At 62.0% G+C, this 43,545-nt stretch carries 40 protein-coding genes, 2 tRNA genes and 1 pseudogene; 25 read left to right on the forward strand and 18 right to left on the reverse strand.

Translation table 11 applies throughout. The annotated features are described in order from the left end of the window. Window positions 1-127: 127 nt before the first annotated feature. From NMG46_RS27905 to NMG46_RS27920, 4 genes are all read right to left on the reverse strand, one after another. Entirely contained in the window at window positions 128-1,795 is a 1,668-nt protein-coding gene (locus NMG46_RS27905; protein ID WP_254820540.1) for a VWA domain-containing protein, read from the reverse strand. A 110-nt stretch (window positions 1,796-1,905) separates the two neighbouring features. Further along, window positions 1,906-2,904 carry a GlxA family transcriptional regulator gene (locus NMG46_RS27910; protein WP_254820541.1) on the reverse strand — a complete coding sequence of 333 codons (999 nt, stop codon included), beginning with the start codon at window positions 2,902-2,904 and terminating at the stop codon, window positions 1,906-1,908. Between the two features lie 16 nt (window positions 2,905-2,920). Further along, entirely contained in the window at window positions 2,921-3,820 is a 900-nt protein-coding gene (gene folD, locus NMG46_RS27915; RefSeq protein ID WP_254820542.1) for a bifunctional methylenetetrahydrofolate dehydrogenase/methenyltetrahydrofolate cyclohydrolase FolD, read from the reverse strand. Window positions 3,821-4,021: 201 nt separating this feature from the next. Next, window positions 4,022-4,804 carry a hypothetical protein gene (locus NMG46_RS27920; protein ID WP_254820543.1) on the reverse strand — a complete coding sequence of 261 codons (783 nt, stop codon included), beginning with the start codon at window positions 4,802-4,804 and terminating at the stop codon, window positions 4,022-4,024. Between the two features lie 179 nt (window positions 4,805-4,983). Here NMG46_RS27920 and proC point away from each other — a divergent pair, with 179 nt between their 5' ends. After that, the gene (gene proC / locus NMG46_RS27925) at window positions 4,984-5,799 is read left to right on the forward strand and encodes a pyrroline-5-carboxylate reductase (RefSeq protein ID WP_254820544.1); all 816 of its coding nucleotides are present in this window, start codon (window positions 4,984-4,986) and stop codon (window positions 5,797-5,799) included. Window positions 5,800-5,813: 14 nt separating this feature from the next. On the opposite strand, the gene NMG46_RS27930 is transcribed toward proC, so the two are convergent. The 3 genes from NMG46_RS27930 to NMG46_RS27940 all read right to left on the reverse strand — a co-directional run bounded on the left by NMG46_RS27930 (window position 5,814) and on the right by NMG46_RS27940 (window position 7,864). Next, window positions 5,814-6,206 (reverse strand): type II toxin-antitoxin system VapC family toxin, encoded by a 393-nt coding sequence (locus NMG46_RS27930; protein ID WP_254820545.1) that lies wholly within the window; start codon window positions 6,204-6,206, stop codon window positions 5,814-5,816. Then, window positions 6,206-6,448 (reverse strand): type II toxin-antitoxin system VapB family antitoxin, encoded by a 243-nt coding sequence (locus NMG46_RS27935; protein WP_254820546.1) that lies wholly within the window; start codon window positions 6,446-6,448, stop codon window positions 6,206-6,208. The genes NMG46_RS27930 and NMG46_RS27935 overlap by 1 nt, the downstream gene beginning before the upstream one ends. A 102-nt stretch (window positions 6,449-6,550) precedes the next feature. Further along, entirely contained in the window at window positions 6,551-7,864 is a 1,314-nt protein-coding gene (locus NMG46_RS27940; RefSeq protein WP_254820547.1) for an NAD(P)H-dependent oxidoreductase, read from the reverse strand. A gap of 381 nt (window positions 7,865-8,245) precedes the next feature. On the opposite strand from NMG46_RS27940, the gene NMG46_RS27945 reads away from it, so the two are divergent. The 4 genes from NMG46_RS27945 to NMG46_RS27960 all read left to right on the forward strand — a co-directional run bounded on the left by NMG46_RS27945 (window position 8,246) and on the right by NMG46_RS27960 (window position 11,401). Continuing rightward, the gene (locus tag NMG46_RS27945; protein ID WP_254820548.1) at window positions 8,246-9,478 is read left to right on the forward strand and encodes a pilus assembly protein TadG-related protein; all 1,233 of its coding nucleotides are present in this window, start codon (window positions 8,246-8,248) and stop codon (window positions 9,476-9,478) included. A gap of 26 nt (window positions 9,479-9,504) precedes the next feature. Further along, complete coding sequence (locus tag NMG46_RS27950; protein WP_254820549.1) at window positions 9,505-9,924, forward strand: TadE/TadG family type IV pilus assembly protein; 420 nt, start codon at window positions 9,505-9,507, stop codon at window positions 9,922-9,924. 40 nt (window positions 9,925-9,964) lie between these two features. Further along, window positions 9,965-10,318 (forward strand): TadE/TadG family type IV pilus assembly protein, encoded by a 354-nt coding sequence (locus NMG46_RS27955; protein WP_254820550.1) that lies wholly within the window; start codon window positions 9,965-9,967, stop codon window positions 10,316-10,318. Between the two features lie 228 nt (window positions 10,319-10,546). Next, entirely contained in the window at window positions 10,547-11,401 is an 855-nt protein-coding gene (locus tag NMG46_RS27960; protein WP_368389327.1) for a YihY/virulence factor BrkB family protein, read from the forward strand. Window positions 11,402-11,514: 113 nt separating this feature from the next. Here NMG46_RS27960 and NMG46_RS27965 read toward each other — a convergent pair whose 3' ends face one another. From NMG46_RS27965 to NMG46_RS27980, 4 genes are all read right to left on the reverse strand, one after another. Then, window positions 11,515-12,276, reverse strand: coding sequence for a glutamine amidotransferase (locus NMG46_RS27965; RefSeq protein ID WP_254820552.1), 762 nt, complete (start codon window positions 12,274-12,276; stop codon window positions 11,515-11,517). A gap of 87 nt (window positions 12,277-12,363) precedes the next feature. Next, window positions 12,364-13,365, reverse strand: a complete 1,002-nt coding sequence (locus tag NMG46_RS27970) for a rhamnose ABC transporter substrate-binding protein (RefSeq protein ID WP_254820553.1) — start codon at window positions 13,363-13,365, stop codon at window positions 12,364-12,366. A gap of 46 nt (window positions 13,366-13,411) precedes the next feature. Next, on the reverse strand, window positions 13,412-14,401 hold the full coding sequence (locus NMG46_RS27975; protein WP_254820554.1) for an ABC transporter permease: 990 nt from the start codon (window positions 14,399-14,401) through the stop codon (window positions 13,412-13,414). Next, entirely contained in the window at window positions 14,398-16,956 is a 2,559-nt protein-coding gene (locus tag NMG46_RS27980) for an ATP-binding cassette domain-containing protein (RefSeq protein ID WP_254820555.1), read from the reverse strand. The genes NMG46_RS27975 and NMG46_RS27980 overlap by 4 nt, the downstream gene beginning before the upstream one ends. Before the next feature lie 74 nt (window positions 16,957-17,030). On the opposite strand from NMG46_RS27980, the gene NMG46_RS27985 reads away from it, so the two are divergent. The 3 genes from NMG46_RS27985 to NMG46_RS27995 all read left to right on the forward strand — a co-directional run bounded on the left by NMG46_RS27985 (window position 17,031) and on the right by NMG46_RS27995 (window position 19,859). Beyond that, on the forward strand, window positions 17,031-18,434 hold the full coding sequence (locus tag NMG46_RS27985) for an ROK family transcriptional regulator (protein ID WP_254820556.1): 1,404 nt from the start codon (window positions 17,031-17,033) through the stop codon (window positions 18,432-18,434). Window positions 18,435-18,625: 191 nt separating this feature from the next. Next, window positions 18,626-18,826, forward strand: coding sequence for a CsbD family protein (locus NMG46_RS27990; RefSeq protein ID WP_023677416.1), 201 nt, complete (start codon window positions 18,626-18,628; stop codon window positions 18,824-18,826). Window positions 18,827-19,331: 505 nt separating this feature from the next. Continuing rightward, window positions 19,332-19,859 (forward strand): hypothetical protein, encoded by a 528-nt coding sequence (locus NMG46_RS27995; RefSeq protein WP_254820557.1) that lies wholly within the window; start codon window positions 19,332-19,334, stop codon window positions 19,857-19,859. 80 nt (window positions 19,860-19,939) lie between these two features. Here NMG46_RS27995 and NMG46_RS28000 read toward each other — a convergent pair whose 3' ends face one another. Continuing rightward, window positions 19,940-20,419: a hypothetical protein gene (locus tag NMG46_RS28000; protein WP_254820558.1), complete on the reverse strand. Its 480-nt coding sequence runs from the start codon at window positions 20,417-20,419 to the stop codon at window positions 19,940-19,942. 43 nt (window positions 20,420-20,462) lie between these two features. On the opposite strand from NMG46_RS28000, the gene NMG46_RS28005 reads away from it, so the two are divergent. Continuing rightward, window positions 20,463-21,056 (forward strand): SOS response-associated peptidase, encoded by a 594-nt coding sequence (locus tag NMG46_RS28005; protein ID WP_254820559.1) that lies wholly within the window; start codon window positions 20,463-20,465, stop codon window positions 21,054-21,056. Window positions 21,057-21,148: 92 nt separating this feature from the next. Here the strand turns inward: NMG46_RS28005 and NMG46_RS28010 are convergent, their stop codons facing one another. The 4 genes from NMG46_RS28010 to NMG46_RS28025 form a co-directional block, all read right to left on the reverse strand. Beyond that, window positions 21,149-21,694 (reverse strand): group 1 truncated hemoglobin, encoded by a 546-nt coding sequence (locus NMG46_RS28010; RefSeq protein ID WP_254820560.1) that lies wholly within the window; start codon window positions 21,692-21,694, stop codon window positions 21,149-21,151. A 188-nt stretch (window positions 21,695-21,882) separates the two neighbouring features. After that, window positions 21,883-22,191 (reverse strand): hypothetical protein, encoded by a 309-nt coding sequence (locus tag NMG46_RS28015; RefSeq protein WP_254820561.1) that lies wholly within the window; start codon window positions 22,189-22,191, stop codon window positions 21,883-21,885. 117 nt (window positions 22,192-22,308) lie between these two features. After that, window positions 22,309-22,542, reverse strand: coding sequence for a hypothetical protein (locus NMG46_RS28020; protein WP_254820562.1), 234 nt, complete (start codon window positions 22,540-22,542; stop codon window positions 22,309-22,311). Between the two features lie 150 nt (window positions 22,543-22,692). Continuing rightward, window positions 22,693-22,767: transfer RNA gene (locus tag NMG46_RS28025), tRNA-Thr, on the reverse strand. A gap of 174 nt (window positions 22,768-22,941) precedes the next feature. Here NMG46_RS28025 and NMG46_RS28030 point away from each other — a divergent pair. The 13 genes from NMG46_RS28030 (at window position 22,942) to NMG46_RS28090 (ending at window position 31,843) form a co-directional block, all read left to right on the forward strand. Further along, window positions 22,942-23,142: a hypothetical protein gene (locus NMG46_RS28030; protein WP_254820563.1), complete on the forward strand. Its 201-nt coding sequence runs from the start codon at window positions 22,942-22,944 to the stop codon at window positions 23,140-23,142. 157 nt (window positions 23,143-23,299) lie between these two features. Continuing rightward, window positions 23,300-24,592, forward strand: coding sequence for a UDP-N-acetylglucosamine 1-carboxyvinyltransferase (gene murA / locus NMG46_RS28035; protein ID WP_254820564.1), 1,293 nt, complete (start codon window positions 23,300-23,302; stop codon window positions 24,590-24,592). Between the two features lie 93 nt (window positions 24,593-24,685). Then, window positions 24,686-25,117, forward strand: a complete 432-nt coding sequence (locus NMG46_RS28040; RefSeq protein WP_254820565.1) for a DUF2948 family protein — start codon at window positions 24,686-24,688, stop codon at window positions 25,115-25,117. Between the two features lie 4 nt (window positions 25,118-25,121). After that, window positions 25,122-26,414 carry a histidinol dehydrogenase gene (hisD, locus tag NMG46_RS28045; protein WP_254820566.1) on the forward strand — a complete coding sequence of 431 codons (1,293 nt, stop codon included), beginning with the start codon at window positions 25,122-25,124 and terminating at the stop codon, window positions 26,412-26,414. Window positions 26,415-26,416: 2 nt separating this feature from the next. Then, complete coding sequence (locus tag NMG46_RS28050; RefSeq protein ID WP_254820567.1) at window positions 26,417-26,902, forward strand: UPF0262 family protein; 486 nt, start codon at window positions 26,417-26,419, stop codon at window positions 26,900-26,902. Between the two features lies 1 nt (window position 26,903). Then, window positions 26,904-27,371: a low molecular weight phosphatase family protein gene (locus tag NMG46_RS28055; RefSeq protein WP_302897276.1), complete on the forward strand. Its 468-nt coding sequence runs from the start codon at window positions 26,904-26,906 to the stop codon at window positions 27,369-27,371. A gap of 89 nt (window positions 27,372-27,460) precedes the next feature. Then, complete coding sequence (infA, locus tag NMG46_RS28060) at window positions 27,461-27,679, forward strand: translation initiation factor IF-1 (protein WP_006200926.1); 219 nt, start codon at window positions 27,461-27,463, stop codon at window positions 27,677-27,679. 25 nt (window positions 27,680-27,704) lie between these two features. Next, window positions 27,705-28,334, forward strand: coding sequence for a Maf-like protein (locus NMG46_RS28065; protein WP_254820569.1), 630 nt, complete (start codon window positions 27,705-27,707; stop codon window positions 28,332-28,334). After that, window positions 28,331-28,522 (forward strand): DNA gyrase inhibitor YacG, encoded by a 192-nt coding sequence (yacG, locus tag NMG46_RS28070; protein ID WP_254820570.1) that lies wholly within the window; start codon window positions 28,331-28,333, stop codon window positions 28,520-28,522. The genes NMG46_RS28065 and yacG overlap by 4 nt, the downstream gene beginning before the upstream one ends. A 376-nt stretch (window positions 28,523-28,898) precedes the next feature. Then, window positions 28,899-28,974: transfer RNA gene (locus NMG46_RS28075), tRNA-Phe, on the forward strand. Window positions 28,975-29,188: 214 nt separating this feature from the next. Continuing rightward, on the forward strand, window positions 29,189-30,379 hold the full coding sequence (locus NMG46_RS28080; protein ID WP_091595317.1) for an integrase arm-type DNA-binding domain-containing protein: 1,191 nt from the start codon (window positions 29,189-29,191) through the stop codon (window positions 30,377-30,379). A gap of 280 nt (window positions 30,380-30,659) precedes the next feature. Beyond that, window positions 30,660-31,292, forward strand: coding sequence for a hypothetical protein (locus NMG46_RS28085; RefSeq protein WP_091595110.1), 633 nt, complete (start codon window positions 30,660-30,662; stop codon window positions 31,290-31,292). A gap of 335 nt (window positions 31,293-31,627) precedes the next feature. Next, the gene (locus NMG46_RS28090; RefSeq protein WP_091595108.1) at window positions 31,628-31,843 is read left to right on the forward strand and encodes a hypothetical protein; all 216 of its coding nucleotides are present in this window, start codon (window positions 31,628-31,630) and stop codon (window positions 31,841-31,843) included. Between the two features lie 10 nt (window positions 31,844-31,853). Here the strand turns inward: NMG46_RS28090 and NMG46_RS28095 are convergent. Further along, window positions 31,854-32,411 (reverse strand): annotated as a pseudogene (locus NMG46_RS28095) (aminopeptidase); the annotation flags it as partial. A 556-nt stretch (window positions 32,412-32,967) separates the two neighbouring features. Here NMG46_RS28095 and NMG46_RS28100 point away from each other — a divergent pair. The 3 genes from NMG46_RS28100 (at window position 32,968) to NMG46_RS28110 (ending at window position 42,966) form a co-directional block, all read left to right on the forward strand. Then, the gene (locus NMG46_RS28100; protein ID WP_254820571.1) at window positions 32,968-36,231 is read left to right on the forward strand and encodes an STY4851/ECs_5259 family protein; all 3,264 of its coding nucleotides are present in this window, start codon (window positions 32,968-32,970) and stop codon (window positions 36,229-36,231) included. Then, window positions 36,231-42,296 carry a DEAD/DEAH box helicase gene (locus NMG46_RS28105; protein WP_254820572.1) on the forward strand — a complete coding sequence of 2,022 codons (6,066 nt, stop codon included), beginning with the start codon at window positions 36,231-36,233 and terminating at the stop codon, window positions 42,294-42,296. Before NMG46_RS28100 ends, NMG46_RS28105 begins: the two co-directional genes overlap by 1 nt. Before the next feature lie 136 nt (window positions 42,297-42,432). Next, entirely contained in the window at window positions 42,433-42,966 is a 534-nt protein-coding gene (locus NMG46_RS28110; RefSeq protein WP_091595102.1) for a very short patch repair endonuclease, read from the forward strand. On the opposite strand, the gene NMG46_RS28115 is transcribed toward NMG46_RS28110, so the two are convergent. Then, entirely contained in the window at window positions 42,917-43,411 is a 495-nt protein-coding gene (locus NMG46_RS28115) for an HNH endonuclease signature motif containing protein (protein ID WP_091595100.1), read from the reverse strand. The genes NMG46_RS28110 and NMG46_RS28115 overlap by 50 nt on opposite strands. Window positions 43,412-43,545: the final 134 nt, after the last annotated feature.

A 43,545-nucleotide genomic window follows, 5' to 3' on the forward strand; every position in this document is an offset into this window, starting at 1 on the left:
ACATAACTGAACAGTTCGCCAGACCGTTCGTCTCCGCCGCGCATGCCTCGCTCTCCGAATCTCTCCGAAGACACTGAATCACGCTCACAGCCTCGCTGCGAGCCACTTTTTCAACAGCCTGCTAGATCTATTGAACCGTGAGTTCGGCTCGCGCGCCGGCCCTGACCGTGACTGTGCCTTCCTTCGAGCTGTTGTCCGATTTCTCCGAAACCACCGCGTAGTCGCCGGCCGACAGGGTGGCTTCATATTTCTGGTCATAGGCGTAGCCGACCGACTTGCGGGTTCCGTCGATGTTCTTCCTGGCCTCGAATATCTCGATCTTCGAGGCCCCTGGCGCGGTTATCGTCAGCATGCCGGCGTTCATCGCGATCTTCAGATCCTGATGGTCGCCAACCTTGACGCTGAACGGCTGCTCGGCAACCGCAAGGTCGACCGTCGCGACCAGCACATAATCGTCGGGCGCCAGATCGAACTTGCTGTCCGGACCGTAGGCATAAGTCACCTCCCGCCTGGTTCCGTCGACGCTCTTTTTCGCCTGGAGCACCTTGAAGCCGACGCCCGAACCCTCGGCCTTGTCGCCGCCGGCAGCATAATAGGCGTTGGCGACGATACGCCCGACGCCGACGATGACGTCCTTGTCGATGACCCTGCCGGCGGCAAGCGGGATCGTCTCGGTAACCATGCCCTGGCCGATCGTGACGGTCACCTTCTGGTCGCCGGCCGGCAGCACGACTTTCGTGTCGCCGTAATAGGTCGGCGGGGTGTCGACGCCGGGATAGCCGACTACGACAGCCGCGCCGCCGTCAACGTCCGCTCCTTCGCTTGGCCGCGGGTGGATGACCAGCGTGCCGGCATTCAGATTGAAGTGCGGCTTGGCGGCCTGGCCAGGCTCTATCTTGATCTTCTGTTCGGCCCTGGCCTCGCCGGCGCGTGCGACGACGATATAGTCGCCCGGCTCAAGATTGCCCTTGTAGGCGCCATATTCAGTGGTGACGGGATCGCCGCGCGTGCCGTCGGAATTTGCCTTGTAGATCTCCCAGGCATTGCCGTCGGTGACGGGATCGCCACCCTCGGCAAGCACGACGGTGGGCACGAAATTGGACTCCGCCGGCTGCGCGGGCGCCGGCTGGGGAGCAGGCTGCGGGGCGGGAGCCGGTTCAGGGGCGGGTGGCGGAGGCGCGACGGTCTCGACGAGAGCGTCCTGCAATGCGTTTTCATCCGACGCTTCGATATATTTGCCGCCGGTGTTTTCGGCGAGGCAAGCGACCTGCTTGCCCTCGGCCGCCGTCAGGCCGAAGCCGACGACATTGACGGTGAAGTCGACGCCGGCAGCCTCCAGTTCCTTGCCGAGCGCACAGGGGTCGCCGTTGCATGTCTCGATGCCATCGGTGATGAGAACGACCGTCGCCTTGCCCTCGGTGTATTTCAACGCCTCCGCCGCTTGTTTGACGGCGGCGGTCAGCGGCGTCCTGCCCTGAAATTTCAGGCTGTCGGCCGCGGCTGAGATCGCACTGGCCGAGCCGGCCTGCGGTGGCACGATGAGTTCGATGTCGTCACAACTGGCCTTCTCGCGATGGCCATAGGCCATGAGGCCGATTTCCTCGTCGTCCGGGACCGATTGCAGTACGTTCCGCAGCGACTGACGGGCGATTTCGAGCTTGGGCTTGCCGTCGATCTGCGCCCACATCGAGCCGGAGGCATCGAGAACGATAATGACGCGATCGGCGGCGAAGCCGAACCCCGTCATCCACAGCAGCAGGGTCGCCGCCGCGGCGCTCCGCACAAATCCCACCATCGAATATTCCCCATCAGTCGCCGCCGCTCGGCGCCGGAAAGCTATTTGACGCCGCGTCGCGACACAAGCCCGGCTGGAGCACGAAGCTGCGCCGCCGCTGTACAAAACCCTCAATAGGTCGTGCGCCGTTCCTCGGAAGGCGGCCGGCCGAATTGCAGCCGATAGCTCTGGGCAAAATAGGAATGCGAGGTGAAGCCGGTGGCGATCGCCACGTCGAGGATCGGCATGTTGGTCTGGCGCAGCAGTTCGCGCGCCCGCTCGAGCCTAAGCCGCATATAGTAGCGCCCGGGCGTCACGCTGAGATGACGCAGGAACAGGCGCTCGACCTGGCGCACCGACAGGCCCGCCGACTTGGCAAGCTGCACCGCCGACAGCGGCTCGTCGAGATGGTCGGCCATCAGCTCGACGATGCGGCGGAGCTTCTCCGACTTGCCGGTCAGGTCGCGCTCCGGGCCGACGCGCTGGCGGTCACCGGCCGAGCGGATGCGCTCATGCTGGAACTGGTTGGCGACGCCATTGGCGAGGCTCGAGCCGAAATCACCGCGCACGATCTCCAGCATCAGGTCGATCGAGGTGGTGCCGCCGGCGCAAGTGTAGCGCTTGCGGTCGATCTCGAAGACGTTGCCGGTGCAGTTGATATCCGGGAAACGCTCGAGGAAACCGGCGCGGTTTTCCCAATGGATGGTGCAGCGATAGCCATCGAGCTGGCCTGCCTCGGCAAGCAGATAGGAGCCGACCGAAAGCGCGCCGAGCGCATTACCGCGCCGGCCCCAGCTGCGCAGCGCCGCCAGCACCTTGCTCTTGCCGGGAAATTCCGTCGTCAGCCCGACCGAGACGAACAGGATATCGACCGGCGGCAGATCGGCGACGGCGTAGTCGATCTTGAGCGGCAGGCCGTTGGACGCCATGACGGCATCGCCGTCGGCCGACACCGTCGTCCAGCCATAGAAATCGCGGCCGAGCAGCCGGTTCGCCGACCGGAACGTGTCGATTGCCGCGGCCAGCGAGAACATGGAGAACTTGTCGACCAGCAGAAACCCGAACTGCCGGCCGCCCTGAACGGGATCATTGGTGACCGGCCGTTCTAAGGGAACAGTGAGGTTCGGCAAGGACGCTGCTTTCTGGTCAGAAGGAAGGCCGTTTCAACCCGGCCGCGAGATAGGCGGAAGCTAGCGTGTTGGCCATCAGCATGGCAATGGTCATCGGTCCGACGCCGCCAGGCACCGGCGTGATGGCGCCGGCCGCCGTCGCTGCTTCGGCAAAGGCGACATCGCCGACGAGGCGGGTCTTGCCTTCACCCTTCTCAGGTGCGGCGATGCGGTTGATGCCGACGTCGATGACGGTTGCGCCAGGCTTGACCCAGTCGCCGCGGACCATTTCGGGCCGGCCGACGGCTGCAACCAGAATATCGGCGGTGCGGGCAAGCGCCGGCAGGTCCCTGGTGCGGCTGTGTGCGATGGTGACGGTGCAGTTGGCGGCAAGCAGAAGATTGGCCATCGGTTTGCCGACGATGTTCGAACGCCCGACGACGACCGCATTGAGGCCGGACAGGTCCTTGCCGCGCACCCGTTCGATCAGCAGCATCGAGCCGGCCGGCGTGCAAGGCACGAAGGCGGTCTCGAGCTCGCCGGTGCCGAGCTTGCCGACATTGATGAAGTGGAAGCCGTCGACATCCTTCTCCGGCGCTATGGTCTGGATGATCTTGCCGGCGTCGATATGGCCGGGAAGCGGAAGCTGCACAAGGATGCCGTTGATGGCCGGATCGGCATTGAGCTGGCCGATGATCTTCAAAAGGTCCGGCTCGGAGGTTTCGGCCGGCAGCGTGTGCTGAACCGAATGGAAGCCGCATTCCTTGGCGGTACGGGATTTGGAGGCGACATAGACCTGGCTCGCCGGATCCTCGCCGACGATGACCACCGCGAGACCGGGCTGCTGCCCACGTTTTTCCGCTAGTTCGGCGGTCAGTGTCTTGACCCGCCGCACCACGTCTTCGGCGACGCGTTTTCCTTCAATCAACTCAGCCATGAACCACCCTCGACGCCTATTGCTAAGCCTGCCGCATCCATGCGGCGTGCTCCAGATATGTCTTTATGCAGGTCGTTGCCCAGAACCATGCGCGGGCGGGCGGACATGCAGCGCGGCATTTTCACGAAAATCGAGCCGGGCAATCCCGTCAATGCGCCGTCCCATGCCGTTAACTCGAAACCGGCATGTTTTATTCGACGCTCAGAAATAGCGGCGATGCGTGCGGTTTTCGGTGAGCTCGCGAACCGCCTCGCGGAATTCGCGCAGGCTGGCGCGGATTTCCTCGATCTGGCTTTGCTGATCGGCGGCTTCCGGGGCCTGAATTGCGTCCCTCGACCAGGCCTGAGTATGGGCCGAATGCGGCGGCGTGGGTTGCTGCGGATACGATGCCCGACCGGCATAGAGCGGCTGCGGGTAGAAGGCAGGCGACATGGCTGCGCTTGAGTTTGTCGCGGTGGAAGTTTCACCGGATACCCTCTCCGCCGGCGCTCTGCCGGGCATGAGCCGGCCCAGCGCGGACAACACGGCACCGATCGGACCAGGACGTTTGGTGCGCGCGACCTCGACCGGCAGAGCGGGAGGCGGCGCTGCCGGGTATGCGGCGCGATCGGCGGAGCCGGCATCGGAGCCGCCAAGGGAGCCAGCGGGGTCGAAAAACCGATCGGCAACTGTAGCCTCTTCCATCCGCATGGTGCCGGCCTTTGGCTCATCAGGATGGGGCTGGCTTATGCCGGCAGCTGCCAACAGGATCCGGCTGGCACGCGCTTCGCGGCGCGAGCGGACCAGACGATGGCGTGTGGCGGCATCCTCGCGCCATGACGGGACTGTACGGTCCTCCAGGGAAACCAGCGCTGCTTCGTCTTCGTCGCGCGCTGCCTCGACGAACGACAGCAGGGACTGCTCGTTCCTCCAGTGTTCACGATTATTCCTATAAGCCATGGTTTCTGGAGCTTCCCCCTCGGGCCGGGACGTCGCGACCGCCACTGGTTAAGCGATGCTAAACAGGCATAGAAAATAAAAGGTTAATGTAATCGCCGCGCGCCTGCGCGACTACATGCGCATCCAACCGCACGGTCCGGGTTTCCGCCTGATCACAGTCCCAACGGGGCTTCCCCGCCCTGCCGCGAACGGCTATGGGAAGCCATCTCTATGGGAGGCTTTCGATGACGATCAGGCTTGTTCTCGCCGGTTGCGGCAATATGGGCTCCGCCATGCTTTCGGGCTGGTTGAAAGCCGGCAAGCTCGCTCCGGCTGCGGTGTTCGTGGTCGAGCCCAATGCCGAGTTGCGCAAGCGTGCCGAAGCACTGGGCTGCTCTGCTGCCGCGGACGCCGGCGCCATCCCGGCGGACGCCGTGCCGACCCTCGTCGTCATAGCGGTCAAGCCGCAGGTGATCCGCGACGTCACCGCTGGCTACGTCCGCTTCAACGATGGCCGAACCACTTTCCTCAGCATCGCCGCCGGGACGCCGGTCGCTACGTTCGAAGGCATTCTCGGCGATCGCGCGCCAATCCTGCGCTGCATGCCCAATACGCCGGCGGCGATCGGCAAGGGCATGATGGTGGTGTTTTCCAACAGGCTGGTTTCCGAAGACACCAAACGCCTTGTCGCCGACCTGCTTTCGGCAAACGGGCAAGTGGCCGATATCGGCGACGAGGGCCTGATGGACGCGGTGACGGCGGTCTCCGGGTCGGGGCCGGCGTATATCTTCCACTTCATCGAAGCGCTGACCGTGGCCGCCGAGAAGGCCGGCCTGCCTGGCGAGGTCGCGAAGCTGCTGGCCATGCAAACGGTCTACGGCGCCGCCTCGCTTGCCGCCGAAAGCGGCGAGGAGCCCGGCGTGCTTAGACAACAGGTGACCAGCCCCAACGGCACCACGGCTGCCGCGCTTGCCGTGATGATGGGCGAGGACCGTCTGACGCGCCTGCTCACCGAGGCGGTGGAAGCGGCACGGCGGCGGTCGATCGAGCTGGGGAAGTAACAGCCGATTGCGGATTACGCGAGATCGGTATGCGAAAAGTCGTTGCCCTTGGAGAGCAGTGCGGAGCCATGACTTTTTGCGCAAGCATAAGAAAGGCAGTCGGCTAAGTTGAGCTGGGCGGGATGTCCGCGCCCCTTTCCGTAATCTGAAAATGCATGGATTGCGAGCTTGGCATCGCTGGCGTCGATAGGCACAATTTCGATTTCAGCCTCGCGAAGAAACGCCTCTATCGCATCTCCGGCGACAACCGTCGGCACGGCAAGCATCGTCGAAAGCCGCATCGCCGCTTCAAGCACCACCAGCGCCGAAGTTATTCTTGCGGGCGCTGCCTCGATGCGGTTGCTCCACTCGCCGGCATCCTCTTCGCCTGAAAGAATCGCGACAACCACGGAGGTGTCGACGAACATCAGGAATGGCCCCACATCTCATCGATCTCATCCTTCGTCATAGCCCGACCATCTTGGCCTGCCTTGGCCTTGAAGTCGTTGGCAATGGCAGCAAGCCGCTCGGCCAAGGGAATGCGTCCGCTCTCCCGCTTCAACTCGGATTCAAGCGCTTCGATGACCGCTTCCGTCATAGAAATCTTGCGTTTGGCAGCAAGCTCTCGCGCCAGTTCGCGTGCGCGCGGATCCCTGATCTGAAGATTCATGTAATCGCCTCCGCCTTCATCGTCACTACAATATAGAGAATTCGTCATGACAACGCCAGTGCTCGGCCGGAGACCATTGCGACGGCTCACCGGTCGAGAGCCTTACGCCCCATACAGCATCTCGTCCTGCAGCCGGCGCAAGGCGAACAGCCTGGTCGTCGGGTCGGGCGCGGCATTGTCGGCGGAGAGCAATTCGCCTTTCCGCACCTGTTTCAGCACCTTGCCGCCTTCGAGCAGGCCGACGGGCACGGCGCGATGGGCGCGGGCTTCTTCGACGGTCATGGTCCAGGAGCGGTAGCAGGTCTCGCCGATCGCATCGAACGTCTCGCCCGTCGCCAGATCGCGCTTGGCCACGGCGCAGACCTCGGCCACCGGCCGTGGCAGCGGCACCATGTCGGGCTTGCCATAAAGCGCGATGCGAGCAGCCGTCAGCGGCACTTCCAGCGAGGTCAGATGGTAGGGCCTGAAGAAGCTGTAATAGGGGCCGTGGCCGATATGCAGATCGTCCATGCGCTCTATAATGCGCGGATGCGTCGCCTCGACGATTACGAAGACGCCGGGCGCCACGCCCTTGCCGACGGTGTAGTCGACGACGCCCTTCTTCGACAGGATGCCGCCCTGCTCGCGCGGGATCAGCACCTTGACCAGCTCGTCGCGATCGGCCTTGGGGCCGTGCATGCCGGGAACGTCGGGCACCAGCCCGGTGGCGTTGGCAATGGCGCACATCTCAACCATGGTTTTCGAGCCGTCGACGAACTCGACCAGCATGCGCGGATTCATGTTGCGGCGTAGCGCTTCCTCGCGATAGTCGTCGGGAACGGCGTCGTGGTTGAGCGGGTTGTTCTTGCCCTTGCCGGCGGAGACGATGGTGTAGCCGAGCGCCGAGGCGAACTCGATCAGCTCCATGCAGCTCGACGGCTCGTCGCCGGCGCCGACCGAATAGACGACGCCGAGCCGGTCGGCCTGCTGCTTCAGATAGCAGCCAATAGTGACGTCGGCCTCGACATTCATCATCACCAGATGCTTGCCGTGCTGCATCGCCATTAGGTCGAAATCGGCGGCGACGCCGGGCTTGCCGGTAGCATCGATGACGACATCGATAAGCGGATTGGTGACCAGCATTTCGTTCGCGGTGATGGCGATCTTGCCGCTTTCGATCACCTGGCTGAGCTTCGACGGCGTATCGGCCTCCCGTGCCATCGCCTCGTCGCCATAGGCGATGCGGATGGCATCACGCGCCGTATGCGGGCGGCGCGTCGAGATCGCGCAAACCGAAATGCCCGGCATCAGCATGCCTTGCGTCACCAGGTCGGTTCCCATCTCGCCGGAACCGATGACGCCGATGCGCACCGGGCGGCCTTGTGCGGCGCGCTTGGCAAGATCGCGGGCAAGCCCGGTCAAGGCGACATTGGTCATGCGAGAGCGTCCACTGCTTTAAGTCTTTGTTTTGTGCATGTCGCTGTCCCAAAACCGCGGCACACTTGGGCAACATGCATCAAGACGCGGGAATAGCAGGGAACGGTAACGATTTGCCAACGAAACCGGTCGCCGGCGGTGTTTTCTTGCGCTTGGCCCCAAAATCGGATTGGTTTCTGTGAAGACAATGCACCCGGCCAAAGTGTTACCGACGGTCCTGTGGGCCCAACGTCCGCGTTCTCAGATCTTAGAAAATGCCTCTCAGGGCACAACCGGCGAACGGGTGCAGCAGAACCGCTAAGCGCCGTTTGAATGGATCACAGCCAAGAAATGGACGGAAATTCTTAGTCATTCCTTTATGCATCCCGGCTTAAATGAGGAATGGACTGGCGTGCCCGTATCTTCAGGCGTTTTTTCTGCATGCGACGAACCGGCAAGAGTGGCAACGTTGCCACTATTTTTGCCCTGTCGTTGCCGATCGTCGTCGGCGGCGCGGGTCTCGGCGTTGAGACTTCCTACTGGTATTACAGCGGCCTGAAGCTACAAGCGGTGGCGGATGCGGCAGCCTATGCTGGCGCTTTGGAAAAGGTTTCAGGATCCGACAAACCAACGATAGTCTCCGCCGCGACATTGTCTGCGACAACGAATGGCTGGGACCCGTCGACAGGCACAATCGAAATCTTCACGCCCCCGTCCTCCGGCCCGAATGTGGCCCAAAAGGCTATCGAGGTCATCGTTCATCAGACCCTCGATCGGTTTTTTACATCGATATTCACGCAAAATGCGGTCGGCGCACAGGCAAGAGCGGTGGCTCTTATCACCGACGCCTCAAGGGCCTGCGCTCTAGCTCTCAATCATTCCGCTCCGAAAGCGGCGCTCTTTTCCGGCAGTTCGAATCTCAAACTGAACGGCTGCGTCGTGATGTCGAATTCGATAGCCGCGGACGCCATCAAGCTTCAGGGATCGGCAAGCCTTCAGGTCGATTGCCTGGTATCGGCAGGCGGTGTTTCGTTGAGCAACCCCGTGACGACTGTGTGCGCCAGGCCGATAACCCAGGCGTTGCCCGCTGCCGATCCTTTTGCCGACTTGCCGGCGCCACCGGCCACGAACCCCTGTCGAAACAGCAATCAGTCGGTGTTGCAACCTGGAACATACTGCAGGGGGCTCAGCTTGAGCGGCAATGTAACGCTTTCGCCCGGGATATACGTCATTCAAGGCGGTGATTTCAAAGCGAACTCGAACGCGAATATTTCCGGCGACGGAGTCATCATTTATCTGGCCGGCAGCTCCGGCGTCAGCATGAACGGCACGGCCACCATCAAGCTCAGCGCACCAACGTCGGGCACCTATTCGGGGGTGCTGTTTTACGGCGACAAAGCCAACCTGACTGGATCGAACACGGTTAATGGCACGGCAGATTCGCTTTTGACCGGCGCTTTGTATTTTCCAACGCAAGACGTTAATTATCTCGGCAATTTCTCGGGCAAAGGCGGTTGCACTCAGGTCGTCGCCAGTACCGTGCAGTGGTCCGGCAACGCGAACGTCAATCAGGACTGCACGAGCCTTGGAATGCGAGACATTCCGGCCACGCAATCCATAAAGCTTGTCGAGTAATCTTCGTGACAGGGTCAGCAGTCCGGATGTTCCGCAGCGATTCGGGTGCTGCCGCGGTAGAGTTTGCGCTGATTGTGCCGATCCTTTGCCTGGTACTCCTTGGCATCATTGACGGCTGGTCTTTTGTGTCGAACGCGTTGTCGATGCGTGCAGGCGTCAAAACGGCGGCGAATCTCGTGATGCAAGGAGCAGCCGAGGATGCGACTATCCAAGCTGTCGCTCTTTCAGGCTGGGAAAACCATCCCGGCGACGCGCAGGTGACGCTGAGCCGGAAATATATGTGCGGGACCACCGTGGTCGATCCATCTGTCCTGTGCGACAGTTTGAAAGCTCCCGCGGTTTTCGTCGAAATCCAAGCGACAGCCACCTGGTCACCGCCGTTCAGTTTCGGCGCGTTTTCGCTCTCGCGCGCGCTCACTCACCAACAGGTGATCCGTGTTCGCTAAAGCGAGGGCCTTCATACGGGAAGCATCAGGCGGAGCTGCGTTGGAGTTCGCGCTGATCGCCCCTGTTCTGATAATGGTCTTGATCGGCGTCTTCGCATTCGGCTGGGCCTTGAATGCCATGTCCAGCGTTCGGTATACGCTGGAAACGTCCGCGCGTGCGCTGCAGATGAAGAACTCGCTGACGCAGGCCGAGATAGAAGCCATAGCCACGGCAAAATTGCTGACTTTGGGATTGAAAGACGTAGACGTAACAATAGCAATCGACGCCCCCAACGGCGGCTTTCGAATGGCACATCTCACGGCCAGGTATGCTTTCGTTATCGAGTTCCCGTACTTCGATCGGTATCCGATAAATTATGGGACGACTGTCGCAGTTCCATTGGTTGGATCATGAGCGCGTCCAATTTCCTTACGCAATAAGGGTGAGCGGCTCAACGAAAGTGGCTGCGTCGGTTTCCCGCGGGCTACCGCAATTCGGCCAGCAAGACCTGCGTCTCGGCGAGGTTTTTTCAGAGCCGGCGGCCAGGTCGTCCACTACCCCTCGCCCACTTCTATCTCGCCGCTACTTGTTTAATGACAAGTATGCGAGGCCCACATGTGGAACTTGGCGACGGAGGGCTGGGTGCTCCTCAGGCAGAGCATCCTCGGCTTCGTCAACGACAATGCGCTGAGCCATGGGGCGGCGATAGCGTTTTATGCCACGACGTCGCTTGCGCCGATCCTGCTCATCGTTGTCGCTATCGCCGGCATGGCCTTCGGGCACGAGGCGGCGCAACTCGCCCTTTCGGCACAGATCGCCGGCCTGATGGGGCCGCAAAGTGCCGAGCTGCTGCAGGCGACGATCGAGAACGCCTCGCAGAAGGAAGCGGGAACCCTTGCCAGCATTCTGGGGCTGGTCACGCTGTTCGTCGCCGCATCCGGCGTGTTCGGCGAAATGCAGCTGGCGCTGAACGAGATCTGGAAAGTCAAACCGAGCGGGGCAACGATCTCGCGGCTGGTTCGGGCACGCATTGCAAGCCTGGGCTTGGTCGCCGCGCTTGGTTTCCTGCTTCTGGTGTCGCTGGTCGTAAGCGCTGCAATTTCGGCGCTCGGAGAGGTCATCAACGCCTATCTGCCGTTCGGCACCATCATCCTGAGCGCCATCAACGGGATCGTCTCGTTTGCCCTGATCACGCTGCTGTTTGCCGCGATCTACAAGGTGCTGCCCGACCGCAGCCTGCAATGGCGCGATGTCGGCCTGGGCGCCGTGGTCACCGGGTTTCTGTTCACCATCGGCAAGTCGCTGATTGGCTGGTATATCGGAACCAGCGCCATCTCATCGTCATATGGCGCGGCCGGCGCCCTGCTCGTCGTGTTGTTATGGGTCTATTATTCGGCGGAGATATTTCTGCTGGGCGCAGAATTCACGCGAGCCTATTCGGTCCGACACGGCAGCCGGACCGATTTGAAGAACAAGGTGGAATTGCACGGCAGATGAATTCACGCCGAAATTCCACCTCGCCGGCAAGATGGTGCTGGTCACCGGCGCCTCGCGCGGCAGCGGCCGCGCCAGGACAACCGCACTGGGTGAAACCTGGTTGTCCGGCTTCCTCATTCATCGCCGGCGAGCCAACGGACCATGTTCGCCATCAGTCTTCCGTAGAACGGCCATGCGAGGAAATCCTGCGAGAGCCAATGCGGGCCGATATCGGTTGCCCAGGCAATCGTGCGGCCGCGGCTGTAGCTGCCGACGGCAAGGAGCGGCCAGTCGGTGCCGCGATAGTGGCAGGTCGCCAGAAGCCGGGACGAACCGTCGCGCCTGAATTCCAGCTTGTTCATGCCGAGGATCGGCGGCAACGGCCCCTCCACCCCGGAAAAAATCGGATGTGACAACTGCAGGATGGAGGTCTGCAGGCCTTGCGGCACCTCCATGCCGTCGCAGTAGGGTAGGCAACGGACCGGCAGAATGTCCTCGACCGAGGTGTCGTGGAAACGCGCCGTCCCGAACATGCCCTGAAAGCCCATATAGCCGCCGGCCAGCATCAGCCCGCCGCCAGCTTCGACATAGGCCTTGAGCACATCGAGGCGGTTGACGCCGACACGCCCGGCGCGGGCATCCGGCGTGACCAGCAATGTCAGGGCGCCGACGTCGGAGATCACCACCGCCTGATATTGGGCGAGCCCATCGAGGTCATAAGGAAACTCCGCGCTGCAACGCTCGCCGCCGATCTGCGTGACGGCGATGCCTTCAGTGGCCAGCGCGGCATTGAAGGCCGTCGCGCCATTTGTCGAGGCCGCAGTTGTAAGCACGTCGCTGCCGATTGCAACCGAGGTCGTCGCTGCAAAGGTTTCGCCTGCAAGCAAGATCTTCATTGCCGCCCCGCACTGTTTTCATTCGAGAGGTTTTTAGGAAGGGCGCCGGATCGACCGGCGCCCCTCTGGAGCTTGAGCTCCATAGAATCAGAACTTGAACTCGGCCAGATTTTCGGGGGTCACGATCTTGGCCGGACCAAGGATCAGTTCGCCGCTGGCGCCAATCGTGTATTCGCCGAGCCTGCCTGCCGTGAACTTCTCACCCTCCTTGCCGGTGATCTTGCACTGCGCAAGCGCCTGGGCTGTCTGATAGGTAAGATAGCCAAGATCGGTGACGTTCCACCAGATATCCTGAGCCGCCTTGTCCTTGATGTATTTCGAGATCAGAGTGGCCGGCGCGAGGCCGGTCAGCTTGACCTTGCCGATCATGCCCGCTTCCTCGAGTGCACGCGCTGCCGCCGGAAGGCCAATGCCTGCCGGGACGATGATCACCTTGAGATCGGGAAACGCCTGGACCAGCGCCAATGCCTGCTGCTGGTTGATCTGTTCGCTTTCTTCACCATAGGCTACCTGCACCAGCTTCATCTTGGAGAATTTCGGCTCGGCCGCCATCCTCGCCTTCATGAAGTCGATCCAGGCGTTCTGGTTGGTCGCCGTCGGCGTCGACGACAGGATCGCGAATTCGCCTTCACCGCCGCTGAGGGCGAATGCACTTTCCAGCATCATTTCTGCCAGACTGTCGCCCTTGACCTGATTGACAAACACCGCGCGCGCATCGGCAGCCACATCGGAGTCATACGAAATCACCCTGACGCCCTGCTGAACGGCGCGCTTCAGCGCAGGCGCGACCGCATTGGCATCGTTACCTGCAATCGCGATGACCCCGACCTTCTGCGAGACGAGGCTGTTGATGAATTCGATCTGCGCCTCGGCAGTCGCCTGCGACGGAGCCACCTGGGTGGCGGTGCCGCCAATTTCCTTGGCCGCCTCTTGTGCGCCTCCGAAGGCCACTTTGAAATAGGGATCTGTGTCGAGCTTGGGCAGGAAACCGACCGTTACGGGTTCCTTGGCGCATTCCTGGCTGAAGGCCAGCGACGTTGGCGCAAGCAGAACCGCGGATGCGAGCAGGGCTAGTCTAAACGCTTTCATTGTGACTCCTCCGTCAAAATTCGGGCTTGAAGGAAGGGGCCCGAGATCACCCCTTTGTCTCGCGCATTGCGCGGGATCTGCTGAGCATCTCCTGTGTGGACCGCCAGTAATTGCCGACCAGCAGCGAACCGATCAGAAGCAGGCCGATGATCATGCCCTGGGCGTCACCACCGATCTGGTTCAGCGCCAGCACGTTGCGGATGATGGCGATGAGGACCAGTGCCAGCATGACGCCGGTCAGGCGGCCCTTGCCGCCAAAGACGCTGACGCCGCCGAGGAGCACGATGGTGATGACGTCGAGTTCCATGCCGAGCGCATTGTTGGCGCGGGCGTTGGAGAGGCGCGCGGTATAGACGATGCCGGCTATGGCGGCGACGACGCCCGAGACGACGAACAGGTTCAGCACCATCCGCCGCGTGTTTATGCCCGAATAGCGCGCCACTTCGGGGCTGCCGCCGAGCGCGTAGATGCGCTTGCCGGTCGGCGTCTTCTGCAGCACGACCGCAAACACCGGCGCCAGCACCAGGAAGGGCACGATGGTCCACGGTATCTCGGTGCCAGGCAGGTTGTTGATGCCGAAATCGACGACCGCGGGCGGCAGGATGTTGACCGAGCCGGTGCCGAGTAGGATGTAGCCAATGCCTCGATAGAGCGCCATGGTGCCGAGCGTCACAACCAACGACTGCAGTCCAAGGCCCGAGACCAGATAGCCGTTGAAGGCGCCGAGCAGGCCGCCGGCGACGAGTGTCAGCGGGATTGCGGCAAGCGTCGGCACACCGGCCTGGACCAGCAAGCCAAAGACGACGGATGTCAGCGCCAGCACCGAGGCGATCGACAGGTCGATCTCGCGGGTGATGATGAGCAGCGTCATCGGCAGGATCAGCAATGCCTTTTCCGAGGCGCTGGCGGCCAGTTGCGAGAGATTGAAGCCGGAAACGAAATTCGGCACGAAGATCGCGGCATAGAGGAAGATGGCTACACAGGAGGTCGCCAGCAGCAGATCCCAGAAATCGATCGAACGGAGGAACTTCTTCATCTCGCCCTCGCCTGTCTTGCCTGCTCGGCGCGCCGTACGATGAAGGTGTCGATGCCGATGGCGACCAGGATCACCAGGCCGTAGACGCCCTGCAGCCACAGCGGATCGACGCGCACCAGCGTCAGCCCGTTCTTGATGACCAGCAGCGTGAGGGCTCCGAGGATGATACCGAGCAGCGTGCCCGAGCCACCGCGGATGGCGACGCCGCCGACCACTGCTGACGCGATCACCGTGAGTTCGAAGCCGAGCGCAACGCGGGCGTCGATGGTCGCATAGCGCGATGCCCACAGCGCGCCGCACAGGCCGCCGAGCAGGCCGGCCATGCCAAAGGCCAGCAGAATGCGCCGGTCGACAGGGATGCCGATAAGACGCGCGCCGTCGGGATTGGAGCCGGCGGCGAACAGTTCGCGCCCGAAGGCGGTGCGATAGAGCAGCACGTAGCCCAGGCACAGGATGACGATTGCGATGACGACGATCAGCGGCACGCCGGCGATCTTCAGGCCTGTCATGTCGAGCCAGGCTTGCGTGACTTCGTCGGCGCTGATCTGGTCGCCGGCTGCCCAGATCGAGTTGAAGCCGCGGAAGATAGACATCGAGGCCAGCGTGACGACGATCGCCGGGATCTTTCCCCTGGTGACGACGAGGCCGTTGATCAGGCCGGCGACGCCACCGACGGCGCATGCGGTCATCAGCCCGATGCCGATGTCGAGCCCTGGATAGGCCTGGACCATGCTGGCCGCCATGTAGGCCGACAGGCCAATCACCGCGGCGATCGAAAGGTCGATGTTGCGGGTGATCAGCACCAGCATCTGCGCGAGCGCTGCAACCACGAGCAGCGCGGCATCCATCGACACGGCGGTCAGGTTTGCAGCGCTCACCATGCGCGGGTTGATGATGGTGACCGGGATCGCGACCGCCAGCATCGCGGCGAGCAGGCCGAACTCCCGCCGCTTCAGTATGTCGAGCGGCCCTTTTCTCTTCTCCTCGCCGGCGGCCTGTGCCGCCGCATCGGCGCTTTCGCCGGCTTTCGTCGCTGCTTCCAGCACCTTTTCCTGGGTGGCTTCGCCCTTGGCAAATTCGGCCGTCCGATGGCCTTCGCGCAGGACGATAATGCGGTCGCACATGCCGATGAGTTCGGGCATTTCGGAGGAGATCAGGATGATGGCCATTCCCTGCGCGGCAAGGTCGGCGATCATCGCATGCACTTCCGCCTTGGTGCCGACATCGATGCCTTGCGTCGGCTCGTCGAGGATGAGGACGCGCGGTTCGGTGCGCAGCCATTTGGCCAACACCACCTTCTGCTGGTTGCCGCCGGACAGTTCCTTCACCGGCTGCGCGTAGCCGGAAAAACGAAGCTTCATGCGTTTCAGCCAACCCGAAACCAGATCGATCGCGCGGTTCGTGCCGTAGAAGCCGGAGCGGGCTGCCTTGTCGAGGATTGGCAGCACCGCATTGTCGAGGATGGAAAAATCCACCACCAGGCTCTGGCCCATGCGGTCTTCCGAGACATAGGCGATGCGCGCATCCATGGCGTCGCGTGCCGAGGCGAAGCGCACAGCTTCGCCGTCGATCAGGATTTCGCCGGCATCGGGCTGGTCGATGCCGAACAGCACGCGCGCGATCTCGGTCCGACCGCTGCCGACCAGGCCGCCGAGCCCGAGCACCTCGCCGGCATGGAGCTGGAGGTCGATATTGGAAAAGCCACCGGCGTGCGAAAGCCCCCTCGCCTCCAGCACCAGTGCGCCGGTGGCGTGGCTTCGTTGCGGATAGAGGTCGGTCACCTCGCGGCCGACCATCATGCCGATGGCGGCGGCGCGGCCAAGCTCGGCCTTCGGCTTGACGCCAATGAGACGTCCGTCGCGCAGCACCGCGATGCGGTCGGCGATGCGGAAGATCTCGTCCATGCGGTGGCCGACGAACATCATCGCCACGCCGTGCAGCCGCAGGTCGGCGACGACAGTGAACAGCCGCTCGACCTCGCGCTGCGACAGGGCGGCCGTCGGCTCGTCCATGATCAGCACCCGCGCGTCGAGCGACAGGGCGCGAGCGATCTCGACCAGTTGCTGTTCGGAGGTGCGCAACGTTCCGAGCCGGGTTTCGGCCGGCACGTCGAGGCCGACTGTCGCCAGCACCCTGCGCGCGCCGGTAAGCATGGCGGCGTTGTCGATGCCGCCGAAGCGGTCGCGCGGCATATGGCCGAGATAGATGTTTTCCGCCACCGAAAGATCAGGGAAAAGGCCGGGATGCTGGTGCATGACCGAGATGCCGGCAGCCTGGGCGTCGTGCGGCGAATGGAAGACCACAGGCTTGCCATCGACTTCGACATGGCCGCCGGTCGGGAGATACACGCCGGCCAGCAGCTTTACGCACGTGCTCTTGCCGGCGCCGTTTTCGCCAAGCAGAGCCAGCACCTCGCCTGAGCGCAATTCGAAGGACGCGTCCTTGAGGGCAATCGTGCCGCCGAAGGCTTTTGTGGCATGAACCAGGGCAACGGGGACAGCCGTGTCGCTCTTCACCATGGCGTCGGCTTCGCCTAATGCGCCCAAGTGCAGCACCTTTCCTCCCTGGTCCTGTTTTTTCAATTTGCTATATTAAATGACTGAATGCCGCAACTGGAAAATTGACTTCCATGGCCGCGAAGGGCACTGTCGCGTCGCGCACGGGTGCGATTGGAGTGGTCTTCCCCGCGGCAGCCAAAGCTGCCGACGACTGGAGTGACTCTGCGGAAATGAGTGGGGAGGCGCCGGTTTTGTCCGGAAAAGGCAGCAATTCAGTCAAGGTGCGGCATTATAACGAGCGCTTCGTGCTTGATGCCATCCGCCGCCTGAAGGAGGCATCCAAGTCAGATCTGGCGCGCGCCGCAAATCTGACGCCGGCCGCGGTCGCCGCTATTGTCGACGGGCTGGAATCGTCAGGATTTGTAAAGCAAGTGGGAAAAAGGTTCGGACAACGCGGATCGCCGTCCACTCTCTACCGACTTGCACCGGAGCGCATCTACAGTGTCGGCATCAAGATCGGCCGGCGCGCGCTGGAAGCCGTGCTCGTCGACTTCGCCGGCGAGGTCCGCTCGCGCGAGTCGCACGAATATCGCTTTCCGGATCCCGACATGGTGCTAAAGGCCGGCAACATGTCGCTGGCCAATTTCGACAAGCTGGTCGAGGGGCTTGGCGATGCCAGCATCGTCGGCGTCGGCATCGCCTCGCCGTATTTCCTCGGCGGCTGGAGCGAGGAGCTCGGCTTTCCCGACGACCTTGGCAGCCGCTGGGAAGCAATCGATCTGACGACGTTCTTCGCCACAAAGCCGAAGACCCCGGTCTTCGTGGAAAACGACGCGTCATCGGCCGCACTCGCCGAGCTCATTCAGGGGATCGGCGCGCGGTTCCGCGACTTCATGCATATCTCGATCGACACCTTTGTCGGTGGCGGACTGGTGCAAGGCGGCAAGGTCCACACCGGGCCGCACGGCAACAGCGCCGCGCTCGGTCCTTTGCCGGTCTCGCCTTCAAGCCTCGATTCGGTGGCGGCCAAGCCGGCACGCTACCAGAGCCTGCTGCATCGCGCTTCGATCTATGTGCTGGTCAATCATCTCAAATCGCGCGGCATCGAAATCAATCGCGTGCGCGAACTCGACCCCTTGCCGCCGGGGGCGCGCGAACCGCTGTCCGAATGGATCGACGATTGCGCCAATGCGCTGGTCGAGGCGATCATCGCCATCACCTCCGTCATCGACATCGAGGCGATCGTTCTCGACAGCATCCTGCCGCGGCCGATCCATCTCGAGCTGCTGGCAAAGGTGCAGACCCAGTTCAACAGGATCAGCGCCATCGGCATCGTGGCGCCGGAAATCGTGTCGGGACAATTCGGCCCCGAGGCCTCGCCGATCGGCGCGGCGATGCTGCCGTTCTCGGCACTGTTGGCGCCCGACAGCGGCGTGCTGATGATCGGCAAGGACAGAACGATGCTGCTGGGCAGCCTGTCGAGACTTGCCAGCCAAAGCCAACCAGGAAGAAGCTCAGCGACGTCAACGGGATAGGGTGGCGCTGCAAGGATCATCAAGCTCCAGGCATCATCAACATCACCTCGCAGTCCGGCACGGGCACGGCGGGCTTTTTGCGCCGGCACCGGAACTTTTAGCGGCCGCTAATCTTCATTCGTCACCGACATTGAAATGCCGATCGGTCCGCGCTCCGCTTCAGTGCGGGCCCAGGAAGCAAGGAGGAACATATGAACTGGGATCAAATCAAGGGAAAATGGACGCAGTTCAAAGGCAAGGCGAAAGAGCAGTGGGGTGACTTAACCGACGATGATCTTGATCGGATCGAGGGCAACCGGGACCAGCTCTTGGGGCGTATCCAGGAGCGATATGGCATCGCCAAGGAAGAGGCGGAGCGCCAGGTTGATGACTGGTCCAGAAGCATCAGCTGAGCCTTGGACGCAACGCGGTCTTCTCCCACCGGGGTGAACTCGCGTCGCCCGCCGTGCCGACTGGTGCGGTGGGCTCTTTCGACTGGCAGGCCCCGCGAGGAACCTTTAGCCGTATCTAATGTTCTACTTGCGTGGCGGGCTTCGCCCCGGCGTGCGCCCCGCCCGGAGGCGAAGGAGTGCAATCATGAACAACATTATCTGGCTGGTCGGCGCGATAGTGATCGTAATAGCCATTTTGAGTTTTTTGGGTCTGCGATAGCATCTGAACCGTCTCTTCGAGCTGGCGACCGTCCCCGCGCGGCATGGCCTCAGCACGCCCAAGCTGGTCAGACTTAGGTCCCAAGCAAGACACTCTGGGGTTGGACCGAAGCCTCGGCTGAGGAACGTAGCCGGCTGGCTCACGTTGTGGTGAGCTTTGGCGCGACGAAGATGCGTCCGGACGGAAGAGTTCAAAGCCAGGGAGGAGAGGCCCGACGCTGCTAACGAGCGTCGGGCCTGGGCGTAAATGCAAACAATCAGCAGACTGTTCAATTCCCATGCCCAGGCAGCACGTGCCGTTGCCGCGCTTCAGGCTGCCGGGATTCGCCGTCGCCAGATCAGCGTGGTCGGATCTTACAACGACAATGATGAACCGATCAGCGTTGCTGGATATTACGACGATGAGATGAGCGCTGTCTGGCGGAGCGCCGTCGCCGGTGCCGCACTTGGCGCCACGGCTGGTCTGTTAGCCGGTTTCAGCGCTTTTGGAGCTCAAGACGTTGATCCTGCGGGGATGACCGGCATGGCTCTGGTCGGTGCGGCGTGGGGCGGCTTTGCCGGCGTGCTTCTCGGAACTTTGGCCAATTTCGCCCAGAAGCCGCGCAAGCCGAAGATCGCAGAAGGTGTCATACTGGTGATGGCCCGGGTCGATGAAAGGCAGGCCGGCGCCGCGCATACGGTGCTCCGGAGTTTCGCGGAGATGCCTTCCGGGCCGATGAAGAGGAGCGCTTTGCCAAATTCAAGCCGGCTCCGCGTCCGATCTGGTGCCCGATGAAGTTTGGTTCGCGAAAGAGCAATTCAAACCGGAGGCGCCCGACGAAAGCTTGGCAAACCAACACTTTGGAAGCATGGGGGCTACTTACCGTCGTGTTGTCCTTTATTCTTACCGTTCTGTTGGCTGGTCTCATCCTTGGCTGAACCGAACCATGCCCTAGCCACCGGCGACACTATGCCCGGCAATTGGCGAAGGTTGTGGCCAGTTCGAAGGATTAAACCATTCGTGCTAAGCGTTAATAGCTTGTAGCCATAGGAGAGGACGCCGACGTGGACAAACGGGCTGAAGGAGACAGGGAGAAATTGGCCCGAGGCGAGTTCGAGCTCAAAGCCGAACGATATGGTGTGAACGCCTTTCTTCTCGTTGTCGAGCTTGTAAATCTGCTGGAAAAGCGCGGATTGATCAGCAGCGACGACGTCGCGAAAATAGCCGAGGCCGCCGCACTTGCCGTCGCCGCATCCAGTCAACCTGACGTGAACAGCATCAATCTGTTGCAGACCATCGCTGCCGCACGCCGGCCCAAATAGGCTTATATCAAATCCGCCGGCAATCAGCGCCAACCAAACGCTATGGATTGAACGGTCGAGCGTACGGAGCCTTTCCATGTGCAATGACTACGAGCAGCACATCGCCTGGGCCGAATACTGCCGGATGATGGAATCGCTGGCGCTCAAAATCCCCAGCCATCAAACCGAACTGGATCTGCCGCAGGCGGATGACATCCACATCAACGACCCCGGGCCTGTAATGCGCGCCGCCGGCGACGCAATCGAACTGGCGTCGATGACGTTCGGCTTTCCCCCGGCCGGGCCAAAAGGTGGACCTGTATTCAACTTTCGCTCGGAGGGCCGGCAGTTCGGCAACAGCAAGCGCTGTCTTGTTCCGGCGTCGGCATTCTTCGAATTCACGGGACCGAAATATCCAAAAACCAAGCACAGGTTCACGCTGAATGGCCATTCGTTCATGGCGATTGCCGGGTTGTGGCGCGAGGGAACCGGCAACAAGCCGCCGACGTTCACGATGCTGACGAGCGAGCCGGGGCCGGACGTGGCGCCATATCACAACCGGCAAGTGGTTGTGCTGCGGCCATCGGACTGGGCGGCCTGGATCCACCTGACGAGGTCCGAGGCTGAACTCCTGCGCCCGTTGCCGGAAGGGTCGCTCAGAGTCGAGACAGTTCGGGTGGGTTCGGAGTAGGAACCATGGGAAAATTGCGCGGTGCGGCTGCGCCGCATAGCCACGGCGCCGCGCCCCATGCCCAGAACGAATGCCCGCGCGATATAAGCGCTTCAGCCCGGCTTGACGTAGCCGGCGGTGACCTCGTCCTTGTGAGCGGCGAAAGCTTCCAGGACTTCGGTTTTCTCAGGCTTCGGAATTTTGAAATGATCCAAGGTCCGCCCGAGTTCCGCTGCGACCTCATCGAATTCCGCGGGGGAAATCCGCAGGTCGCGATGTGCCTCCTCGAGGCCGAGCGGCGTCGTGCCGGGCTTGGTGGCGACGAACTTGAAGGGCCCGCCAGAAACGTCGCAGACCCACAGCGTCCGCATGAACTTGAGGCCGGGCAACCTTTCAAGGTTCTTGGTGTGCCATTTGCGCAATTGTGGGTTCTTGGACTTCTTGCCGACAATCGGGTTCATCACGACGGCGTCGCTGAAATGATCGATCACCGCTGCAATGGCGAACACACCCCCCAGCCGCTCATATAGAGTTTTCCCCGATGTGGTTTTCTTAGCCTGGGCGAATGCGTTATCGGCAGGCAATACCGCCGTCGATGCGGCGGCCAGCGCCAGCCCGGCGACAACACTTCGTCTTGTCAAAGAGGTCGAAATTTTCATCCCTGGTTCCCTTCGAGGTTAGGCCAGAGCAAGCCGCAGCCTGTCTGGCGGGCTTCATGAAGTGACATTCGGACACGTTGCCGTATTTTTAGCATCGTCTAATGAACTAACGCGCCCTTCGCCCGAATTATTCCGATGGACGGCATTGCCGTGGTCAACATGCGTAAGGTCGCGCGGATGAGGAAGGCTCAAGCACGCGTCGCCGCGCGCGGCAGCGGTCGCGAAGCCATTTCGGCCGCATCGGCGGCCCGATCGATGTTGTTGCGGGCACCGTAGTGTTCCTGGCCTTGCTGGCGGCGGTCGCCTGCGGCCAATAGCCTGTGCTTTTCGAAGATCGCTAGCTTCTGCGGATAGGTGATCCGCACCTTTGCGTTGCACCCGTCGCATTTGAAGTGCGCGATTGTTCTTAGTGCAGAGCCCTTTCTTACCGCCGGATGCGAGCAATCCGGACATTCGAATGTGAGCGCGACATCTGATAAGTCTTCGGCTAAGCCCATTTCCATCCCCTTCGCAAGCTCGGTGGCTACACTCTGGCGATTCTCAATGAGCAATTCAGATACCAAATGGCTGTGCCAAAGCGGGACTAGGCCAATTCGCCCCAGAACGTTGCGAAGCTAGTGCGCCTTCTCTGTGCCTTTTGAGCCACGAAGAGACCTAACTTCCTCCAGCAGCTCGCGCTCATTGGTAGTCACATTTCGGAAGATTGCGACAATCATCACCGCCAAGGCTTCGGCAGCCAGGCTTAAAGGATCAATGTGCTCATCTGCGCAAACCTGATCAAACACGCGTTCACAAATAGCCAAATCGTGAGGGCTGAGGCGGGTGCGATTGAAACGCCGGCGCGACATTTGCGAGCCTTCGAGGCCGCTGCCCGTGCAAAAGAAGCGGGTCTTCGCAAGAAACGCGAGTCATTGAGCGATTGTTCCCGGCTGCAAGCTTTGTCAAGCCGGCTGCAGCGGGCAGACCAGTTGGCGCTGACAGGTGCATGCTGAATTCGATGGTGCTGCGAGAGAGGATTGAACTCTCGACCTCTCCCTTACCAAGGGAGTGCTCTACCACTGAGCTACCGCAGCCGCCGATGGCGGGGCTTCTGCCATATCGAACCGGCAAGCGCAAGGCCAAGACAAGGGGCACAAACGGGGCCGGGTTGAAAGGCCGCACCAGGCAATCGTTGCGGACATGGCCGTGCCACAATGTTGGCTATCCCTTGATCCGTACCGGCGGGTCGCCGGGCCGGGGACGGAACGATGAACGACAAGGCAGTTTCTCCGAACAAGCCACCGAAGAAGGATGGTTCCGCGAAAAAGGCAGGAACTGGCCGCAAGGACCGGCTGGCCGAGCAGTTGCGCGCCAATCTGCAGAAGCGCAAGGCGCAATTGCGCTCACGAAGGACCGGCGACGCCGACCAGCGGCCGGACGGGGTGCAGGCGGAGATGAAAAAAGATTAACGCGAATCGGCTATGTTGGTCCCCGGTATTTGGCCAAATCAGCGTGGGCCAAAGTGGGGAATAGCCTGTTTCTTGAACCAAGCCGGCCAATGGTCTAGATCGTCGGCAACAGACTCAACCGATTTAAACCGGCCTTATAGCCGAGGGGACGCTCTTCATGGATCGCATCAGAATTGTCGGCGGCAACAAGCTTGCCGGAAGCATCCCGATCTCGGGCGCGAAAAACGCCGCGCTGCCGCTGATGATCGCCGCGCTTTTGACCGACGACACGCTGACGCTGGAAAACGTGCCGCATCTGGCCGATGTCGAACAGCTCATCCGCATCCTCGGCAATCACGGCGTCGACTATTCGGTCAATGGCCGCCGCGAAAAGCAGCAGGAAGGCTATTCGCGCACCATCACTTTCTCCGCCCGCAACATTGTCGACACGACGGCGCCTTACGAGCTGGTGTCGAAGATGCGGGCCTCGTTCTGGGTGATCGGGCCGCTGCTGGCCCGCATGGGCGAAGCCAAGGTGTCGCTGCCCGGTGGCTGCGCGATCGGCACGCGCCCAGTCGACCTCTTCCTCGAAGGCCTGCAGGCGCTGGGCGCCGATATCGACGTCGACACCGGCTACGTCATCGCCAAAGCCAGGAACGGCCGGCTTGTCGGCAACCGTTATGTGTTCCCGAAAGTCTCGGTCGGCGCCACCCATGTGCTGATGATGGCGGCCTCGCTGGCCAAGGGCGAGACGGTGCTCGAAAACGCCGCCCGCGAGCCGGAGATCGTCAACCTCGCCGAATGCCTCAACGCCATGGGCGCGAAGATCTCCGGCGCCGGCACGGCGGCCATCACCATCGACGGCGTCGAGGCGCTGTCGGGCGCCCGCGTCAGGGTGATCCCCGACCGTATCGAGACCGGCACCTATGCGATGGCGGTGGCGATGACCGGCGGCGACGTCGTGCTGGAAGGCGCGCGGCCCGATCTGTTGCAGACGGTGCTGGACATCATTTCGCAGACCGGCGCCGAGATCTCGCAGACCAATTCCGGCATCCGCGTCAGGCGCAATGGCGCCGGCATTTCACCGGTTGACGTGACGACGGCGCCCTTCCCGGCTTTCCCGACCGATCTGCAGGCGCAGTTCATGGGCCTGATGACGATGGCCAAGGGCAAGTCGCGCATCACCGAGACGATCTTCGAAAACCGCTTCATGCACGTCCAGGAACTCGCCCGGCTCGGCGCCCACATCACGCTGTCCGGCCAGACCGCGATCGTCGACGGGGTGGCGAAGCTGAAGGGCGCGCCGGTCATGGCGACCGATCTTCGCGCCTCGGTGTCGCTGGTCATCGCCGGCCTCGCCGCCGAAGGCGAAACCACGGTCAACCGCGTCTACCATCTCGACCGCGGCTTCGAGCGGCTGGAGGAAAAGCTGTCCGGCTGCGGCGCGGAGATCGAGCGCATTTCGGGCTAGAGCCTTTCCGCAGGGCTTGTGGCGCGGTTGCACGGACCGGAAAGACCGCCTAACAGAAGGCTGAATAGTCCAACCTTCAGGTGTGAAATCCGCATGGCCCTCAAGCTTGTTGCGCTCGACGATCAGGATCTGAGCATCATCTCGGCGCATGTCCAGGATGCCGTCATGAAGGTCAGCGATCTTGAATACCTGCCTTCGGTAAAGCGCTTCGTGCTGACCATGAATCGCTTCGTCTGGGAGGCCAAATCCGGCTTCTTTCGCCAGCACAATGAGCGGCGGCAGGCCGTGCTGCATTTCGACCGGGTGCTCGGCGCCAAGACCAGCGGCATTGCCCGCGACAAGCCCGACGAAGTGCTGTCGCTGCTGGCGATCAGCTTTCTCGCGCTCGACAAGCCGGCCGGCATCGTCGAGCTGATCTTTTCGGGCGGCGGCGCGATCATGCTCGATGTCGAATGCATCGAGGCGCGGCTTGCCGATGTCGGCGGCGCCTGGGAAGCGACGTCGCGCCCGGCCCACAGGGTTTGAGCCGATGGCCATCACGCTTCGCCAGTCCGACGCCGATTTCGAGCAGCGCTTTGCCGCGTTCCTGCTGACCAAGCGGGAAGTCTCGGCCGATGTCGACGCCGTGGTGCGTGAGATCATCGCCAAGGTGCGCGCCGAGGGCGACGCCGCGCTGGTCGACTACACGCAGAAATTCGGCGGCGGCGACCTGGCCGAGCTCGGCATCGCCGTCTCCAGGAACGACATTGCCAAGGCTTACGATGCAGCCGACGCGCAAACGGTCGAGGCGCTGAAATTCGCCCGCGAGCGCATCCGCGCCCATCACCAGCGCCAGCTGCCGCAGGACGACCGCTACACCGATGCCGCCGGCGTCGAGCTCGGCTCGCGCTGGACGGCGATCGAGGCCGTGGGGCTCTATGTGCCGGGCGGCACGGCGAGCTATCCGAGCTCGGTGCTGATGAACGCGGTGCCGGCCAAGGTCGCCGGCGTCGAGCGCATCGCCATGGTGGTGCCGGCCTCCGGCGGCGACGTGCCGCCGCTGGTGCTGGTGGCAGCGGACCTTGCCGGCGTCTCAGAAATCTACCGCGTCGGTGGCGCCCAGGCGATCGCCGCCCTTGCCTATGGCACCGAAACGATAAAACCCGTCGCCAAGATCGTCGGCCCCGGCAATGCCTATGTCGCGGCGGCCAAGCGCCAGGTGTTCGGAACGGTTGGCATCGACATGATCGCCGGGCCCTCGGAAGTGCTGGTTGTGGCGGACGGCAGCAACGATCCGGACTGGATCGCCGCCGACCTGCTCGCCCAGGCCGAGCACGACGTATCGTCGCAATCGATCCTGATCACCGATGATTCTGCCTTTGGCGAGGCGGTCGAACAGGCGGTGGAGCGGCAGTTGCAGAACCTGCCGCGCGGAGAAACGGCGGCGGCGAGCTGGCGCGATTTCGGCGCGGTGATCCTGGTGCCGACGATCGAGGCGGCACTGCCGCTGGTCGACCGCATCGCCGCCGAACATGTCGAGCTTGCCATCGACGATCCCGAGGCATTCCTGGCGCGGATGCGCAATGCCGGCGCAGTGTTTCTCGGCCGCCATACGCCGGAAGCCATCGGCGACTATGTCGCCGGCTCCAACCACGTGCTGCCGACAGCGCGCTCAGCGCGCTTCTCGTCCGGACTTTCGGTGCTCGATTTCGTCAAGCGCACTTCGGTCCTGAAGCTCGGGCCGGAGCAGTTGCGGGCGCTGGCGCCGGCGGCGATTACGCTCGCCAAGGCGGAAGGCCTCGATGCGCATGGACGCTCCGTCGGCATCCGGCTGAACATGTAGAAATGTCCGACTACGACCAAACCCGCGCCAGGCTGATCGATGTCGAGCTCGACGAGACGATCGGCCGCTCGACGCCCGATGTCGAGCATGAGCGGGCGGTGGCGATCTTCGACCTGATCGAGGAGAACCGTTTTCAACCGGTCAATGACGATGGCGCCGGGCCGTACCGACTAAAACTGTCGCTGGCCGAATCCCGGCTGGTTTTCGCCGTGACGCGTGAGGACGGCGCAGCCGTGGTCACCCACATCCTGTCGCTGACGCCACTCAGGCGCATCGTCAAGGATTACTACATGATCTGCGAAAGCTATTATGATGCCATCCGAAGCGCGACGCCCAGCCATATCGAGGCGATCGACATGGGCCGGCGCGGCCTGCACAATGAAGGCTCGCAAACGCTGATGGACCGGCTTGCCGGCAAGATCGAGATTGACTTCGACACGGCGCGCCGGCTGTTCACGCTGATTTGCGTGCTGCACTGGCGAGGCTGAACTGGCCGCCCCGCTGCCCCGCTCGATCCTGCCCCGCTCGATCCTGTTTGTCTGCGGCATGAACGCAGTGCGCTCGCCGATGGCCGAATTGCTGGCACGCAAGGTGCTCCCGCCCACCACCTTCGTCGCCTCGGCCGGGGTGCGCGGCGGGGAACGCGATCCGTTCGTCGATGCCGTGCTGGCCGAAGAGGGCCTTTCACTGGGCGAACGGCACCCGAGAACGATGGACGACCTCGAGGACGATTATTTCGACCTGATCGTGACGCTGGCGCCGGAAGCCCACCACACCGCGCTCGAGCTCACCCGTTCGCTGGCCGTCGAGGTCGAATATTGGCCGATGCCCGACCCGACCGGCGTCGGCGGCACGCGCGAGCAGATCATGGCTGCCTATCGCGACGTGCGCGAGCGGCTGAAGGCGCGGATCGGCCGCCGTTTTCTCGGCAACGGGGCTGAAAACGCCGCGGATTAAGCATGTTCACAAGCGGACGTTTATCATATAGGTTCCGCGCAACTTTCCGGCCGGGGCGCTGGAAGTACCCATCCAAGCAAAGGTATCGAATGCCGAAGGAAGAAGTCCTCGAGTTTCCGGGTGTCGTCACGGAACTGCTGCCCAACGCGATGTTCAGGGTCAAGCTCGAAAACGAACATGAAATCATCGCCCATACGGCCGGCCGCATGCGCAAGAACCGCATCCGCGTTCTGACCGGCGACAAGGTCCTGGTCGAGATGACGCCCTACGACCTGACCAAGGGCCGCATCACCTACCGCTTCAAGTAAGTTCAAGGACCCGGCCGGGATCGCGATGGGCATTTTGCAGAAGCTCGTGCTTGCCTCGGGTTCGCCACGCCGGATAGAGCTGCTGCAGCAGGCCGGCATCGAACCGGACCGTGTGTTGCCGGCTGATGTCGACGAGACGCCGCTGCGTGCCGAGCATCCGCGCTCGCTGGCCAAGCGGTTGGCGACGCAGAAGGCCGAGAAGGCGCTGGCCTCGCTGAAGACCGAGACCGACTACGTGCCGACATTCGTGCTGGCCGCCGACACGGTGGTCGCCGTCGGGCGGCGCATCCTGCCCAAGGCCGAGACGCTCGACGACGCCGCCAACTGCCTCGGGCTTTTGTCCGGCCGTTCGCACCGCGTCTATTCCGGCATCTGCCTGATCACGCCAGGCGGCAAGCAGCGCTTGCGGCTGGTGGAGACCAGGGTGCGTTTCAAGCGGCTGCCGCGCGAGGAGATCGAGGCCTACATCGCATCCGGAGAATGGCGCGGCAAGGCCGGCGGCTATGCCGTCCAGGGGCTTGCCGGCGCCTTCGTCGTCAAGCTTGTCGGTTCCTACACCAACGTCGTCGGCCTGCCTCTCTGCGAGACGGTGGCGCTGCTCAGCGGCGAAGGGTTCAAGGTGCACGCCAACTGGCTGTCGGGTGCGCGGATATGAGCCCGGACGACAAGGTCACGCCGTTGCGGCCCAAGCGGCCCTGCCCCGAATGCGGCAAGCCATCGGCGCGCGAAACCTACCCGTTCTGCTCGACGCGCTGCAAGGACATCGACCTCAACCGCTGGCTGAAGGGGGTCTACGTCATCCCGGGCCGCGACGACGAGGATGAGAACGACGACCACAAATAGCACCGTCCACCTGCGGTTTTCCACAGGCTTGGGACGGTTTCGCAGCCGCGATCGTGACCGATGATCGGCCTTGCGGACTGCCTGTCGCTTCCGACTGAAATCAATGTCCAGAACTTGTTCCATCCGGGCACTGTCGGACGGAACAGGTTCTGGCGTTTTGCCTGAGCATAATCTTTTCCGAAAACCGGATTCCACTTTTCGGGATCATGCTTTTTGTCTGAGCATAATCTTTTTTCCGAAAACCGGATTCCACTTTTCGGGATCATGCTCTAAGCGCTGGACAGGCCGAATTCCCGTGCTATAACCCACGCGCTTTCAAGGGGTGCCGACGGCGCTTTCATGAACCCGGTGTGCAGATTGCCGCCCACTGGGGCAGGCCCAGATAGCTCAGTTGGTAGAGCAGCGGACTGAAAATCCGCGTGTCGGTGGTTCGAATCCGCCTCTGGGCACCATCCCCTCCTCTCCCGACACTCCCTTTCGCCGAATCTTCTACGCTTCTGTTTGCACAAACAACTGAAATCGTTCATCTTTTTGGGAAGGATGGCGCGATTGAGCGCGTTTCATGGAATTTCGGCGTATTTGGTCTAACGAGGCGGAGGGCTGGTATTTCCGTTGGTACTGGACATCCTGATGGTATCGAAACAGCCAAAGGGAGGTGTCCCACAAATGGCCCTTTCCGACGTGAAATGCCGAAATGCCCGTCCTGCTTCCAAGCTATTGAAATTGTCTGATGGTGGCGGGCTCCAGCTCTGGGTGCAGCCCACCGGATCCCGCCTATGGCGCCTCGCCTATCGATTTGACGGCAAGCAGAAGCTTCTGGCGTTGGGCAGCTATCCCCTTATTTCGCTCGCCGAAGCACGCAAGGCGCGCGATGACGCCAAACGTCTCCTCCTCACTGGCATCGATCCCGCGCAGGAACGCAAGTTGCGAAAGGTCGGTTCGGCAAAGGACAGCTTTCGATCAATCGCCGAGGAATATGTGGACAAGCTGAAGAAAGAGGGACGTGCCGACCGGACTATCACCAAGGTCAAATGGCTACTCGACTTCGCCTATCTCACCTGTGGGCACAAGTGCATTCGGGACATTGATGCGGCCACTATCCTTGCTGCCCTTCGTAGCGTGGAGGTGCGCGGTCGATACGAGTCGGCCAGGCGGCTGCGCTCGACCATTGGCAGCGTCTTTCGATACGCCATCGCCACTGCACGCGCCGACACTGACCCCACGTCCGCGCTGAGGGGCGCTCTCATCAGGCCAACGGTCACGCCGCGTGCCGCCATTACCGATCCGAAGGCATTCGGCGGCTTGCTGCGTGCGATCGAGACATTCGACGGACAGCCCGCAACCCGAGCGGCTCTGAGGTTGATGGCGCTGCTGTTTCCCCGCCCCGGTGAGCTTCGCGCTGCCGAATGGGGGGAGTTCGACTTCGAAAGTTCGGTATGGACTATCCCGGAAGCGCGAATGAAAATGCGACGACCGCACCGCGTTCCTCTTTCAACGCAGGCTTTGGATATCCTGGCCGAGCTTAAAAAAATCTCCGGCGCTGGGACGCTGCTGTTTCCAAGCGTGCGATCGCCTTCTCGTCCGATTTCCGACAATACACTCAACGCCGCCCTGCGTCGCATGGGTTACAGCAAGAATGAAGCAACGGCCCATGGCTTCCGAGCAACGGCATCAACTCTGTTGAACGAATGCGGCAAGTGGCATCCAGACGCCGTAGAGCGACAGCTGGCTCATATTGAAAATAACGACGTTCGGCGCGCCTATGCCCGGGCGGAGCACTGGGAAGAGCGCGTCAAGATGATGCAGTGGTGGGCAGATTATCTGGAAAAAATTGAGAACGCCGGAACGCGCGGGTAAACTCAATCAGATGCGGGCAGCCAGCTGTCCGGCACGTATCGCGAACGTCCGGTTTACGCTGCATAGCGGCCGTTGAGGCCTGCGTTGCCGCTCTCCCGAAGCGGACATCCCTGGGGAACCTGGCGGCCTGAAGGCGGAATGGGTGATCCGACGAAGGCCGAGAGCGCTGCGATCTAGCGAGGGCTGGAACAAGGCATGGTTCAAGGCCAGTGCCGGAGCGCCGCGCTAGCTGATTCCACACTTGTTGAAGCCGACATGATGGGAGACCTATCTAAGGCCCATGTCCACACGCCAGAAAATGGATGCAGCTGCGAATTTGATCGAAGGGTGGACGCTCCCGTCTGCGGCCACGCTTGGGTCATCGGTCCGAGCCAGAGGGATCGTTCGCGAAGTGCGAGCCCACCTGCCTTTGGCGGCGAAAAAGCTGCTCGGTATCGAGGTCGGGGCCTTGCGCATGCCGGAAGGCGCCTATGGCGATTTCCGGACTGCGTCGGCGATTGTGTCCAAAACGCTGGAAGGCATCGAAGGCCTGCCCGTAATTCCCCGTGAAGTCGAAGACATCCTGACGATCTCTTCGGCAGAGCGGCACCGGTGGCTCAAGGACGGCCGCTTGCAAAGCACAGGCACACGTACGGTGAAACTTCGTGGTCGCGCAAGGAAGGTAACTTTTCACGTGTTTGACCCACGTCACATCGAGGACGTGCTCGATCGCGACTTGGTTACGGTCTGGCGCGAGGACGACGCGATAGCTGCTGCAGAGAATAGGCGGCGGGCCGCCGGAAAGGCCGCCCTGAAGCGTGCGCAAAAGAGCGGCCGCAGGGCCGCGTCTGCGCCTGACAGCACTCGGGACGAGGTGTCACGTCAGAAACTGAAGGGCTGGGACGAATTCGAGAGTGACGGACTTCTGCGCTGATTCAGCGAAAAAAGATTCTTTCGCTGCTCCTGCCCACTACGACCGCACTGGCCCGAATCCTGATCCGGGTCGCGCGCCTGACCTCCGGGAGTCAATGGGCGTAAACAGTCCGCGAGTCTGGTTCCGGCCCAGGTAGGCGACAGTAACGGGCCGCCATATCGGCCGTTCACCACGGGCGACACCATTTCCCGAAAGCAGCGAGCCGTTGGCGCGCGTCATCGGTATCCCTTTTAAGTCCCAGGGGATACTGTTGCCGCCCATCAGCCGTCTTATCGGTATGGCGAAGCCGCTGATCTGTGTTAAGCCGCCGCCCGAACAGCCGAAGGAGTACACCCGTGAGCGAGCCGACCGTGGCCGAGGCGACCGACAGCATCTATGCATCGCTCCGGGCGAACAATGCCGACATCGATGCAAATATCGCGGCGCTCAAAGCGGCGCTGACGCGAGAGGGGATAGAACAGGCGGTGCTCGATCCGACCAGGCTGGCGCAGAACAACCGTTCGAGCCGCAAGGTGATGCAGGCTTATTTTCGGCAGCGCGGCGTGACGTGAGGTGGGCCAATTCATGGAACACGAGCCCTGCAAGATACGTTTCATCTTGGCTGAGCATGGTGCTTAGCAGCGGGTCACTTGACCAGCCAAGCGTGCAAAATGCAGTGATGCCCGTCAGATAGACGTCCAGGCCCTGCCTCTGAAGTGCGACAGCGGTTTCAATCGCAGACCTTTTGGAGAAGTATCCTCGGTACGGAACGCATCCGAACACCGGAAAGCACCATGTTCGTGGCGTCAGCGAGAATTCCGACGCTGCGAAGACGGCCCATGTCACGGCGTCCCGACCAACGTTGACATGGCTGCGGTAGCTATTGTTGTCTGGAAGCGCTAGTTCATCTATCGCAAACTGTCGGATGGCGCTCGCCGATTCCATTCGAGCGCGTAATGTCCCAGGGATCGAAGGATCGTCGATCAGCTCTTCGACATCCTGGCGCGCCGCCATGATCTCCACGTGACCCTTCAAGGATTGTGCGTAGTAAGAAATGCTGGTGCAACCTGCCAGGCTGGACATCACGATCATCGCAGCAACCGAACGAAAAAATGCACGCATCACGGTTGCCCACGGCATTTGCTCACACGTCCGGATAGGGCAAACGTCGCAACTACGCCCGGTCCCAAACAGTGGCTCCAATTTGGTTGATGTCCTGGATGGGGGTTTAGGTTAGACGTTCGTCTTCGGCAAGATTGTCACAATGTGGTCATTCGCTGCCAAATTGCCGAATGTCCGCTATAAGCCGGACACGGCGACGTGGAACTATCCGCCTAGGAGGTCTTTTTCTCCTGAAGCTTCCGGTCGCATCCGGCCCAACGCTGTTGGTCCGCAATGCGCCCACGTCGGCCATAGACGCAAATTGTCTCCTCCCAGGAAGTAGTCGTTGCCGATGACCATGCTCCAGGTCGTAGTCGCGCTAATAGCTGCCATTGGGAATCGTTCCGCGAAGATAGTTCGGGGAAGCTGAACGACGACCGTGCAAGCGGCCTGCCGAGGCCGTCGAAATTGTCTTCGAAATCGTTCCTATTGTCGAAAAGTCCGCTCTCGCCCTCTAGGCGGCCTGCTCGCAGAGGAAAACTTCACAACTAATGCACAGTGTGTCACAATCTGAATTGGGAGCCTGGGGGGAAATATGGACGAGCCGCGTCTAGGTCTACGCGGCGCTTACGAGGCCTTATTCCGATCGCGCGGATTATCGCTCCCTGATGGGCGCCCACTTTATCGCTACCGATTCAGCCGACAAGAGTTCGAGGGCGTTCGGGAGGTCCTAAAACGCCATGGACCGACCGCGCTGAACGACTCCCATGGTCAGGCTTTGTTCGTTGCTTTCACAGCCGAGTGGTATCGCCGGGAACGCGCCGGGGGGGCTTGGGACTGGATCAGACCCTTAGCTGTCCTTGGAATTCGATATCACGCGAATGATTCGGCCGCCGACGTGCGCTACGCGGTGGTGCGGGAAGCCGCCGAAGCTGGCTTGAAACGGTGGCGACGCCCTCAGCCGACCGACGTGCCGCTCCTCTTCGGCGTAGTGCGCGAGGCGGGTTTTCCAGCTGCTGCCATCAAAGAGGGAACCTTGGGGTTATGGCTGAAGCGCAGCATCTTGGCGATCGAAATGGGCTTCACACCTGCCGAGGCCGTCGCAAGTGAGGCATGGCGGGCGGGCGAAACGCTTGTTCAGGCGCTGGTGGAGCCAGCCGTGGCGCTGTCCACGGTAATCGTTCGTTTCCGTCAACAATTGCCGCCCCTCCACGAACGAAATGACCGAGATCCCGTGCTCCACCTGGATTCTGTGGTGCCTGCTTGGCGCAACGATCTGCCTTTTGACTTGGAGGAAGGCGATTTTCGATCTCTGGTGGAAGACTTGGTCCGGACCCGGCGCGTCGAAGGGGGAGCCCTGGCGGCAAGCCGATTGCTGCGGCGCACCGCCGAAGGGTGGGCGCCGCGGGCCGAACTCACCTTGTCAGGTGAACTCGACGTGGTCCGAACATCTCCCCAATTGCAGGCAGCGATGGAAGGTGCCACTCGGCTGCGCATCTTTCCGCGGGGTGATCTGCCGGGTTTGAACCGGCCCATCGCCGTGCTGGAACAGGTGGAATCAGACGAGGCGACAGCGTGGGAGTCCCGTCCGCTGGTCAAGGCGTTCGAAGTTCCCGCTCGCCTGAACCAGGCAATTAGGTTGGCGGCAGTTGCAGGGGAGACCTTAGTCGAAGAGTTCACCGCGTTTGCCGGCGAGCCGGTAGACGCGCCTGTCCTCCTCTTCCAGCCAGATCCTGGCGTCGATTTTGAGAACGCGCTTGAACTAAGATTCATTGGCAGTTCGCCCTTTCGAAGCACTCGGCCATGGCTGGCTATGGCTGTAACGCAGGAGGCTCGTTCAGCACTGAAGTTCGAACAGCCTCCTTCTGACTTGGGAGACTGCATCCTCGATGGACGCTGTCTTCTGGCCTTCGTCGGGCAAGCTTCGCTCGACCTTGGTGATGGGCGTCTCACGTGGCGTAGCGCGGCCGAGCGCGAGGATACGAAGCGACTGATCCTCACAGGAGAGACTCTACGGCGGGTGCGCGAGACGGTGTTCCTAGGGACGCCAAAGGCTTGGCTTTCGGATGGTCAGCATCACACGCTGGTTTCGTCGGAAGACCTAATTTGGCGGTCGTTGGGGAGAGGCTCGTGGCGTTCTTCGAACAAACACGCGCCCCTGGGCAGGGTCGAGATCGCAATGAGGCGGGGCGGTGAACTGGTCGCTTGGACCTGCGCCGACGTTGCGCCGCGTGAATTGGTGCTATCGGGAGAACCGCGAACCCACTCGTTGAAAATCGAGAATCTGCTCGGGGCCAGCGTTGCGGCGAAGGGCGGTCAGATCCTTCCGATCTCCAGGAATGGTGATGACGCGCGCGTCGATCTTCGACTCCACACCCCAGGCGCGATGCTACACGTGGCGCTGCGATGGGACACCCAACTCGACCTAACGCTCGCTGATCCGATTGCCGAGCCGCTCCTGTTGACCCCGGACATGCGGCCCGCCGTAAGCCGGGCCCAGATTTCGATCGATCGACTGCATGGGTTCCGCCTGTTGGCGCCTGGCGGTCGCGACCTATGGCTGGTGGTTCGGCAGGGCGCAGGACAGCCCGTGCAGGCCACGCGTCGTATCGACGGTCTCGTCCCGCTATCGGCCTTTCAAGACGAATTGCGGGATCTCCTTGGTAGCTTTCCGGACCTCGATGCGGAGGTGCGCCTGAGCTGGGCCGGTCGAGGTGACCACTTCGCCGAGATCGCCTGGTACGACGAAGACCAGCCGCTGGTGGCCGAGAAAGGCATTTCGCCGTTCTCGGGCCTTTCGAGTATCCTTGGTTGGAATCTGGATGCGCTAGCGCTGACGCAGCCTACCGCGAAACTCTCCAACAACCTTCCACGCCTTTCCTTGCAGGAATTGCAGACGCGACTCCTGCAAGAGCTCGGTCCGGGCCCCTGGCTGATCTTCGGGCGAACCAGTGACGGGACCTCGCTCAGACCGAAGGTGGTCGCCCAACCACCGGGCGACGACGATCGTGGAAGTGCGCTTCGTCTGGCCTTCAGGATCGCACGACGTGACGCCCGGGACGATGCATTTGCTACAGTGTTAAAGCACCCGGAAGCCTTGAACCGCGCTGATCTCCGCCTCTTGGTCGATCTGAGCGTGGCCGCGCGGGATCGCAACGTGCCCGTGCCGGCGATCGATGCCCTGCGGTCACTTTGCCGTGCCCCCCAGGCGGCTCCGTGGATCCTGTCGACCTGCGACACTCTTGAGGAGCGCGACGCCGTGATCCGGCTACAAAGTGAGTTACCCTTCCTCTGGTGCGCAACGGAAGTCGAGCACTGGGTGTCTGCGTTTCGAACGAGAATTGACGAGTTGGAGCGCCGCCTGGAACGGTTGGAACTACCGACTGCCGACGCAGGGCGCAATGTGGCGGCCGCCCTCGGCCAAATCGCTGATCTGGAGCCCGGGCTAGCGACTCATGCGTGGATCACCTTCCTATTGGTCGCGCCACGAGCAGATTTGGAACCCGGCCTCATCGGAAGGCTATGCCGGCGTCCGAAGGAAACGCTTCGGGAACTCGCCGAAGCGTTCGTGACTCGTCAGAGTGAGCATCGCGAGCCACCGACCGGATTGCATCTCGCGGGGCTCCTGCCAGAGCGACGCGAGCTTTGGGAGCGGTACGACCCAGCCTTCGCGGATTTGATCGCTGCTCCCCTAGTGGCGGCGCGAATGGCGGCCGGCAAACTCCATCAAAACCCGCAGGTTGTCGGACGATGTCGGGCCGCTTGGCTCCACGACCGTCAGCTCTTCGAGAGCGCTCTCGCCGTCGCCCTTGGACGCGAGACTATAGACCCCGGCACCACCCAACGAATGGACCTGTGATGGAAATCGAGAGGCTTCTGGCGCGGCTGCCACGCGATGCTGCAGATGCGATTGTCGGTATGGCTCGACTCCGTTCAGTCGATCTCAATCGGCATCTGCGTGAGGGCTTGGGTGCGCGCGCTGGTCAGCCTAACTCGGCCCTCTCCGAACCGTTTGTCGAAGGCGCTTATCCCTGGTTGCCGTTAGAGGGCGGTTGGGGCGGATTGCCGGCTGGCCTTTTGCACCCAAGAACGCTCGAAGTTCTGCGTGAAGTCGCATACCCGCCCTACACCCACCAGGTGGACGCTTGGAAGCAGCTTTGCGGCGAACGCGCCGCTTCGGTGATCGTGTCGAGCGGCACAGGCTCAGGGAAGACAGAATGCTTTTTGACACCGATTTTGGATGGGCTGGTTCGATCCTCCGATAGCGGTGCAAAACCGCTCGAAGGAGTGCGCGCGCTGATGCTCTATCCGCTCAACGCACTTATCGCCAGCCAGGAGGAGCGGCTGTCAAAGTGGTTCGCCCCCTTCGGCGGAGCGCTGCGCTACTGCCTCTACAATGGCGACACGCCGGAGAGTGTGCGGAGCACCGCCGCGCGTGGGGAACCCTGGAAGGTCGCTGATAGGACGACACTCAGGCGCTCGCCTCCGCCGGTTCTTGTCACCAACGTTACCATGCTGGAGTACATGCTGATCCGGCAGAAGGACGCACCGATCCTGCGGGCGTCACAAGGTACGCTTGACTTCGTGGTACTGGACGAAGCGCACTCATATGTCGGCGCCCAGGCGGCCGAAATTGCTCTCCTACTACGCCGCGTCGCGCTTGCTTTCGGTCGCAAACCCGAAGAGCTCCGATACGTCGCGACCTCAGCGACGATCGGCGGCCCGGACGCCGCCGAGCTACGATCCTTCCTTCGAGATCTGTCAGGCGCACCAGAGCAAAATATTCACGTGGTAAGAGGTGTTAGGGCGTCGCTACCGGCCTCTCCTGCCCTCAATAGCAATCTCATCGAACTTGACGAGATAGCGGGCATGGAACCGCTCCAGGCCGGTGAGATCTTCGCTAAGTCTGCACCGCTAAGGGTCCTGAGGGAGCAGTTCAGAGCCGGCGCCATCGTAGGCTGGAGCGGCTGGAGCGCGCAGGCGCGCCAGATCGGCGGCGCGGACGTAGACCCGAGGCGCCTGCTTGTCGAAGCGTCAAGGGCGAAGGACCCACATTCCGATCCGGCGCTGGCCAGCGCTGGCGGAGACTCAATCCTGCCGGTCCGCCTACACCTCTTCCACCGGACGCTTTCCGGTCTCTGGGCCTGCGTGAACCCGACCTGTCCCGGGCGGCCCGCCGCATCTGAAGCAGCCGACTGGCACTTCGGCGCCGTCTTCCTCGAATCGCGAGAGCATTGCTCACACTGCGGATCGCTCGTGCTCGAATGGGCCTATTGCATTCAATGCGGCGATGGTGCGCTCAAGGCTGAAGAAACTGCCGACGGATCGCATCTTGTGGCCTGGACAGGCGGCACAGGGGACGGTGAGTTCGAGCAAACGCTCGATCGCGACGAAACCTTCGGCGCCGAAGACGACACACAAGACGATGCGCCGCTGACCACATCCCCGGTCGTGAACCGCCGATATTTAGGGGCGCGCGGGGCACGGCCGTCTCCGATAATCCGCTTCGAGCCAAAAACCGGTGCGATCGTCGAGACCGTGGACGGCGCGGGGTTACCAACGACCGCGAGCCGCCACGTAGGTGAGTGTCCATGTTGCGGCTGGGCACCCAAGAAGGTGGACCTCGAGGCCGGCGTGCTTCGATCGCTCGTCGCGGGTGCGCCCTACTTGATGTCTCAGATCACCCCTGGACTCGTCGGGCACCTATCGCCAAAACCTGACGCTGACGAGCCCTTGCCGCTCGACGGCCGGCAACTGATTACCTTCACCGATGCGCGGCAGGGCACGGCCCGACACGCGGCGAACTTGCAGGTGGCATCGGAGCGCGGCTTCGTCCGAAGCTTTCTCTACCACTTTGTGCAGGATCGTCCCGTGCGGGACGACCAGGCCATCGCCGCGATCGAGGCTAAGCTCAAGCGACTGGCCTCCGACGAGCAGGACGGGATCACTCTCAGCCTCATGGCTGACCTTCGGTTGGCGCGAATCAGGCTCGAAGGGGTCGCCACCCCGAAGGCCTGGCGCCAACTTGTCGATCGACTCGCCGCTGAGCCCACAATCAACCGCTTTCTCTCGAATCTCTGGGTCGAGCGCGAAGAGACTTTCTCCGACCCAGCGCGGCTCGCTGAATTCATGCTATATCGGGAGATCATGCGACGGCCCGTCCGCGCCAACAGCGCTGAGACATTGGGCCTTTTGCGCTTGACCATTCCCGGCCTGGACGAGCCCAACGTGGTCGTTCCGGCTTCCGCAACGCGCTTAGGGTTGAATGCAGACGACTGGCGCGACCTCGTGCGCCTTCTCCTTACGCATTTTGTCCGAACTAACGTCATCCTGGATTTCGACGCTAAACGTTGGATGCGTTGGATTGACCGCCGCCAGAGCCACGTGGAAATGGTACCTTTCGAGCCTGCGCTTCCCTCAAGCCGATACGTCCGCTTCTGGCCACACCCCTACGGTCCAAGACCTTCTCGCGTGGTTCGGATGCTTGTCCAGGCGCTTGGTCTCGATCGCGATGATCCAAGCGTTCGGGATGACTTGAACGAACTTCTGCGGGCAGCATGGTCGACGTTGCAAAGGTTCATGACGGTCAGTCCGAATGGCTTCCGGCTACGGCTCGGCGACATGAATGTCACGCCGATCGAAAGGGCCTTCTGGTGCCCCAACACTCGACGTCTGGTGGACACGACCTTCCGCGGACTAAGCCCATACGACAAGCTCGGTGTGCACCCGAAAGCCGAAGCCGTCGACATGCCGACCCTGCCGTTTCCATGGCGCCGTGATGCCCACGGAGGTCGCGTCTCCGATTCAATTCTCGACGACTGGCTAGCGACCGATGAACGTGTCTCGCTCCTGAGGGCCAAGGGGGCCTGGGGCGATCAGCAGGATCGCGCGGCGAGGTTCTCGCCGTGGCTGCGCGCGGCGGAGCACTCCGCTCAGCAACCGAGTTTCCTGCTCCGCGACTACGAAAACGCCTTCAAATCTGGAAAAGTCAACGTCCTTGGCTGCTCGACCACCATGGAGATGGGCGTTGACATTGGAAGCATCGAGGCGGTTCTAAACACCAATGCGCCACCGGCGATCGCTAATTACCGGCAGCGTGTCGGCCGGGCGGGACGGGCGCGTCAGCCGATCGCTCTTGGCCTGACGATTTGCAAGGATCGACCGCTCGACCGACTCGCGTTCGCAGATCCCGGCGCCTTCCTGGCGCGAGAAGCGCCCGCGCCGGTGGTCAGTCTCGAAAGCCCAACCATCGCTCGACGTCACGCCCACGCCCTTCTTCTTGCGCGCTTTCTGGCCACTCAGGGCGCCGAACTTCACAAACTGACGAATGGCGCCTTTTTCGGCCTCGGACTCAGCGCAGAAGTCCTGAATAACTTGCCTTGGCGTCGCTTCCTAGCATGGCTCGACGCCGCCGCTGCAGGTCTCAAGACGATGACATCGGATCTTGAGGAGGTGTTGCGCGGGACCCCCGTGCGACCAGACCCCGACCTCTTCGAAGGTGTCCGGGATACGATCGAGCGCATTCAGTCGGATTTGAGCGCGGAATGGGACGCACTAAGGGGCGATGAGCCGGATGCCGAAACCTCTGTGGTATCCAAGGCGCGGGACTTCCAACGTCGGAGGCTCCAGGGAAATTACCTTTTGGGTGAACTCGCCGGTCGCGGATTCCTACCGTCATATGGCTTCCCGAGCGACGTGGTGTCCTTCGTGACGGAGACTGGGGTCGAGCGACACAAGCGAGAGGACTCTGGCGAGAACCGCTTTAGTTCTCGAGGATACCCATCCCGACAACGCGACATCGCCATATTCGAGTATGCGCCTGGGCGGAGCTTGGTGGTGGACGGTGTCGTGCGAGAGTCCGCGGGCGTCACGCTGAATTGGAAACGTCCCGCCGATAAGGCCGGTGTGCGGGAGGTGCAAAGCCTTCGTCAGATGCGCCATTGTCAGTCCTGCGGCGCGTTACTGTCGGCGCCATCCGCCGTGTCTCCCGGCGCCTGCCCCGATTGCGGCAGCTCTGACTTCAAGATCATGCGATTCCTCGCTCCAGCCGGTTTTGCCGTCGACGCGGGCTACGAAGTTCATGATGACCCCTCGGACACCGGGACTTCAATGCTCGTCGACCCCTGGGTCTCGGCGCGCACTCTGGCTTGGCGCGCTCTCCCGGACCCAAACGTCGGGCGCCTCCGGACCGGCTCGGACGGTCTGGTCTTCTGGTTCAATCCAGGTCCGCACGGCCATGGGTTCGAGGTCTGCCTGCACTGTGGCCGCGCGGAAGCCGAACACCAAGCGGATGGCGCCGGGTCCCTCGCGGGGCACCGTCCACTTCGCGGAGGCCCCCGTGCGGCCGACGAACGCACCTGCACAGGCGCGCCGGAGATCAACCCCTATGCCGTGGCGCGCCATCTACGACTCGGTCACGAAATTCGAACCGACGTCTGCGAAATACAACTCTACGACTGCGCCAGCCGTGAAGTGGCGCTGACGGTGGCTTTGGCGATCAGAGAAGCGGCCGCGCGTCGCCTCGGCGTGGATGCTGACGAGATGGGCTTTGCGGCGCCTCCCGCCATCCATCCTGCCGGCCAGCGCAATTGGACCGCTGCTGTCTTCGACCGGGCGAGCGGAGGCGCCGGCTTCTCTGCCACGATAGCTCGTGATCCCATCGGCATACTTAACGAGGCTAGAGACTTGCTGGACTGCAGCAAGTTGGGCCGTTGTGGCGATCCCGATGCAGTATTCGCCTGCCCTCGCTGCGTGCTCTCGGTTGATAGCCAACATGCGGTCGAAGGCACCGACCGGAGGGCAGCGCATTCCCTACTCACCGCCATTGGACGCAGTCTGGACCTTCCCAAGCGCTTCCGACTGTTCGGACCTGCCACCGAATATGAATCCGCACCTCTCCCCCAAGCACTCTCCGACCGCCTTGGGGACGATGCGTCGAATACACTGGTCGTGTTCATGTCAGGGCCTCCTGCAGAGTGGGAATTGGAGACTTGGCAAATGGCGCCCGTTCTGGAACGCTGGGGCGCTCGCGGGCGCGGGGTGCAGATCGCAGTCGACGCGAGCGCGCTGACCGCTACCGATGCCGTCACGCGTCGGAACGTGGTACTATGGGCTCAGCGCGCACGCGTCGACATCGTAGCGCGAAACGAAGTCGACAACGACGCCTGGCTGGCGGGTGTGGTCTCGACACGTGGGCTAACCGCCTGGGCATCATCGTCTGCATCCGCGAAGGCCGTGGGTATTGGTTGGGGCTCTGTCTCCGATGCTCCGGTGGTACGAGGTGCAACGGCGCTTGCCGCGCCGCGGGAGCGGCTAGATGTATCCGCCCTGCTCTCGGCCGGCGGCAGTGAGGCCATTTTCGAGATTGCTGATGAGCTCGACGGACCAGCCGCGGGTTTCGGTGCCCGGCTCAGGGCGCTGTTGCGCGCGCGCTCGACGGAATTAGCGCAGGTATTCGCTGCCCCGTGTTTGGAGATTCGCTATTCGGACAAGTACCTGTTCAATCCGCTGTCCATCCGTCTCCTGACGGAAGTGGTCGCCGCCTTCAGCGACTATGACACCAACGTCAAAGTGCAGACTCTCGCCGCCAAGACCGGCGGTGGGGCTCGTACAGGACCGTGGTTGCATAGGGATTGGGCCGACCTAGTTACGCGTACGGCGGTTATGGAGCAATCGCTTGTCGAGGTGGTGCCGAAAGTGCAGGTGTCACAAGTCCAATCCGCGCCGCACCGCCGTCGCCTTGAATTTCGAACGCCGCGTGGCTCTGGCACGATCTTCTTTGATCAGGGAATGGGCTCATGGCGAGTTACCGACGAACACCACGATCATGCTAGCTCAATCTCTGAGCAGGTGACGAGCCTTAAACGACCGTTCTCAGTTCTCAACGGTCTAGATGGGACGTTCCTTGCGGTGAGACTTGACTGAGAGTCGACTCCTCAAGGAATGCACGGTTCAGCGTGAATGGCGCGTCCGGCCAACTTTGGCGCCTGAAGGCGGCTGTTTTTGCGACGTTCGCCTATAGCGTCGCAGGCGGCTGCATCCCTAATGAGCACTGAGAACCATGACCTGTGACCATATAGACAACGACGATTATCCCGTTAGTTCACAGCGCAGCAGGATAATGCGTTCGGTACGGCAAAAGGACACGTCGCCCGAGATGAAAGTGCGATCGGCTCTTCATGCCGCCGGTCTGCGATACCGCCTTCATGTTAAGGGCCTCCCGGGAACGCCGGATCTCGTTTTTCCCCGGCGAAAGGTCGTGGTATTCGTTCATGGCTGTTTCTGGCATCGCCATCCGGGCTGCCATCTCGCGACCACGCCAAAGTCCAGGGTCGCGTTCTGGACGGAGAAGTTTAGGCGCAATCGGGAGCGTGACGCCGCTGCTGCGGGCGCACTGCGTTCGCGGGGCTGGGCTGTCGTGGAGGTGTGGGAATGCGAGATAAAGCGTAACGACTACCTGGAGCCGCTCCTACAAATATTGCGACTGGCGATAGATGCGCGGATGAGCCAACCACACCGCCTTCATCGAAGCTTTAACGCTAGTCTCAGACGGAAAACTTCCGAATCCGGAACGCGAGGTGCGGAGGGAGGATGAATTCGAATTCGTCGCCAAGGTGCAGCACCGTGGTGACCTCGAAGTGAAGCTGGCGATGGTGATTTGGACAGACCGTAATGACGTTTTGCGGCCCCAGCACATCAACGCTGAGTGTCGATACCTGCACCACGTGGTGAGCTTCGACATACGGCATACCATCCGGTTTGAAGAACGTGGCCCAAGCCTGACCCAAGACGTCGCAGCCCTGACACCGGTGGTTGTTCGTTAGCTTCACCATTGCTCCGATCGGCCCGCGTTCCACGTATCGGCTAATCCGGTGCTTGATGATCGGAGTAGCATCGCGCGTCAAATCCCACACCGCTTTGCGTATTTCGGGGTTTTGCAGGTCGGGTGCGCTTGCGAGTAGGGGCAGCTGATCAACGTTCGTACTAAAGTCGACAAGTGAGTCGATGAAGGCTTGTGCGGTGGCGGTACCGCCCCGCAACGCCGGTTCTAGAGCACGTCCTGTGATCGATGAATCGATTGTGAAGTGACGGCTGCGTTTTGTGCTGATTCAACGTCCACCTCGATGGAGGTTGACGATGGGAAAAGCATTGAGCGTGGATCTTCGGTCGCGGG

Source organism: Mesorhizobium sp. LMG 17147, assembly GCF_024297145.1.
Lineage (GTDB): Bacteria > Pseudomonadota > Alphaproteobacteria > Rhizobiales > Rhizobiaceae > Mesorhizobium.

Coding starts and splice junctions, on each gene's coding strand:
- NMG46_RS27995 (WP_254820557.1), top strand. CDS start 19,332: ATGCAAACAATCAGCAGACTGTTCAATTCCCATGCCCAGGCAGCACGT.
- NMG46_RS27990 (WP_023677416.1), top strand. CDS start 18,626: ATGAACTGGGATCAAATCAAGGGAAAATGGACGCAGTTCAAAGGCAAG.
- NMG46_RS28100 (WP_254820571.1), top strand. CDS start 32,968: ATGGACGAGCCGCGTCTAGGTCTACGCGGCGCTTACGAGGCCTTATTC.
- NMG46_RS28030 (WP_254820563.1), top strand. CDS start 22,942: ATGAACGACAAGGCAGTTTCTCCGAACAAGCCACCGAAGAAGGATGGT.
- NMG46_RS27970 (WP_254820553.1), bottom strand. CDS start 13,365: ATGAAAGCGTTTAGACTAGCCCTGCTCGCATCCGCGGTTCTGCTTGCG.
- NMG46_RS28020 (WP_254820562.1), bottom strand. CDS start 22,542: ATGTCGCGCCGGCGTTTCAATCGCACCCGCCTCAGCCCTCACGATTTG.
- NMG46_RS27905 (WP_254820540.1), bottom strand. CDS start 1,795: ATGGTGGGATTTGTGCGGAGCGCCGCGGCGGCGACCCTGCTGCTGTGG.
- folD (WP_254820542.1), bottom strand. CDS start 3,820: ATGGCTGAGTTGATTGAAGGAAAACGCGTCGCCGAAGACGTGGTGCGG.
- NMG46_RS27930 (WP_254820545.1), bottom strand. CDS start 6,206: ATGTTCGTCGACACCTCCGTGGTTGTCGCGATTCTTTCAGGCGAAGAG.
- NMG46_RS27985 (WP_254820556.1), top strand. CDS start 17,031: ATGGCCGCGAAGGGCACTGTCGCGTCGCGCACGGGTGCGATTGGAGTG.
- NMG46_RS27950 (WP_254820549.1), top strand. CDS start 9,505: ATGTTCCGCAGCGATTCGGGTGCTGCCGCGGTAGAGTTTGCGCTGATT.
- NMG46_RS27945 (WP_254820548.1), top strand. CDS start 8,246: ATGGACTGGCGTGCCCGTATCTTCAGGCGTTTTTTCTGCATGCGACGA.
- NMG46_RS27965 (WP_254820552.1), bottom strand. CDS start 12,276: ATGAAGATCTTGCTTGCAGGCGAAACCTTTGCAGCGACGACCTCGGTT.
- NMG46_RS28110 (WP_091595102.1), top strand. CDS start 42,433: ATGACCTGTGACCATATAGACAACGACGATTATCCCGTTAGTTCACAG.
- murA (WP_254820564.1), top strand. CDS start 23,300: ATGGATCGCATCAGAATTGTCGGCGGCAACAAGCTTGCCGGAAGCATC.
- NMG46_RS28005 (WP_254820559.1), top strand. CDS start 20,463: ATGTGCAATGACTACGAGCAGCACATCGCCTGGGCCGAATACTGCCGG.
- infA (WP_006200926.1), top strand. CDS start 27,461: ATGCCGAAGGAAGAAGTCCTCGAGTTTCCGGGTGTCGTCACGGAACTG.
- NMG46_RS27935 (WP_254820546.1), bottom strand. CDS start 6,448: ATGAATCTTCAGATCAGGGATCCGCGCGCACGCGAACTGGCGCGAGAG.
- NMG46_RS27975 (WP_254820554.1), bottom strand. CDS start 14,401: ATGAAGAAGTTCCTCCGTTCGATCGATTTCTGGGATCTGCTGCTGGCG.
- NMG46_RS28050 (WP_254820567.1), top strand. CDS start 26,417: ATGTCCGACTACGACCAAACCCGCGCCAGGCTGATCGATGTCGAGCTC.
- NMG46_RS28105 (WP_254820572.1), top strand. CDS start 36,231: ATGGAAATCGAGAGGCTTCTGGCGCGGCTGCCACGCGATGCTGCAGAT.
- NMG46_RS28040 (WP_254820565.1), top strand. CDS start 24,686: ATGGCCCTCAAGCTTGTTGCGCTCGACGATCAGGATCTGAGCATCATC.
- NMG46_RS28010 (WP_254820560.1), bottom strand. CDS start 21,694: ATGAAAATTTCGACCTCTTTGACAAGACGAAGTGTTGTCGCCGGGCTG.
- NMG46_RS27940 (WP_254820547.1), bottom strand. CDS start 7,864: ATGACCAATGTCGCCTTGACCGGGCTTGCCCGCGATCTTGCCAAGCGC.
- hisD (WP_254820566.1), top strand. CDS start 25,122: ATGGCCATCACGCTTCGCCAGTCCGACGCCGATTTCGAGCAGCGCTTT.
- NMG46_RS28080 (WP_091595317.1), top strand. CDS start 29,189: ATGGCCCTTTCCGACGTGAAATGCCGAAATGCCCGTCCTGCTTCCAAG.
- NMG46_RS28015 (WP_254820561.1), bottom strand. CDS start 22,191: ATGGGCTTAGCCGAAGACTTATCAGATGTCGCGCTCACATTCGAATGT.
- yacG (WP_254820570.1), top strand. CDS start 28,331: ATGAGCCCGGACGACAAGGTCACGCCGTTGCGGCCCAAGCGGCCCTGC.
- proC (WP_254820544.1), top strand. CDS start 4,984: ATGACGATCAGGCTTGTTCTCGCCGGTTGCGGCAATATGGGCTCCGCC.
- NMG46_RS28065 (WP_254820569.1), top strand. CDS start 27,705: ATGGGCATTTTGCAGAAGCTCGTGCTTGCCTCGGGTTCGCCACGCCGG.
- NMG46_RS28085 (WP_091595110.1), top strand. CDS start 30,660: ATGTCCACACGCCAGAAAATGGATGCAGCTGCGAATTTGATCGAAGGG.